The sequence below is a fragment of the Burkholderia sp. 4M9327F10 genome (assembly GCF_005503145.1).
Classification (GTDB): Bacteria; Pseudomonadota; Gammaproteobacteria; order Burkholderiales; family Burkholderiaceae; genus Paraburkholderia.
Genome location: NZ_SCNV01000010.1, coordinates 114,212 through 169,371, shown reverse-complemented (window position 1 = coordinate 169,371; position 55,160 = coordinate 114,212). Strand labels below are relative to the sequence as shown.

Annotated in this window: 57 protein-coding genes, 1 tRNA gene and 1 pseudogene (2 of these 59 running past the window's edge); 35 read left to right on the top strand and 24 right to left on the bottom strand. The window is 63.4% G+C overall.

What is annotated here, in order from left to right; translation table 11 throughout:
- From gshA to ptsP (FFS45_RS13015), 5 genes are all read left to right on the top strand, one after another.
- A protein-coding gene (gene gshA / locus FFS45_RS13035) for a glutamate--cysteine ligase (protein WP_137955055.1) crosses the window boundary here: on the top strand, nt 1-701 show its 3' portion. It extends 589 nt beyond the left edge of the window; only the last 701 of its 1,290 coding nucleotides appear in the window; the start codon falls outside the window, past its left edge; the stop codon is at nt 699-701.
- 164 nt (nt 702-865) lie between these two features.
- Nucleotides 866-1,822, top strand: coding sequence for a glutathione synthase (gene gshB, locus FFS45_RS13030; protein ID WP_137955054.1), 957 nt, complete (start codon nt 866-868; stop codon nt 1,820-1,822).
- Nucleotides 1,823-2,154: 332 nt separating this feature from the next.
- Entirely contained in the window at nt 2,155-2,646 is a 492-nt protein-coding gene (locus FFS45_RS13025) for a PTS sugar transporter subunit IIA (RefSeq protein WP_137955053.1), read from the top strand.
- A 52-nt stretch (nt 2,647-2,698) separates the two neighbouring features.
- Nucleotides 2,699-2,968 carry an HPr family phosphocarrier protein gene (locus tag FFS45_RS13020; RefSeq protein WP_137955052.1) on the top strand — a complete coding sequence of 90 codons (270 nt, stop codon included), beginning with the start codon at nt 2,699-2,701 and terminating at the stop codon, nt 2,966-2,968.
- Nucleotides 2,969-3,181: 213 nt separating this feature from the next.
- Complete coding sequence (gene ptsP / locus FFS45_RS13015; protein ID WP_137955051.1) at nt 3,182-4,933, top strand: phosphoenolpyruvate--protein phosphotransferase; 1,752 nt, start codon at nt 3,182-3,184, stop codon at nt 4,931-4,933.
- A gap of 5 nt (nt 4,934-4,938) precedes the next feature.
- Here ptsP (FFS45_RS13015) and moeB read toward each other — a convergent pair whose 3' ends face one another.
- The 3 genes from moeB to gpmA all read right to left on the bottom strand — a co-directional run bounded on the left by moeB (nt 4,939) and on the right by gpmA (nt 8,573).
- Nucleotides 4,939-5,697, bottom strand: coding sequence for a molybdopterin-synthase adenylyltransferase MoeB (gene moeB, locus FFS45_RS13010; protein ID WP_137955050.1), 759 nt, complete (start codon nt 5,695-5,697; stop codon nt 4,939-4,941).
- Between the two features lie 162 nt (nt 5,698-5,859).
- Complete coding sequence (locus FFS45_RS13005; protein WP_137955049.1) at nt 5,860-7,443, bottom strand: S41 family peptidase; 1,584 nt, start codon at nt 7,441-7,443, stop codon at nt 5,860-5,862.
- A 383-nt stretch (nt 7,444-7,826) separates the two neighbouring features.
- Nucleotides 7,827-8,573, bottom strand: a complete 747-nt coding sequence (gene gpmA, locus FFS45_RS13000; RefSeq protein WP_137955048.1) for a 2,3-diphosphoglycerate-dependent phosphoglycerate mutase — start codon at nt 8,571-8,573, stop codon at nt 7,827-7,829.
- 137 nt (nt 8,574-8,710) lie between these two features.
- Here gpmA and FFS45_RS12995 point away from each other — a divergent pair, with 137 nt between their 5' ends.
- The 5 genes from FFS45_RS12995 (at nt 8,711) to FFS45_RS12975 (ending at nt 11,697) form a co-directional block, all read left to right on the top strand.
- The gene (locus tag FFS45_RS12995; RefSeq protein WP_137955047.1) at nt 8,711-9,136 is read left to right on the top strand and encodes a rhodanese-like domain-containing protein; all 426 of its coding nucleotides are present in this window, start codon (nt 8,711-8,713) and stop codon (nt 9,134-9,136) included.
- Nucleotides 9,133-9,393 carry a glutaredoxin 3 gene (grxC, locus tag FFS45_RS12990; protein ID WP_137955046.1) on the top strand — a complete coding sequence of 87 codons (261 nt, stop codon included), beginning with the start codon at nt 9,133-9,135 and terminating at the stop codon, nt 9,391-9,393. The genes FFS45_RS12995 and grxC overlap by 4 nt, the downstream gene beginning before the upstream one ends.
- A 162-nt stretch (nt 9,394-9,555) precedes the next feature.
- Nucleotides 9,556-10,026, top strand: coding sequence for a protein-export chaperone SecB (secB, locus tag FFS45_RS12985; protein WP_074300905.1), 471 nt, complete (start codon nt 9,556-9,558; stop codon nt 10,024-10,026).
- A 21-nt stretch (nt 10,027-10,047) separates the two neighbouring features.
- Entirely contained in the window at nt 10,048-11,046 is a 999-nt protein-coding gene (locus FFS45_RS12980) for an NAD(P)H-dependent glycerol-3-phosphate dehydrogenase (RefSeq protein ID WP_137955045.1), read from the top strand.
- 123 nt (nt 11,047-11,169) lie between these two features.
- A complete protein-coding gene (locus tag FFS45_RS12975; RefSeq protein ID WP_137955044.1) occupies nt 11,170-11,697 on the top strand; it encodes an O-acetyl-ADP-ribose deacetylase in 528 nt (175 codons plus the stop codon).
- 32 nt (nt 11,698-11,729) lie between these two features.
- On the opposite strand, the gene trmL is transcribed toward FFS45_RS12975, so the two are convergent.
- Both trmL and FFS45_RS12965 read right to left on the bottom strand, forming a co-directional pair.
- On the bottom strand, nt 11,730-12,200 hold the full coding sequence (gene trmL / locus FFS45_RS12970; protein ID WP_137955043.1) for a tRNA (uridine(34)/cytosine(34)/5-carboxymethylaminomethyluridine(34)-2'-O)-methyltransferase TrmL: 471 nt from the start codon (nt 12,198-12,200) through the stop codon (nt 11,730-11,732).
- Nucleotides 12,201-12,219: 19 nt separating this feature from the next.
- Complete coding sequence (locus tag FFS45_RS12965) at nt 12,220-13,002, bottom strand: ComF family protein (protein ID WP_137955042.1); 783 nt, start codon at nt 13,000-13,002, stop codon at nt 12,220-12,222.
- An 85-nt stretch (nt 13,003-13,087) separates the two neighbouring features.
- Here FFS45_RS12965 and FFS45_RS12960 point away from each other — a divergent pair, with 85 nt between their 5' ends.
- The 7 genes from FFS45_RS12960 (at nt 13,088) to FFS45_RS12935 (ending at nt 19,667) form a co-directional block, all read left to right on the top strand.
- Nucleotides 13,088-14,071 carry a methyltransferase domain-containing protein gene (locus FFS45_RS12960; RefSeq protein WP_137955041.1) on the top strand — a complete coding sequence of 328 codons (984 nt, stop codon included), beginning with the start codon at nt 13,088-13,090 and terminating at the stop codon, nt 14,069-14,071.
- A gap of 268 nt (nt 14,072-14,339) precedes the next feature.
- Entirely contained in the window at nt 14,340-14,813 is a 474-nt protein-coding gene (locus FFS45_RS12955) for a DUF2244 domain-containing protein (protein WP_137955040.1), read from the top strand.
- A gap of 65 nt (nt 14,814-14,878) precedes the next feature.
- Nucleotides 14,879-16,504 carry a cytochrome c oxidase subunit II gene (gene coxB, locus FFS45_RS12950; RefSeq protein ID WP_137955039.1) on the top strand — a complete coding sequence of 542 codons (1,626 nt, stop codon included), beginning with the start codon at nt 14,879-14,881 and terminating at the stop codon, nt 16,502-16,504.
- A gap of 44 nt (nt 16,505-16,548) precedes the next feature.
- Nucleotides 16,549-18,162, top strand: a complete 1,614-nt coding sequence (gene ctaD / locus FFS45_RS12945) for a cytochrome c oxidase subunit I (protein ID WP_137955038.1) — start codon at nt 16,549-16,551, stop codon at nt 18,160-18,162.
- Nucleotides 18,163-18,181: 19 nt separating this feature from the next.
- Complete coding sequence (locus FFS45_RS42120) at nt 18,182-18,316, top strand: cytochrome oxidase small assembly protein (RefSeq protein ID WP_212745728.1); 135 nt, start codon at nt 18,182-18,184, stop codon at nt 18,314-18,316.
- Between the two features lie 108 nt (nt 18,317-18,424).
- Nucleotides 18,425-18,649 carry a DUF2970 domain-containing protein gene (locus FFS45_RS12940; protein ID WP_137955037.1) on the top strand — a complete coding sequence of 75 codons (225 nt, stop codon included), beginning with the start codon at nt 18,425-18,427 and terminating at the stop codon, nt 18,647-18,649.
- A 160-nt stretch (nt 18,650-18,809) separates the two neighbouring features.
- Nucleotides 18,810-19,667: a cytochrome c oxidase subunit 3 gene (locus tag FFS45_RS12935; RefSeq protein WP_137955036.1), complete on the top strand. Its 858-nt coding sequence runs from the start codon at nt 18,810-18,812 to the stop codon at nt 19,665-19,667.
- Between the two features lie 275 nt (nt 19,668-19,942).
- On the opposite strand, the gene FFS45_RS12930 is transcribed toward FFS45_RS12935, so the two are convergent.
- Nucleotides 19,943-20,152, bottom strand: a complete 210-nt coding sequence (locus tag FFS45_RS12930) for a twin transmembrane helix small protein (protein WP_090684914.1) — start codon at nt 20,150-20,152, stop codon at nt 19,943-19,945.
- An 87-nt stretch (nt 20,153-20,239) separates the two neighbouring features.
- Here FFS45_RS12930 and FFS45_RS12925 point away from each other — a divergent pair, with 87 nt between their 5' ends.
- The 5 genes from FFS45_RS12925 to FFS45_RS12905 all read left to right on the top strand — a co-directional run bounded on the left by FFS45_RS12925 (nt 20,240) and on the right by FFS45_RS12905 (nt 24,386).
- Entirely contained in the window at nt 20,240-20,956 is a 717-nt protein-coding gene (locus tag FFS45_RS12925) for an SURF1 family protein (RefSeq protein ID WP_137955035.1), read from the top strand.
- Nucleotides 20,957-21,047: 91 nt separating this feature from the next.
- Nucleotides 21,048-21,653, top strand: a complete 606-nt coding sequence (locus FFS45_RS12920) for a cytochrome C oxidase subunit I (protein ID WP_249362769.1) — start codon at nt 21,048-21,050, stop codon at nt 21,651-21,653.
- Nucleotides 21,654-21,742: 89 nt separating this feature from the next.
- The gene (locus tag FFS45_RS12915) at nt 21,743-22,852 is read left to right on the top strand and encodes a COX15/CtaA family protein (RefSeq protein WP_137955033.1); all 1,110 of its coding nucleotides are present in this window, start codon (nt 21,743-21,745) and stop codon (nt 22,850-22,852) included.
- A gap of 6 nt (nt 22,853-22,858) precedes the next feature.
- Complete coding sequence (cyoE, locus tag FFS45_RS12910; RefSeq protein ID WP_137955032.1) at nt 22,859-23,764, top strand: heme o synthase; 906 nt, start codon at nt 22,859-22,861, stop codon at nt 23,762-23,764.
- 4 nt (nt 23,765-23,768) lie between these two features.
- Nucleotides 23,769-24,386, top strand: coding sequence for an SCO family protein (locus tag FFS45_RS12905; protein ID WP_137955031.1), 618 nt, complete (start codon nt 23,769-23,771; stop codon nt 24,384-24,386).
- Nucleotides 24,387-24,463: 77 nt separating this feature from the next.
- Here the strand turns inward: FFS45_RS12905 and FFS45_RS12900 are convergent, their stop codons facing one another.
- Nucleotides 24,464-24,754: a YciI family protein gene (locus FFS45_RS12900; RefSeq protein ID WP_137955030.1), complete on the bottom strand. Its 291-nt coding sequence runs from the start codon at nt 24,752-24,754 to the stop codon at nt 24,464-24,466.
- A gap of 337 nt (nt 24,755-25,091) precedes the next feature.
- On the opposite strand from FFS45_RS12900, the gene FFS45_RS12895 reads away from it, so the two are divergent.
- Complete coding sequence (locus FFS45_RS12895) at nt 25,092-25,904, top strand: MetQ/NlpA family ABC transporter substrate-binding protein (RefSeq protein ID WP_137955029.1); 813 nt, start codon at nt 25,092-25,094, stop codon at nt 25,902-25,904.
- 169 nt (nt 25,905-26,073) lie between these two features.
- On the opposite strand, the gene FFS45_RS12890 is transcribed toward FFS45_RS12895, so the two are convergent.
- The gene (locus FFS45_RS12890; protein WP_137955028.1) at nt 26,074-27,000 is read right to left on the bottom strand and encodes a bifunctional helix-turn-helix transcriptional regulator/GNAT family N-acetyltransferase; all 927 of its coding nucleotides are present in this window, start codon (nt 26,998-27,000) and stop codon (nt 26,074-26,076) included.
- 379 nt (nt 27,001-27,379) lie between these two features.
- Between FFS45_RS12890 and FFS45_RS12885 the strand changes: the two genes are divergently transcribed.
- From FFS45_RS12885 to nagE, 5 genes are all read left to right on the top strand, one after another.
- Nucleotides 27,380-28,114, top strand: coding sequence for a GntR family transcriptional regulator (locus FFS45_RS12885; RefSeq protein ID WP_137955027.1), 735 nt, complete (start codon nt 27,380-27,382; stop codon nt 28,112-28,114).
- A 73-nt stretch (nt 28,115-28,187) separates the two neighbouring features.
- Entirely contained in the window at nt 28,188-29,291 is a 1,104-nt protein-coding gene (gene nagA / locus FFS45_RS12880; protein ID WP_137955026.1) for an N-acetylglucosamine-6-phosphate deacetylase, read from the top strand.
- A complete protein-coding gene (locus FFS45_RS12875; protein ID WP_137955068.1) occupies nt 29,284-30,291 on the top strand; it encodes an SIS domain-containing protein in 1,008 nt (335 codons plus the stop codon). Before nagA ends, FFS45_RS12875 begins: the two co-directional genes overlap by 8 nt.
- A gap of 12 nt (nt 30,292-30,303) precedes the next feature.
- Entirely contained in the window at nt 30,304-32,889 is a 2,586-nt protein-coding gene (ptsP, locus tag FFS45_RS12870) for a phosphoenolpyruvate--protein phosphotransferase (RefSeq protein WP_137955025.1), read from the top strand.
- Between the two features lie 84 nt (nt 32,890-32,973).
- Nucleotides 32,974-34,749, top strand: a complete 1,776-nt coding sequence (nagE, locus tag FFS45_RS12865; protein WP_137955024.1) for an N-acetylglucosamine-specific PTS transporter subunit IIBC — start codon at nt 32,974-32,976, stop codon at nt 34,747-34,749.
- A gap of 151 nt (nt 34,750-34,900) precedes the next feature.
- On the opposite strand, the gene cydX is transcribed toward nagE, so the two are convergent.
- From cydX to rpoH, 5 genes are all read right to left on the bottom strand, one after another.
- Entirely contained in the window at nt 34,901-35,020 is a 120-nt protein-coding gene (gene cydX, locus FFS45_RS12860; protein WP_137955067.1) for a cytochrome bd-I oxidase subunit CydX, read from the bottom strand.
- A 56-nt stretch (nt 35,021-35,076) separates the two neighbouring features.
- The gene (cydB, locus tag FFS45_RS12855) at nt 35,077-36,213 is read right to left on the bottom strand and encodes a cytochrome d ubiquinol oxidase subunit II (protein ID WP_137955023.1); all 1,137 of its coding nucleotides are present in this window, start codon (nt 36,211-36,213) and stop codon (nt 35,077-35,079) included.
- Nucleotides 36,214-36,256: 43 nt separating this feature from the next.
- Nucleotides 36,257-37,852, bottom strand: coding sequence for a cytochrome ubiquinol oxidase subunit I (locus FFS45_RS12850; RefSeq protein WP_137955022.1), 1,596 nt, complete (start codon nt 37,850-37,852; stop codon nt 36,257-36,259).
- On the bottom strand, nt 37,842-38,102 hold the full coding sequence (cydP, locus tag FFS45_RS42360; RefSeq protein WP_137955021.1) for a cytochrome oxidase putative small subunit CydP: 261 nt from the start codon (nt 38,100-38,102) through the stop codon (nt 37,842-37,844). Before cydP ends, FFS45_RS12850 begins: the two co-directional genes overlap by 11 nt.
- 284 nt (nt 38,103-38,386) lie before the next feature.
- Complete coding sequence (gene rpoH / locus FFS45_RS12840) at nt 38,387-39,322, bottom strand: RNA polymerase sigma factor RpoH (protein WP_137955020.1); 936 nt, start codon at nt 39,320-39,322, stop codon at nt 38,387-38,389.
- A 306-nt stretch (nt 39,323-39,628) separates the two neighbouring features.
- Here rpoH and FFS45_RS12835 point away from each other — a divergent pair.
- Nucleotides 39,629-39,787: pseudogene (locus FFS45_RS12835) on the top strand (acyloxyacyl hydrolase); the annotation flags it as partial.
- Between the two features lie 44 nt (nt 39,788-39,831).
- Nucleotides 39,832-40,215, top strand: coding sequence for a nuclear transport factor 2 family protein (locus tag FFS45_RS12830; RefSeq protein WP_137955018.1), 384 nt, complete (start codon nt 39,832-39,834; stop codon nt 40,213-40,215).
- A 24-nt stretch (nt 40,216-40,239) separates the two neighbouring features.
- Here the strand turns inward: FFS45_RS12830 and leuA are convergent, their stop codons facing one another.
- Together leuA and ybiB are read right to left on the bottom strand one after the other, a co-directional pair.
- Nucleotides 40,240-41,916, bottom strand: coding sequence for a 2-isopropylmalate synthase (gene leuA, locus FFS45_RS12825; protein ID WP_137955017.1), 1,677 nt, complete (start codon nt 41,914-41,916; stop codon nt 40,240-40,242).
- 537 nt (nt 41,917-42,453) lie between these two features.
- Nucleotides 42,454-43,428 carry a DNA-binding protein YbiB gene (ybiB, locus tag FFS45_RS12820; RefSeq protein ID WP_137955016.1) on the bottom strand — a complete coding sequence of 325 codons (975 nt, stop codon included), beginning with the start codon at nt 43,426-43,428 and terminating at the stop codon, nt 42,454-42,456.
- Nucleotides 43,429-43,577: 149 nt separating this feature from the next.
- On the opposite strand from ybiB, the gene FFS45_RS12815 reads away from it, so the two are divergent.
- A complete protein-coding gene (locus FFS45_RS12815) occupies nt 43,578-44,276 on the top strand; it encodes a fumarylacetoacetate hydrolase family protein (protein WP_137955015.1) in 699 nt (232 codons plus the stop codon).
- Between the two features lie 27 nt (nt 44,277-44,303).
- Nucleotides 44,304-44,948, top strand: coding sequence for a maleylacetoacetate isomerase (maiA, locus tag FFS45_RS12810; RefSeq protein ID WP_137955014.1), 645 nt, complete (start codon nt 44,304-44,306; stop codon nt 44,946-44,948).
- Nucleotides 44,949-44,973: 25 nt separating this feature from the next.
- Here the strand turns inward: maiA and ftsY are convergent, their stop codons facing one another.
- Nucleotides 44,974-46,125: a signal recognition particle-docking protein FtsY gene (gene ftsY / locus FFS45_RS12805; RefSeq protein ID WP_137955013.1), complete on the bottom strand. Its 1,152-nt coding sequence runs from the start codon at nt 46,123-46,125 to the stop codon at nt 44,974-44,976.
- Between the two features lie 294 nt (nt 46,126-46,419).
- Between ftsY and rsmD the strand changes: the two genes are divergently transcribed.
- The 3 genes from rsmD to FFS45_RS12790 all read left to right on the top strand — a co-directional run bounded on the left by rsmD (nt 46,420) and on the right by FFS45_RS12790 (nt 47,981).
- Nucleotides 46,420-47,034, top strand: coding sequence for a 16S rRNA (guanine(966)-N(2))-methyltransferase RsmD (gene rsmD, locus FFS45_RS12800; RefSeq protein ID WP_137955012.1), 615 nt, complete (start codon nt 46,420-46,422; stop codon nt 47,032-47,034).
- Nucleotides 47,035-47,148: 114 nt separating this feature from the next.
- A complete protein-coding gene (gene coaD / locus FFS45_RS12795; protein ID WP_137955011.1) occupies nt 47,149-47,661 on the top strand; it encodes a pantetheine-phosphate adenylyltransferase in 513 nt (170 codons plus the stop codon).
- Nucleotides 47,662-47,726: 65 nt separating this feature from the next.
- Nucleotides 47,727-47,981 carry a YfhL family 4Fe-4S dicluster ferredoxin gene (locus FFS45_RS12790; protein WP_090684941.1) on the top strand — a complete coding sequence of 85 codons (255 nt, stop codon included), beginning with the start codon at nt 47,727-47,729 and terminating at the stop codon, nt 47,979-47,981.
- A 61-nt stretch (nt 47,982-48,042) separates the two neighbouring features.
- Here the strand turns inward: FFS45_RS12790 and hisC are convergent, their stop codons facing one another.
- The 8 genes from hisC to FFS45_RS12750 form a co-directional block, all read right to left on the bottom strand.
- On the bottom strand, nt 48,043-49,122 hold the full coding sequence (gene hisC, locus FFS45_RS12785; RefSeq protein WP_137955010.1) for a histidinol-phosphate transaminase: 1,080 nt from the start codon (nt 49,120-49,122) through the stop codon (nt 48,043-48,045).
- Nucleotides 49,123-49,172: 50 nt separating this feature from the next.
- Nucleotides 49,173-49,775, bottom strand: a complete 603-nt coding sequence (pth, locus tag FFS45_RS12780; protein WP_137955009.1) for an aminoacyl-tRNA hydrolase — start codon at nt 49,773-49,775, stop codon at nt 49,173-49,175.
- A 143-nt stretch (nt 49,776-49,918) separates the two neighbouring features.
- On the bottom strand, nt 49,919-50,542 hold the full coding sequence (locus tag FFS45_RS12775; protein ID WP_137955008.1) for a 50S ribosomal protein L25/general stress protein Ctc: 624 nt from the start codon (nt 50,540-50,542) through the stop codon (nt 49,919-49,921).
- 165 nt (nt 50,543-50,707) lie between these two features.
- Nucleotides 50,708-51,664 (bottom strand): ribose-phosphate pyrophosphokinase, encoded by a 957-nt coding sequence (locus tag FFS45_RS12770; protein WP_137955066.1) that lies wholly within the window; start codon nt 51,662-51,664, stop codon nt 50,708-50,710.
- Between the two features lie 45 nt (nt 51,665-51,709).
- Nucleotides 51,710-51,786 (bottom strand) — tRNA-Gln (locus tag FFS45_RS12765).
- Between the two features lie 52 nt (nt 51,787-51,838).
- Complete coding sequence (gene ispE, locus FFS45_RS12760) at nt 51,839-52,720, bottom strand: 4-(cytidine 5'-diphospho)-2-C-methyl-D-erythritol kinase (protein ID WP_137955007.1); 882 nt, start codon at nt 52,718-52,720, stop codon at nt 51,839-51,841.
- Nucleotides 52,721-52,805: 85 nt separating this feature from the next.
- Nucleotides 52,806-53,468, bottom strand: a complete 663-nt coding sequence (gene lolB / locus FFS45_RS12755; protein WP_137955006.1) for a lipoprotein insertase outer membrane protein LolB — start codon at nt 53,466-53,468, stop codon at nt 52,806-52,808.
- Nucleotides 53,468-55,160, bottom strand: partial view of a tetratricopeptide repeat protein gene (locus FFS45_RS12750; protein WP_137955005.1) — the 3' portion only. It continues 149 nt past the right edge of the window; only the last 1,693 of its 1,842 coding nucleotides appear in the window; its start codon lies off the right edge, out of view; its stop codon occupies nt 53,468-53,470. Before FFS45_RS12750 ends, lolB begins: the two co-directional genes overlap by 1 nt.

The window sequence follows — 55,160 nt, the reverse complement described above, 5'->3', positions numbered from 1 at the left end:
CGCTGCACGCCGCGTGGGCGGTGCGCCGCAAGTCGACGCATTTCTCCTGCTATGACGACGTGGCCAAGAAGTTCGCCAAGATGGTCGAGATCGACCCGTGGATGATCAACCCGTACTTCGCCCACGTGGAAGGCGTGGATTTCCAGGAGCGTACCGGTGAGGAAGCGCTGGCCGAGTCGATCGACGGCGTGCTGAAGAAGATTGCCAGGAAGTACCGCGAGTACGGCATCTCCGAGAAGCCCTACGTGGTGATCAAGTCGGATGCCGGTACCTACGGCATGGGTGTGATGACCGTGCACGACGCCTCGGAAGTCGCCGCGCTCACCAAGCGCGAACGCGCGAAGATGGCGGCCACCAAGGACGGCCTCGAAGTCCACGACGTGATCGTGCAGGAAGGCGTCTACACGTTCGAGCGCATCGGCGAGGAAGTTGCCGAGCCGGTCGTGTACATGATCGACCGCTACGTGGTGGGCGGCTTCTACCGCGTGCACGGCAGCCGCGAGCGCGATCAGAACCTGAACGCCCCTGGCATGCACTTCGTGCCGCTCGGCTTCGAGCATACGGCGCTGCCGGACGCGCACGCGAAGCCGGGGGCGGCGCCGCCGAACCGCTTCTATATGTACGGCGTGGTGGCGCGCCTGGGCTTGCTGGCCGCCTCGGTGGAGCTGGAAAAGACCGATCCGGAAGCCATCCAGGTCTGATTTGCAGACGCAGGCGCCGGGCCCGCTTGGCCCCGGCCCCGCACGGAATAACCCCGGCGCAGCGCACGTGGCTGCGCGGGACCGGCCGACGGGCGGCACGCTGCAGGCCGCCGCCCCTTGTTTAACGCATAATGCCAAGCCCATCAGGGCGCACCAGGACCTCCATGGACATTCTCTTTATCGCCGACCCGCTCGATCGCTTCAAGATCTACAAGGATTCGACCTACGCGATGATGGCCGAGGCGGCCCGGCGCGGCCACACGCTATACGCCTGCGAGCCGCAACATCTGGCGTGGAGCGGCGCGGACGTCGAGGCGAACGTGCAGCGCTTTGCGATTGTCGGCGACGAGGCCGACGGCCATCGTGAGACCTGGTATGCCGCCGATGCCGCCGCGACGCGCACGCTGAAGAGCTTCGGCGCGATCCTGATGCGCAAGGACCCGCCGTTCGACATGGAGTACGTCACGTCGACGTGGCTGCTGGAGCTTGCGGAACGCGGCGGCGCCCGCATCTTCAATAAGCCGCAGGCGATTCGGGATCACTCGGAAAAGCTCGCGATCGGCGAATTCCCTCAGTTCGTGGCGCCGACGCTGGTGACGCGCGACGCCGCAAGGCTGCGCGCGTTTCACGCCGAGCATGGCGACGTGATCCTGAAACCGCTCGACGGCATGGGCGGCATGGGCGTGTTTCGCGTGAAGGCCGACGGCATGAACCTCGGTTCGATCATCGAGATGCTGAGCCACGATGGCGCGCGCTCGGTGATGGCGCAGAAATTCATCCCGGAGATCAAGGACGGCGACAAGCGTATCCTGCTGATCGGTGGCCAGCCGGTGCCGTTTGCGCTCGCGCGCATCCCGCAGGGCAACGAAGTGCGCGGCAATCTCGCCGCGGGTGGCCTTGGTGTTGCGCAGCCGCTGACCGAGCACGACCGCAAGATCGCCGAAACGCTGGCGCCGGTGCTGGCCGCACGCGGCCTGCTGCTGGTGGGGCTCGACGCGATCGGCGACTGGCTCACCGAAGTGAACGTGACGAGCCCGACATGTTTCCGCGAAATCATGGACCAGACCGGTTTCGACGTCGCCGCAATGTTCATTGATGCGCTGGAGCGTGCGGTCGGGTAAATGGTGCGGTGGCAGGCTCGCCTGAAAGGCGTTTGGGCGGCATCAGGCGAACAAGTGGCGTAAGCTCGAAAACGAGCCTGTTACAATGCCCGCTCTTCTGCGGCGGCCCGCATCGGTTAGCATCGCCAACAGGCATGGAGCGCAGGGCCGCGCTGGCAAGACAGGCAGCAGTGGGCACCTAACAGGCGCTCGCGGCCGGGCCGCACAGGCTTGGCGAGCGGGCGCCGGGAGACGCCGATCCGACCCTCTTGACCATCGGCCGGTTGAGGGTGTGACGACTGGGTTGATACCCGGGCCACGGTTCAGGGCCGTTTTTTTGCAGCAAGGCTGACATGGCAGGCATTCTGATCATTGCACACGCCCCCCTCGCAACGGCGCTCAGAGACTGTATCGCGCACGTTTACGGGGGCCTACCGGCCCGCATCGGTGTTATCGACGTGTCGCCGGATTGCGACCCCGCGCAGGTGGTCGCGTTCGCATACTCCGAGATCGAGCGGCTCAAGGAAGAGAACGGCGCGCTGGTGCTGACCGATATGTTCGGCGCGACGCCTTCCAACATTGCCGCGCGGCTCGCCTCGCTGCCGCAGGTGCGCGTGCTGGCCGGCGTGAATCTGCCGATGCTGCTGCGCGCGGTCTGCTATCGCGCCACGCCGCTCGACACACTGGTCGACAAGGCGCTGGCCGGGGCAACCAAAGGCGTGCAGGCCATCGTTCCGGGCACGCCCGCGGCGGTATGCTCGCCCTCGGTTGTGACGGACTGTTCGCCGCCGGTCCTGCCGCCGGAGGCCGATCTCAAGCAAAAGCAGGACTTGACGAGCCCGTAACGGTTTCAGTTTCATCTTTCATAACATCTTTACCCGCGCTTCGGACCATCACATGCTGCAACAGGAAACGACTATCGTGAACAAGCTGGGGCTGCACGCGCGCGCGTCGGCCAAACTGACGCAACTCGCGGGTAACTACCAGGCTGAAATCTGGATGAGCCGCAACGGGCGGCGTATCAACGCGAAGAGCATCATGGGTGTGATGATGCTGGCCGCAGGTATCGGCAGCACGGTGCTGATCGAAACCGAAGGCTCCGATGAAAAAGATGCCATGGACGCACTACTGAAACTGATCGCTGATAAATTCGGCGAAGGTCAGTAACGCGCCGCGCGCACAGCTTCGTTTGTGTCATCACGCCGCGGCTTCCCGCGGCGTTTTTTTTAGCGCGTCACAATCGGCATTACGAGCAGGCTGCGTGTTGCGTTGCACAGCGTCGAAGCCGGCGTTGCATCGCTGCGGAATTTATAATGACGTGCAAGGTCTGAGAGCATTGCAGCGGTCTGCCGCGGCATCACACAACTAGAGGAGGTGCGCGTGTCGTTCACGCTGCATGGAATTCCCGTGTCACGCGGTATTGCCATCGGGCGGGCCTATCTGATCGCCCCGGCTGCACTCGACGTCGACCACTATTTAGTCGAGCCTGCCCAGATCGAGGGCGAGGTCGAGCGTTTCCGCTCGGCTCAGGAAATCGTTCATCAGGAGCTCGATGCATTGCGCAACGATCTCGCGGCGGATGCGCCGAGCGAGATGGGAGCGTTTATCAACGTTCATTCAATGATCCTGAACGACGCCATGCTCGTTCAGGAAACCATCGATCTGATCCGCACGCGCCGCTACAACGTCGAGTGGGCGCTTACCGAGCAGCTCGAGCGCATTTCGCGCCATTTCGACGATATCGAAGACGAATACCTGCGCGAGCGTAAAGCCGATATCCAGCAGGTGGTCGAGCGTGTGCTGAAGGCGCTGGCCGGCGCCACCGCCGGCAGCCTGGTGGACAACGTGCACGGCGCCTGCGACGAGATGATCGTGGTGGCGCACGACATCGCGCCGGCCGACATGATGCAGTTCAAGACGCAGACGTTCCAGGGCTTCGTCACCGACCTGGGCGGCCGCACCTCGCACACGGCGATCGTCGCGCGCAGTCTCGGCATTCCGGCCGCGGTCGGCGTGGCGCATGCGAGCGCGCTGATCCGCCAGGACGACCTGATCATTGTCGACGGCGACCACGGTATTGTGATCGTCGATCCGGCGCCGATCGTGCTCGAGGAGTATTCGTATCGCCAAAGCGAGAAGGCGCTCGAACAGCGCAAGCTGCAACGCCTGAAGTTCTCGCCTACGCAGACGCTGTGCGGCACGCGCATTGAGTTGTGCGCGAACATCGAACTGCCGGACGACGCGAAGGCGGCAGTGGATGCGGGTGCAACCGGCATTGGCCTGTTCCGCACCGAATTCCTGTTCATGAATCACAAGAACAATCTGCCGGCGGAAGAGGAGCAGTTCGAGGCGTACAAGCGCGCTGTGGAGCTGATGAACGGGCTGCCGGTGACGATCCGCACCATCGACGTGGGCGCCGACAAGCCGCTCGATTCGATGAGCGGCGCCGACGGTTACGAGACCGCAGCGAATCCGGCGCTGGGGCTGCGGGCAATCCGCTGGAGCCTGTCCGAGCCGCAGATGTTCCTCACGCAGTTGCGCGCCATCCTGCGTGCGTCGGCGTTCGGCTCGGTGAAAATCCTGATTCCGATGCTTGCGCATGCGCAGGAAATCGACCAGACACTCGACCTGATTCGCGAGGCCAAGCGTCAGCTCGACGACGCCGGGCTTCTGTACGACCCGAACGTGCAGGTCGGCGCGATGATCGAGATTCCGGCGGCGGCGATTGCCTTGCCGCTGTTCCTGAAGCGGCTCGATTTCCTGTCGATCGGCACCAACGATCTGATCCAGTACACGCTGGCGATCGACCGCGCGGACAACGCGGTTGCGCATCTGTACGACCCGCTGCATCCGGCGGTGCTGCATCTGATTGCCTTCACGCTGCGCGAGGCGAAGCGCGCCGGCGTGCCGGTTTCGGTGTGCGGCGAGATGGCGGGCGACCCGGCCCTGACGCGTCTGCTGCTCGGCATGGGGCTCACCGAGTTTTCGATGCACCCGAGCCAGTTGCTGGTCGTCAAGCAGGAAATCCTGCGCTCGCACGTGAAGACGCTGGAGAAGCCGGTGGCGGATGTATTGGCTTCGTTCGAGCCGGAAGAGGTGCAGGCCGCGCTCAAGCGGGTAGCGCTGATCTGAGTCGTTTAATGGCGATGCGCGTCGCCGCACACCAGGCAATCCGGCTGGCGGGCGATGCGCATCGTGTTCCATTCCATCCGCAGCGAATCGAGCATCATCAGGCGTCCCACCAGCGGCGTACCGATGCCCGCAATCACACGCAGCGCCTCGGCCGCCTGCATCGCACCGATGATCCCGACCGTTGGCGCGAACACCCCCATGGTCGAGCAGGCCACTTCTTCGAACGGCTGATCTTCCGGAAACACGCAGGCGTAGCAGGGCGATGCCGCGTCGCGGAAGTCGAAGGTGCTGATTTGCCCGTCGAAGCGCAGCGCCGCCCCTGACACCAGCGGCACCCCATGCGTGTAGCACGCGCGGTTGATGGCGTGGCGGGTTGCAAAGTTATCGGTGCAGTCGAGCACGACCGTGGCGTGCGGTACGGCCGCATCGAGCCACGCATCGTCGACGCGCTGTGTCACCGCATCCACGACCACTTCGGGATTGAGCTGGGCGATTGCGTCGCGGCCGGATTCGACCTTGCTGCGGCCGACGGAGGCCGTCACGTGCAGGATCTGGCGTTGCAGGTTGGTGAGATCGACCGTATCGGCGTCCACCAGTGTCAGCTTGCCCACGCCGGATGCGGCCAGATACATCGCCGCCGGCGAGCCCAACCCTCCGGCGCCTATAACGATTGCATGGGCGTCGAGAAAGCGCTGCTGAGCCTCGATACCGAGTTCGTCGACAAGAATATGGCGGGAATAGCGGAGCAGTTGATCGTCGTTCATGGCGGGGCGCAGGGGTGAATCGCGCGGTGAACCTGGGCGGACCGTCTATAAGGTCAGGTACGGCGCCGCTGCGCGAGTGTTTGTTCTGGTTATTTTAATCGCGCTTAATGAAGCGGGTCTTCGCGGCATGCGCCGCGAAGACCCGTGGGTGAGACTGGCTACTTAGTTGCTTTGCGAGGCCGGAGCCGGTGCGGAAGCCGGTGTGGTGGCCGATGCGCCCGGTACCGGATTGGTCGGCTTGACCGCGACCGGCGCCGAAGCCGATTGCTCCGGCTTGTTCTGCGCCAGACGCCGCTCGGAGAGCGACTTCGATTCCTGCACCGGCTTGCCTTCCAGCTTGTTCAGGCCTTGCTGCAGCATGAAGTCGTCAGCCGAGCCGAACTCGACCGGCTTGCGGTCGCGGTCCTTCTGGCGTTGTTCCGGCGTCTTCTTGTCGTTCTGCTCTTCAAGCACGCGCAACTGGTCCATGCGGTCCTGCTCGCGCTGTTCCTGTTCCTTCTTCTCGTTCGGATCCTGCGTGTTTGCGAGGTGGTTCGAATAGTCCACTTCGCGCGTCACGAGGGCGTCGTCCGGATCGCCGTCTGCGTACTGGTCTACCGCGATATCCGGGCGGATACCCTTGTTCTGGATCGAACGGCCGCTCGGCGTGTAGTAGTACGCCGTGGTCAGGCGCAGCGCGGTGTCGGCCGTCATCGGACGCACCGTTTGCACCGAGCCCTTGCCGAAGGTCGTCTTGCCGACGATCAGCGCACGATGCTGATCCTGCAGCGCACCCGCGACGATTTCCGAAGCCGACGCCGAGTACGCGTTGGTCAGCACGATCATCGGCACGGTCTTGAAGATCGGCGCTTCGTCCTTCAGCGGGTCACTGTCAAACGACGGCAGGCGGTAGTTGTCGTAGGTGTCGCGGTAGACCTGCTTCGAATCCGGGATCTGGCCGTTGGTCGAGACCACCACCGAATCCGGCGGCAGGAAAGCACCTGCTACGCCCACCGCGCTTTGCAGCAGACCGCCGCCGTTGTTGCGCAGGTCGAGGATCAGGCCCTTCAGGTTCGGCTGCTGGCGCGCGATTTCCTGCAGTTTTTCAGCCAGATCCGGCGTGGTGCGTTCCTGGAAGCTGGTGATGCGAATGTACGCATAACCTGGCGCCAGGATCTTCATCTTCACGCTCTGCACCTTGATGATGGCGCGCGTGACGGTGAGCGGGAAGGTGCGGTCGTCGGTCTTGCGGAAGATGGTCAGCGTAACCTTGGTGCCCGGGTCGCCGCGCATCTGCTTGACGGCCTGGTCGAGCGTCATGCCGCGCACCGGCTTGTCGTTGATGCGCGTGATCAGGTCGCCCGGACGGATGCCGGCGCGGAACGCAGGCGTGTCTTCAATCGGCGAGATCACCTTGATCAGGCCGTCTTCCGACGAAATTTCAATACCGAGGCCGGCGAAGCGGCCCTTTGTCTGCTCCTGCAGTTCTTCGTAATCGGTCTTGTCCAGATACGACGAGTGCGGGTCGAGACTCGAGACCATGCCCTTGATGGCGGCGGTGAGGAGCTTTTTGTCGTCGACCGGTTCTACGTATTCATGCTTGATTTGTCCGAAAACTTCGGCAAACAGCCGCAGCTGGTCAAGCGGCAGCGGCGCGACCGCGCTGCTGGCAGGTTGCTGGGCCGAGGCGGAAAGCTGCAATGTTGCAAAAACGCCGGTAGCAAGGCCCGCGGCAATCAGGCCGATATTTTTCAGGTTCTTTCGCATAGAGTCTGTTGCGGTCGGATGCGCGTGGCAGCGTCAATGAGATAGGGACGGACAAGTATAACTGCACACCCGCTCAGGCAGTGCACAGCATAGTAATCGCAGTTCGACAGCGTATGGGGTGCCGGGTTCTGAGGATTTGCCCTGTGGTGTGGAAGAAATGTGCCGTAACTGGAAAGACGGACATCGCGATGTGCGCGCAGGTAGCGTTTTAATGCGTGCCTGGCGGGTTTCTACCAGGGTGCACAGCATGTTTTCGGCAGTTTTGAATTGCGCGTTATGCAGCGAATGCGCAGGCCTGGTATGCGAGGCCGGCCAGTGAGGAGCCCAAATGAGCGGCGCACACGCACCGCCCGAGGGCCTCACTGTGAACCTCGCTGCGGTCTTCAGCCTGCCTTGCCCTGCTTCGCGACGGCGGCCTGGGCCTTGGCGATCGCTTCCGGGTCACCCAGATAGTAGTGCGTGATGGGCTTCAGGTTCTCGTCCAGTTCATACACGAGCGGCACGCCGTTCGGGATGTTCAGGCCGACGATGTCGTCGTCCGAAATGTTGTCGAGGTACTTCACCAGCGCGCGGATCGAGTTGCCGTGCGCCGCGATCAGCACCTTGCGGCCCGATTTGATGGCCGGGGCAATCGATTCGTTCCACATCGGCAGCACGCGCGCCACCGTGTCCTTCAGGCATTCGGTGAGCGGCAACTGTTCGCGCGGCACCTTGGCATAGCGCGGGTCGTTGTAGGCGGTGCGTTCGTCGGACGGATCGAGCGCCGGCGGCGGCGTGTCGTAGCTGCGGCGCCAGACCAGCACCTGTTCGTCGCCGAACTTCGCGGCCGTTTCCGCCTTGTTCAGACCCGACAGTGCGCCGTAGTGGCGCTCGTTCAGGCGCCACGAGTGGACCACCGGCAGGTACATCAGGTCCATCTGGTCCTGCACGTGCCAAAGGGTGCGGATCGCGCGCTTGAGGACCGACGTGTAGGCGATGTCGAACGTATAGCCCGATTCCTTCAGCAGCACGCCAGCCTGCTGCGCTTCACGGTTGCCTTGCTCGGTCAGGTCGACATCGACCCAGCCCGTGAAGCGGTTTTCCTTGTTCCACGTTGATTCGCCGTGGCGGATGAGAACGAGTTTGTACATAAGATGGCCGGTCGGTAGTAAGGAAGCGGTAAAGCGCGGCGTGGTGGCCAAATGGGCCGTCGCCATCGCGTCAAGCGGTTATTTTATAATGGCCGGATTGCCCCATTCCGATTTCTCTCTTTTTCGGCGGATTTTCCGTGAAGTTCTTCACCGATTACACAAACCTTGTACTCATCGCGATCGTCCTCATCTCTGGTGCGTTGCTCCTGTGGCCGGCGATCAGCCGCCGGGGCCGCGGCGGGCTGTCCGCTGCGGCTGCCACCCAGCTGATCAACCGCCGCAACGCCGTGGTGATCGATTTGCGTCCGTCGGCGGAGTTCGCCAACGGTCATCTGCCTTCGGCGCGGCATCTTGAATTTGCCGAGTTGCAGGCGAAGGTTGGCCAGCTCGTGAAGAACAAGAGCAACCCGGTACTGCTGGTGTGCCAGACCGGCCAGCAGTCGAACAAGGCGGTGCGCGTCGTGCAGGACGCGGGCTACGCCGAAGTCCATGTGCTGGAAGGCGGCCTGAACGCCTGGCAGCAGGCCGGCATGCCGGTTGTGAAACAAGGAGCAGCGAAGTGAACAAGGTAATCATGTACAGCACCCAGGTGTGCCCGTATTGCCAGATGGCCGAACGTCTTTTAAAGTCGCGCGGCGTCGAGAACGTCGAAAAGGTGCTGATCGACAAAGATCCGGCCCGGCGTGAAGAAATGATGAGCCGCACGGGTCGCCGTACGGTTCCTCAGGTGTTCATCGGCGAGACGCACGTGGGCGGCTATGATGACCTTTCCGCGCTTGATCGCGCGGGCGGCCTGACGCCGCTGCTCGAAGCCGCTTAAGCGCGCCGCAGCTTGCTGGGCGCGCATGCGGCCTCGGGCAAGCAAGGCAGCACCAAAACAAGCCGATGTGCCGACGCCCGCAGCGGGCGGGGCGCATCGCACCGATCCGGCGCGCCGTGGCAGCATGGCGCGCCGCAATGACCATATCAGGGAAATCCAATCATGTCCGACGAGAATAACCAGCCGTTCTTCAACATCCAGCGCATCTATCTGAAGGACATGTCGCTCGAGCAGCCGAATTCGCCGGCCATCTTCCTCGAGCAGGAAATGCCGTCGGTCGAAGTCGAAGTCGACGTGAAGGCCGAGCGCCTCGCCGACACCGTGTTCGAAATCCTCGTCACGGGTACCGTGACCGCCAAGGTGTCGGACAAGGTCGCGTTCCTGATCGAAGCCAAGCAGGCCGGCATTTTCGATATCCGCAACATCCCGGCTGAGCAGATCGATCCGCTGGTCGGCATCGCCTGCCCGACGATCCTGTTCCCGTACCTGCGCTCGAACATCGCCGACGCGATCACGCGCGCCGGTTTCCCGCCGATCCACCTCGCCGAAATCAACTTCCAGGCCCTGTACGAGCAACGTCTCGCGCAGCTCGGCTCGCAAGACGGCGCGGCGCAGAACGGCGTCACGCACTAAGCCTTGCGCGCAGTGCCGGGTATGAAAGTCGCCGTTCTCGGCGCTGGTGCATGGGGCACCGCTCTCGCGGGCCATCTGGCTGTGCGGCACGATACGGTGCTGTGGGCGCGTGAGCCGGCGCTGGTTGCCGAGCTTGCCGCCGCCCGTGAAAACGCCCGCTATCTGGCGGGCGTTGCTTTGCCGGCCGGGCTTCGCTACGAAGCCGATCTCGAAGCGGCGTTGAGCCACGCGCTCGCCGACGACGCGCTGTGCGTCGTCGCGACGCCGGTGGCCGGTTTGCGCGGGCTGTTTCAGGCCATGCGCGCTGCCGGCAAGGTGCCGGCTCATGTGGTGTGGCTCTGCAAGGGCTTCGAGGCGGATACGCAGTTGCTGCCGCATCAGGTGGTGGCCGCCGAGCTGGCCGGTCACGGCAGCAATGGCGTGCTGTCCGGCCCCAGTTTTGCACGTGAAGTGGGGCAGGGCTTGCCGGTCGCGCTGACCATCGCAAGCGGCTCGGCGGCTTGCCGCGAGCGCACGGTGGCGGCGTTTCACCATGGCGCCATGCGCATCTATACCGGCGACGATGTCGTGGGCGTGGAAGTGGGCGGCGCGGTGAAGAACGTGCTGGCCATCGCGACAGGGATTGCCGACGGCCTGGGTCTGGGTCTCAATGCCCGGGCCGCGCTGATCACGCGCGGGCTGGCCGAAATGTCGCGCCTCGGCGTGACGCTCGGCGGGAGGGCTGAGACCTTTACCGGTCTCACCGGTCTCGGGGACCTGATTCTGACCGCCACCGGCGATCTGTCGCGCAACCGCACGGTGGGCCTGCAACTGGCCGCCGGGCGCACGCTCGACGATATCCTCGGGGCTCTGGGTCATGTGGCCGAAGGGGTGCGTTGTGCGCAAGCCGTGCTGGCCATCGCCCGTGCTCACTCGATCGAGATGCCGATCACCCAGGCCGTTTGCGCCGTACTGTTCGACGGGGTCGCTCCGCGCGATGCGGTTAGCGCACTGCTGCGCCGGGACGCGAAAGCCGAATAGCCGGGGCGGTTCGTTTCGCCCGGTTCTGCTCCATCTCGGTCCGTTTCGTTCTATTTCGCGCTGAACCGTTGTCCTCTCCTCGCTGTCCACGTCTTATCGACGCTTCGGATGGCGAGGTTTTCCATGCTCACATCAGGTCATTGTTCGCTCGAGGCGCGCGTCGTCGATATCACGACGCTGGCGCTCGACGCGATCGTCAACGCGGCCAATAGCTCGCTGCTGGGCGGAGGCGGCGTTGACGGGGCGATTCATCGCGCCGCAGGCCGCGAGCTATTGCGCGAATGCGAAAAGCTCGGCGGCTGCGCGACCGGCGACGCGAAGATCACCGCCGGCTACCGCTTGCCGGCAAAGCATGTGATACATGCGGTGGGGCCGGTCTGGCACGGCGGCGCGCGGGGCGAGGCGGAGCTGCTGGCGTCGTGCTACCGGCGCTCGCTCGAGCTTGCCGGGCAGGTCCGTTGCAAGAGCATCGCGTTTCCCGCAATCAGTTGCGGCATCTACCGTTTTCCGGCGGAGGAAGCGGTCGGCATTGCGGTGAGCGCGGTACTGGAGATGCTGCCGGGCGTACCGTCCATCGAGCATGTGGTGTTTGCCTGCTTCGATGACGCCATGTTCGCGCGCTATCAGGACGTACTAGGCCGTGCCGCCTGATTTCGCCGGGCGGCCCGCGAGTCCGTGTTCCCTCAGGCGCCGCCTTCAAAGCCGGCCTGACGCCAGGCTTCGAACACCACCACCGCAACGGTATTCGACAGATTCAGACTGCGGTTGCCCGGCCGCATCGGCAAGCGCACCCGCTGCTGCGCGGCGAACTGCTCCAGCACGCTATCCGGCAAGCCGCGCGTCTCCGCGCCGAACACGAACCAGTCGCCGGGCAGGAACGCATGGGCATGAAAAGCGCCCGAGCCGCGCGTCGTGAAGGCGAACATGCGTGCCGGGTCCGGCGCTTCCTTCGCGAGGAACGCGGACCAGTTCGCATGCACATGCATCTGCGCGTACTCGTGATAGTCGAGGCCGGCGCGCTTCATCTTGGCGTCGTCGAGCGGGAAGCCGAGCGGTTCGATCAGATGCAGGCGTGCGCCGGTATTGGCGCACAGACGGATGACATTGCCGGTGTTCGGCGGGATTTCGGGTTCGACAAGTACGACGTTAAACATGATGTGAGCCAGTGGAAACCTAGTTTTTCGGCGTGCGCAATGCGACGAAGTTGGTGACGCGCCGCGCGCCGGCTGCCTTTAGCGTGTGCGCGAGGGCTTCGAGCGTGGCGCCGGTGGTCATGACATCGTCGACCACCGCCACGTGCAGGCCGCGCACCGGGCCGATGACCCTGAACGCCCGGCCGACGTTTTGCCGGCGCGCGTCGAGATCGAGCCGCGATTGCGGCGCGGTCTCTATGACGCGTGCGAGCAGGGTAGCGTCGCTTTTTACGTGGAGCGCGCGGGCCAGCGGCTTCGCAATCTGCCACGCCTGGTTATAGCCGCGTTCGACGAGGCGCTTCGCCGCGAGCGGCACCGGCGCCATCACGTCGGGCCAGTCGGATGCGTCCAGCATATCGTCAGCGAGGCGCGCGAGGCGTTGTGCGAATTCGCCGGCGAGTCTTAGCCTGGCGCGAAACTTCAGATTGACTGCAAGGGTATCGAGCGGGGCCCGGTAGTCGGCCAGCGCCAGGGTGGCATCGAACGCCGGTGGTCTCGCGACACAGTCCGCACACCGGTACCCAGCCCGCTTGCTCCACCGCGAACTGGCCAGTGGGACCGCGCAGACCGTGCAACGCAAGCGCATTTCATTCGCATAAGCTTCGTCACACCCCGGGCAGAGCGCATGCTGCGACAGATTGCCGCATAGTGCGCAAAGATTAGGCAGGGCGGCGTGCGCGAGGCGCGGCCATGACGAAGCCAGCCGGGTTGCAAATTCTGCAAGCCGGCCGCAAGGTAAAGAAAGTGACGCCTGAAATCGCATCGATGGGCCGCCCGCGAAAGGCCTCGTTCGCTGAATGAAGGGGAGCGAGCGAGTATACTTCGAGCACTTCGTCCCTGTGACTCCCATGTCCCCATCTTCCGCAAAATCCGGCCGTCCGGCCTATGATTCCCGGCGCCTTCAGCGGATTTTCGACCGCCGCGCGGCGAGCTTCGACGACGTGGCGTTCCTGCCGCGCGAAATTGCGCAGCGCATGCGCGAGCGTCTCGATTACATCAAGGTTACTCCGGCCGCCGTGCTGGACGTAGGCTGCGGCGCCGGCGACGACCTGCCGGGGCTGCGCGAGCGCTTTCCCGAAGCACCGGTGTTCGGCACGGACCTCTCGCATGCCATGCTTACCCGGGCGCTGCGCCATGACGCCGGCGACACGAGCTGGCGGCGCTTCCTGCCGGCTTCGATCGGCAAGGCGCTCGGCGCGCGTGGCCCGCGCTTCGCCCAGGCCGACTTCTCCGCTTTACCCTTTGCGCCTGGCGCATTCGAATTCATCTGGTCAAACCTCGCCTTGCACTGGCACTCGCAACCCGATCTCGTGTTTCCCGAATGGCAACGCGTGCTGAAGGTAGGGGGTCTGCTGATGTTCAGCACGCTCGGTCCCGATACACTCAAGGAACTGCGCGGCGCCTATGCGGAAGTGGAGGCGGCGCACGGCGTGCCGTCGCGCCCGCATGTGATCGATTTCGTGGACATGCACGACCTGGGCGATATGCTGGTTGAAAGCGGCTTCGAGATTCCGGTGATGGACCAGGAGACACTGACCATCACCTATCAGTCGCCGCAATCGCTGCTCGCGGATGTGCGCCGCTGGGGCGCTTACCCGTTCGGGCGCGAGGCGGGGTTGCCGCCGGGCGGTGCTGCGGGAGCGGCCTCGCGACGTCTGTACAAGGCGCTGCTGGCCGCGCTGGAGGCGCGCCGGCGGGCCGATGGAACGCTCGCCTTGACGTTCGAAGTGATCTACGGGCATGCGTGGAAAGCGGTGCCGCGCCTGACCGCCGAAGGTCATGGAATCGTGCGTCTGGAGGACATCGGACGAGGTCCATCAAAGAATCGTTGAGGCGGTAAAGAGGGCATCTGTTATGTCTGAAATTACCGGGATAAAAGTGTTTCCCGGGATGCGTCAAAACGGCGCAAAGGCTTGTCGGGCCGGGCTTGCAGCCCGATAGGGCGTTGCTTGTGGATGCCATTGAACGCGCCTATAATGCGTCAGTTTGTCGCCCGGAGCTCCCACACCCGCGGCGGCAGGCCCGAGGCGCTGGGCAGCAGGAATCGGCGGCACAAAGCAGTAACAGGCAAGGTTAAGAGGCAACTCGCAGGAGACAGCGATGGAGTCATCTGATCTGCTGGCGGAGTCGGAACCGGTTCTCAAGGACTGGACGATGAAACGCAACTGTTCAGTGTCACCGAAGCAGTTCGTATGGTTCTATGTGTCGCTTGCGGTGGTCTCGCTGCTTATTGCTTTCATGCTGGATCTGATCGGCGCGTGGCTGGTGCTGCCGTTCACCGGTATTGAGTTGGTAGCAGTCGGTATCGCTTTTGCAATATACGCGCGTCATGCTGTGGATTACGAACGCATCAGGCTGTTTCCGAACCGGCTCGTCATCGAGCGGGTCAGCGCGGAGCAGGTCACGCAGTTCGAATTCAATCCACGCTGGGTGCGCATCGAGCCGGGCGCAACGCCGCGTGACCACATCAAACTGGTCTCGCGTGGCCAGACGATCATGATCGGGCAACACCTCGCGCAGTATCGGCGCGCGCAATTTGCAGGCGAATTGCGCATGTGGCTCAGGCGTTGCTAGGTGCCCTGAGGCTCGCGCCGTTCAGGGGAGCGCGAGGCAGCCTTCCAGCGGGGTCGAGGGTTTGAATGGAAATTTTGGGTAAGGAAGCTATGAAAACAATCAAGCGAGCCCTCATGGGCGGGCTGGCGCTTACCGGGCTGCTCTTTGCCGGTGCCGCGCTGGCAGTGGGTGACAGTCCTGGCGGCCCCGCCGTCAACGAGATCAACCTCCAGCCGCCTGCAACCGCTATCGCTGAGGAGCTCTATCACCTTCACACCTTCATGTTGATCCTCTGTACGGTGATCTTCGTGGGCGTGTTCGGTGTGATGTTCTATTCGATCTTTGCTCACCGCAAATCGAAAGGCCACAAGGCCGCCCATTTCCACGAAAGCACCACCGTCGAAATTATCTGGACGATTGTCCCGTTCATCATCGTCGTGCTGATGGCGCTGCCCGCCACCCGGACCGTCGTGGCGATGAAAGACACCACCAACTCCGACCTCACGATCAAGGTCACGGGTTATCAGTGGAAGTGGGGCTACGACTATGTGAAGGGTCCGGGCGAGGGCATCAGCTTCCTGTCCACGCTCAGCACGCCGCGTGCCGAAGTGGACGGCACCGAGCCGAAGAGCGACACCTATCTGCAGGAAGTCGACAACCCGCTGGTGGTGCCGGTCGACAAGAAGATCCGCATCATCACCACCGCCAACGACGTGGTCCACTCCTGGTATGTGCCGGCTTTCGGCGTGAAGCAGGATGCGATTCCGGGCTTCGTGCGCGATACGTGGTTCAAGGCTGACAAGGTCGGCACATTCCGCGGCTTCTGTACCGAGCTGTGCGGCAAGGAACACGCGTTCATGCCGGTCGTGGTCGAGGTGCTCTCGGCTGACGATTACGCCAAGTGGGTCGACGACCAGAAGAAGAAAATGGCCGCCGGCGCAGACGATCCCAACAAGACCTACACCCTGGCCGAGTTGATGGAACGCGGCGGCAAGGTCTACGCATCGAACTGCGCGGTCTGCCACCAGCCCACCGGCAAGGGCGCAGGTGCGTTCCCGGCGCTCGACGGCAGCAAGATCGCCAACGGTCCGATCGCCCAGCACGTGAGCATCGTGCTGAAGGGCAAGAATGCGATGCCGTCGTGGGCGCCCACGCTGAACGATGTTGAAATTGCTTCGGTCATCACGTTCGAGCGCAACTCGTGGGGCAACCACACGGGCGACATTCTCCAGCCGAAGCAGGTTGCGGATGCCCGCAACGGCAAGCTGCCGGAAGGCGGCGACCACCTCGCGGACGCTGCAGCAGGCGCGAGCGGCGCCGCCGCAGCAAGCGATGCAGGCGCAGCCAGCGGCGCCGCGGCCCCTGCCGCTTCAGGCGCTTCCGCGGACAGCGCAGCAGCGCTGCCGGCTAACGTCTACTTCGAAACCGGCAAGAGCACGTTGCCGGACGACGCCAAGGCAGCGGTCGCAGCGGCCGCCGATTACGCCCGCGCGCACCCGGACGCGAAGTTCACGCTGTCGGGCTATACGGATGCAACCGGCTCGGCCGACCTCAACGCCAAGCTCGCGAAGAGCCGCGCGGAAGCCGTGCGCGACGCGCTGAAGGCCGCCGGCATTGCCGAAGATCATATTATTTTAAAGAAGCCGGAAACGGTCACTGGCGGCAGCGATCCCAAAGAGGCGCGTCGTGTCCAGATCAGTTCGGCAGCCTGACGTGTTCATGGTCAGCACCGCAGTATTCGCATTAGGAGATAGTCATGTCTAGCGTTGGACACGATGTAGTTGCGGGCCACGAGCACGTACACGGCGACCATGCCCACGGCACGCCGCATGGCTGGCGCCGCTGGCTGTACGCCACCAACCACAAGGATATCGGGACGCTGTACCTGATCTTCTCGTTCACCATGTTCCTCTCCGGGGGCGTGATGGCGCTGATGATCCGTGCCGAGCTGTTCGAGCCGGGCCTGCAGATCATGCGTCCCGAGTTCTTCAACCAGTTGACCACCATGCACGGCCTGATCATGGTGTTCGGCGCGATCATGCCGGCCTTCGTCGGCTTCGCGAACTGGATGGTGCCGCTGCAGATCGGCGCCTCGGACATGGCATTCGCGCGGATGAACAACTTCAGCTTCTGGCTGTTGCCGGTGGCGGCGGTCCTGCTGGTGGGTTCGTTCTTTGCGCCGGGCGGCGCCACGGCGGCCGGCTGGACGCTGTACGCACCGCTCTCCACGCAGATGGGCCCGGGCATGGACTTCGCGATTTTCGCAGTCCACTTGATGGGGGCGTCGTCGATCATGGGCGGCATCAACATCGTCGTGACGATCCTGAACATGCGCGCACCTGGCCTCACGCTGATGAAGATGCCGATGTTCGTGTGGACGTGGCTGATTACCGCTTACCTGCTGATCGCCGTGATGCCGGTTCTGGCCGGTGCGATCACCATGCTGCTGTTCGACCGCCACTTCGGCACGTCGTTCTTCAACGCGGCCGGCGGCGGCGACCCGGTGATGTACCAGCATATTTTCTGGTTCTTCGGGCACCCCGAGGTGTACATCATGATCTTGCCGGCGTTCGGGATCGTGTCGCAGGTGATCCCGGCGTTCGCGCGCAAGCCGCTGTTCGGCTATAGCTCGATGGTGTACGCCACGTCGTCGATCGCCATCCTGTCGTTCATGGTCTGGGCGCACCATATGTTCGCTACCGGCATGCCGGTGACGGGCCAGTTGTTCTTCATGTACGCCACCATGCTGATTGCCGTGCCGACGGGCGTGAAGGTGTTCAACTGGGTGGCCACGATGTGGCGCGGTTCGCTGACGTTCGAAACCCCGATGCTGTTCGCGGTGGGCTTCCTGTTCGTGTTCACGTTCGGCGGACTGACGGGCCTGATGCTCGCCATGGCGCCGCTCGACATCCAGTATCACGGGACTTACTTCGTGGTGGCGCACTTCCACTACGTGCTCGTGGCAGGGTCGCTGTTCGGCCTGTTCTCGGGCTGGTACTACTGGTCGCCGAAATGGACCGGCTGGATGTACAACGAGACGCGCGGCAAGATCCACTTCTGGGCCTCGATGATCTTCTTTAACCTCGCCTTCCTGCCGATGCACTTCGTGGGTCTCGCAGGCATGCCGCGCCGTTACGCAGACTACCCGGCGCAGTTCACCGACTGGAATCAGGTCATCACGATCGGCGCGTTCGGCTTCGGTCTCGCCCAGGTGTACTTCCTGTTTGCAGTGGCGCTGCCGGCATACCGCGGCGGCGGTGAGCTCGAAAAGGCTGGCGACAAGCCGTGGGATGGCGCGACGGGCCTCGAATGGACCGTGCCGAGCCCGGCACCGTTCCACACGTTCGAGCACCCGCCGACAGTCGAGTAACGGTTCGGGAAACTCCAGCATGACCCCGAATCCACAACAACGACGTACGCCCGAGGAAATCCGCGCGGGCAACCGGCGGCTCGGTTTGATCATGCTTGCCATTGCCGCCGCGTTTTTCGTGGGCATCTTCGTCAAACGGAGCTTTTTCTCCTGAATACGCCAGCGCCGGTGACGAGCGGAACGGCGGCACCGGCCAGAGCTGTGACGGCGGTATCCGAGCCAGCCTGACGCGAGACGCGGCAGGCGAAGGAAGAACACGGTAATGAGCAACAACGACGGCAGCGATGAGGGACGCAGCGCTCAGAAGAGCAGCTTCGGGCAGTCGATGAAGGCGGTGTTCTGGGCGTTTTTCGGCGTGCGCAAGCGGCGCGATCTTGAGTCCGATGCAACCCGGCTCAATCCGCTTCACGTGCTGCTGGCGGCGCTGATCTGTGCGGCGATCTTTATCGGCATCCTGATCCTGGTCGTACACGCGGTGGTGGGCTAAACGGGCCGCCCGGGGCGAAATGAGCAACTGAAGCGGCAGCACCGGGCCACAGACGGCCCAGAGATTAGAGTGAAGCGGTGCGGTACCGACGCGCCGCCGAAGAGACAGCCGGGCTAAACCGGGTCAAGCGGAACAACTGGACTGAAGTGGAGAATCAAGAATGAGCGGTCAAAACGAGAGCCCGTACTATTTCGTACCGCACCCGTCGCGGCATCCGATCAGCGCGGCCATCGGGCTGCTGGTCATGCTGTCATCGCTTGCGGCCTGGATCAACGGCGAAAGCTGGGCGCCCATCACGGTGCTCGCCGGCTTGCTGTGGCTGCTCTTCACGTTGTGGCACTGGTTTGGCGACGCGATCTCCGAGTCCGAAGGCGGCATGTATGGCAAGAACGTCGACAAGTCATACCGCTGGAGCATGAGCTGGTTCATCTTCTCCGAAGTCATGTTCTTCGGCGCATTTTTCGGCGCGCTGTTTTACGCTCGCGAAATCGCCATGCATCAACTCGGCAGTCTCGACTACAAGCTGATCTGGCCGGACTTCACCGCTGTGTGGCCCAACATCGGGCCGGCGACGCTGGTGTCGCACTTCAAGTCGATGCAGCCGTGGCCGGTGCCGACCATCAACACGGCGCTGCTGCTGTCCTCGGGTGCGACGCTGACGGTGGCTCACCACGCGCTGCGTGAGAACCATCGCAACAAGACGATTGCATGGCTGGCGGCGACCGTCGTGCTGGGCCTGTGCTTCCTGTTCCTGCAAGGCTTCGAGTACTACCACGCATATAACGAGCTGAACCTCACGCTGGCTTCCGGCGTCTACGGCTCGACGTTCTTCCTGTTGACCGGGTTCCACGGCTTCCACGTGTTTCTCGGCGGCACGATGCTGACGGTGGTGCTGGTGCGCGTGATTCGCGGCCATTTCACAGCGGATCACCACTTCGCGTTTGAAGGCGCGGCCTGGTACTGGCACTTTGTGGACGTGGTGTGGCTTGGGCTGTATGTGGTGGTGTACTGGCTGTAACGCTTTCGGGTCTGCGCGCAGTGCCTGTTACGCGGATTTTTGCTACAGGTCACGAGCAGACGATTGAATTGCTGGTTTCGCTGCAGGTCGCGAAGCCAACGAGTAGTATGCACGACTGACGCAGCGCCGCCCTCGACCCTGTCAGGGCGGCGTTTTGCTTGTGGGGGCCTATTGAGGGCGCCTGTGGGGTGCCTATGGGGCGCCTCTGCGACGCTTACAGGGCGGACCCGAAGCGCCATTGATGCGGAACCGGCGCGCAAATCTGCCGCTGCGCTCTAGCGGCCGTAGGGAATGCCGGTGGACTGGATCCAGCCCATCCAGTGCGCAAACAGGATGAAGAGGAACAGCGAGATCGACAGGCCCACGCGAGTGGCCAGCGACCAGACCATGCGTTTCGTCTTACCCTTGTCGTGCATCATGAAGTACAACGCCGAAGCCATGCTGGCAATGATCAGCGCAAAGGCGATGGGAACGAGAATGTGCATGAAATCAGCCGAAATTCAGGAGCGCGAAGGCAATATGGTTATTATCGCACCGTGCGTGGCGCCCCGTGTTCCGGTGGGGCAGGCGCAATGAAGATCCGCTGGTTGCCGGCGCTGCTGATCCTGATCGTGGTGGCGGTGACGGTGCGTCTCGGGTTCTGGCAGCGTGACCGGGCGCATCAGAAAGAGGCGCTGCAGGCGCACATCACGCAGTTCGAGAACGCGCCGGCTGAGCCGATTGGCAGTGCCCCGATTGCGCTGAAAGACATCGAGTTTCACCGGGTACGTGCGCGCGGCAGTTTTGTCGCCGACAAGGTGGTCTATCTCGACAATCGTCCGTATAACGATCAGCCGGGCTTTTACGTGGTGATGCCCTTTAAACTCGTTGACGGTGGCTATGTGCTGGTCAATCGCGGCTGGTTGCCGCGCAACATTGCCGATCGCACGGTCATCGCGCCGTATGTCACGCCGCCGGGCCAGGTCGAGATCGAGGGGATTGCGCGTGCCGATGCCACCCGCGCATTCGAACTCGGGCAGGGCGGTTCGGCGCCTCATCAGTCGATCCGCCAGAATCTCGATGTGGGCGCCTACGCCGCCGAGACCGGTTTACCGCTGCAGCCGTTCGTGATCCAGCAGTTGAGCGACGACGGCGACAAGCTGGTGCGCGACTGGCCAGCGCCGGATACCGACGTCGAACGCAATTACGGCTACATGCTCCAATGGTGGGGCATGGCCATCGCCGCACTCGCTTTCGGCCTGTACGCCGCACGGCGTGCCGCGAAGAAAGAACATGCGCCGAGTGCCTGATGCACGCCGCGCAATCATTGAAAGAGGTTCTGTAGTGTCGACGCAATCTCCCCGCACGCCGCAAGCCGGCAAATCCGCCGGTCCCGCGGTCATGTCCGGCCAGCCCCGCGGCAAAGGCTCATGGCAACGCGGCCGCTGGATGATGCTGCTGATCGCGCTGATCTGCGCGGCTCCGGTGATCGGCTCGTATTTCACCTATTACGTGATCAAGCCGTCCGGCGGCACCACCAGCTACGGCACGCTCGTCGAACCGCAGCGGCCGATTCCCGACGCGCTCGTGGTGACCGGTGAAGACGGCAAGCCGCTCAAGCTCGCCTCGCTGCGCGGCAAGTGGCTGATGGTTTCGGTCGACAGCAGCGCTTGTGACAAGGCCTGCGTGACCAAGCTGTATTTCATGCGCCAGGTGCGCGCCACGCAAGGGCCGGAGCGTGATCGGGTCGTCGAGGTGTGGTTGCGCACCGACGCCGGTAACGTGGCGGACGTGATCGAGAAAGCCTATCCGGACACACGCAAGCTGATCGCCGATCCGGCTGCACTGGCGGCATGGCTGCCTGTCGACGCCGGCACGACGCTGACCGATCACATCTTCGTGGTCGATCCGAACGGCAATCTGATGATGCGTTTTCCGAAAGATCCGAACCCGAGCAAGATCAAGGGCGATATCACCAAGCTGCTGAAGTGGTCGAGCATCGGCTGATGCGGCGTTTTATCGCACCCCTGGGTGTACCGCGGATCGGACCTCCATAGCACTATTGGCCGCTGCGTTTTCTGTGAGAAGGTAGAGAGATGTATGTATTGCAACTGGGCCTGATCGGCTTGTGCGTTGCGTTGCTGCCGCTGTCCTACGTATGGGTCAGGGCCGACGACAACAAATTCCGCAAGCTGGTCTGGGTCACCACCTTCATGACGCTCGATCTCGTGATGTTCGGCGGCTTCACGCGCCTGACCGACTCGGGGCTCGGCTGTCCTGACTGGCCCGGTTGCTACGGCACGGCCTCGCCGTTTATCGCCCATGCGGCGATTGCCGCTGCTCACCAGGCACTGCCCACAGGCCCGGTCAGCATGACCAAGGCATGGATCGAGATGATTCACCGCTACTTCGCTATGGCAATCGGCGTGCTGATCGTTGCGCAGACAGTGATTGCGTGGGTCGCACGCATCAAGCGCCGCCCGCTGCACGTCTCGCCGTGGTGGCCGACTTCGCTGCTGCTGTTGATTCTCGTGCAGGGCGCGTTCGGTGCGTGGACCGTCACGCTCAAACTGCAACCGGTGATCGTGACGACCCACCTGCTGCTGGGTCTTGCCCTGCTCGGCACGCTCGGCTGGCTGGCGGCGCGCCAGACGCCGCTGCCTGCCTATGAACCCGAGGCTGCCCAGTGGCGCACGGCGGCGCTCGCCGGCCTGGCGCTGCTGGTCGTGCAGATCGCGCTAGGCGGGTGGGTCAGCACCAACTATGCCGTGCTCGCCTGCACGGACTTCCCGACCTGCAACGGCCAGTGGATTCCGCCAATGGATTTCGCGCACGGCTTCCACCTGTGGCGGGCGCTCGGCATGACCGGCGACGGCGAGATGATTACCCAGGATGCGCTGGTGGCAATCCACTGGACCCATCGCACCTTTGCAATTGTGGTGATCGCCTATCTGCTCTGGTTTGCGCTCAAGGTGCGCCGCTTCGAATCGCTGCGGCGGCCGGCTAACGGCGTGTTGCTGGTGGTGCTGATCCAGTTCATCACCGGCCTTTCCAACATCGTCCTGCAATGGCCATTGCCCATTGCAGTCGCCCATAACGGTGGCGCCGCAATCCTGCTGCTCCTGCTCGTTATGCTAAACTTTCGAATCGCTTATAGCCGTCCCGGCCGCGCGGCCTTGCCCGCGCGCGATGCCGCGCCAGCGTGACCCCTCATGGACAGTACAACTCTTTCCCAGACCCCCGGTAGCCGGATCTCCCAGTACATTGCGCTGACCAAGCCGCGGGTCACGCAGCTTGCCGTGTTCTGCGCCGTGATTGGCATGTTCCTCTCCACGCCCGGCATGGTGCCGTGGACCGCGCTGATCGGCGGTACCGTCGGCATCTGGCTGCTGGCCGGTGCAGCGTTTGCCATCAACTGCCTTGTCGAACAGAAGATCGACGCGAAGATGCGCCGTACCTCATGGCGCCCGTCCGCGCGCGGCGAGATCACCACTGCCCAGATCCTGCTGTTTTCCGCTGTGCTCGGCGGCCTCGGCATGTGGACGCTCTATACGTTCGCCAACCCGCTGACCATGTGGCTCACGCTCGCCACCTTCGTCGGCTATGCGGTCATCTACACGCTGCTGCTCAAGCCGGCTACGCCGCAGAACATCGTGATCGGCGGCGCCTCGGGCGCCATGCCGCCGGCGCTCGGCTGGGCCGCGGTCACGGGCCACGTGCCGGGCGACGCCTGGATTCTGGTGCTGATCATCTTCGTGTGGACGCCGCCGCATTTCTGGGCGCTCGCACTGTACCGCCGCAAAGACTACGAAGACGCCGGCCTGCCGATGCTGCCGAACACCCACGGCGAGCAGTACACGCGGCTGCATATTTTCCTGTACTCGGTGATCCTGTTCGCGGTCTCACTGATGCCGTTCATCTCCGGCATGAGCGGCGTTGTCTATCTGGTATCCGCGGTGCTGCTTGGCGCCGTGTTCCTCGGCTACGCGTGGAAAATCTATCGGGAGTACTCCGATACGCTCGCGCGTCAGTTGTTCCGTTACTCGATCATTTATCTGTCGCTGCTATTTGCCGCGCTGTTGATCGATCACTATGCACGCGTCCTGATCGGCGCGTAACACCATGCTTACCCCCCGGCTAGCGCGCGTGGCGCGCGTCGCCTTGATGGCCTGTGCACTCGGCGGCGCGGTATTGGCCTCAGGCTGCGGCAAACCTGCTCCCTCGTTCCAGAACGTCGACATCACCGGCAATACGCAGTTCGGCACCGACTTCGCGTTGCCCGACAGCAGCGGCAAGACGCGCACACTCGCGGACTACAAGGGCAAGGTGGTGGTGCTGTTCTTCGGCTACACGCATTGCCCGGACGTCTGTCCGACCACGATGGCCGAGCTGTCGCAGGCCCTTCAGGAGCTGGGCCCGACTGATGCCAGCCGGGTCCAGGTGCTGTTCGTCACGGTCGATCCCGAGCGGGACACGGCAGCATTGCTGGCGCAGTACGCGCCGGCCTTCAATCCTTCGTTTGTCGGTTTGCGCCCTGCCGATCAGGCGCAGCTCACCAAGGTGACGAAGGATTTCCGCGTCTACTACGCCAAGGTGCCGGGCAAGACGCCCGATAGCTACACGATGGATCACACAGCGGCCAGCTTCGTCTTCGATCCCGACGGCAAGCTGCGGCTCTTTGCTCGCGATGGGCAGGGCGCCGCGCCGTGGGTGCACGATATCAAGCTGTTGCTCGGTTAAGTCCCGGTCACGCGTCTGCTGGGCAGGCGCGTGATGTTCTGTTGTTCTTACTTTCCCGCTCGCTGGTTACCGAAGATTCATGCCGGCACCGGCAGGTTCAGCCCCGGCGCGAGCCGCGTCGCCTTGAATTCGGTCACGTCGTAACGCGCCACTTTCCGCTGCGCGAACGGGTCCGTGGCGAGTAGCGCGTCAAGCTGCTCGCGCTCGAGGTTGATCGCGAGAATGACTCCGCCGTCGCGCGGCACTTTCGGGCCCGCGGCCACGAAGACGCCGGCTTCGAATTGCTCATTGAGAAAAGCACGATGCGCCTCGAGCGCATCGTCGACCTGTTCAAGCGGCACGATATAGGTGAGATTGATGACGTACATGGATAGCCTCGTTTAGGAAGCGTGGCACGCCTCGTGAGCGGCCACAGCCTGGCCATTATCGTTTGGTGTCTGGACCTTTGCACGAGTAAGGCCTTTCCTGACCCGACCGGTCTTGCAGGTTTTCGCCCGAGGCTTGTGCGCTTGTGCGCTTGTGCGGTAAGGCATCGAACCATTGACGCCCCGCCCCTCGCAGCACGCGGAGTATACCCATATGAGATCCCGGTATTTCACATTGCGCGGAGCCTATGAGACCATTTGCGGTCCAGTTGGCGACCCGCACAACGTGCCGCCAGCTTTACACCCGAATCTGACACCGATCAGAAACAGCGAGAACTACATGCAGCGCAGAAACATCCTGAAAGCCCTCTCCGCCGTGGTTGCTACCGCCGCGTTCGCCACCAGCTTCGGCGCTCATGCCGACGACAAGGTCATCAAGGTCGGCACGATCAGCGGTCCCGATGCGCAAATCTGGGCCGTGGCGCAAAAAGTGGCGCAGCGCGAAGGCCTCAACGTGAAGGTCATCGAATTCAACGATTATGTTCAGCCGAACGCCGCACTGGACGCAGGCGACCTGGATGCCAACAGCTTCCAGCACCAGCCGTACCTCGACAGCCAGATCAAGCAGCGCGGCTACAAGATCGTGAACGTCGGTCTGACCTACATTTCTCCGCTCGGCATTTACTCGAAGAAGTTCAAGTCGCTGAAGGACCTGCCGCAGGGCGCGAAGGTCGCGGTGCCGAACGATCCGTCCAATGAGAACCGCGCGTTGCTGCTGCTGCAGGCGCAAGGTCTCATCAAGCTGAAGGCCGGCGCGGGCACGAACGGCAACAGCGCAACGCCGCTCGACATCGCGGACAATCCGAAGAAGCTGAAGCTGGTCGAACTGGACGCCGCGCAACTGCCGCGCTCGCTGTCGGACGTCGACGCCGCCGCGATCAACACCAACTACGCGCTTGCCGGCGGTCTGCAGCCGACCAAGGACGCAATCGCGCTCGAGGATATCCACAGCCCGTACGCGAACCTGATCGCCGTGCGCATTCAGGACAAGGACAAGCCGTGGGTAAAGAAGCTGGTTGCCGCATACCAGTCGGACGACGTGCGCCAGTTCATCAAGACCCAGTTCAAGGGCTCGGTGGTGCCGTCTTTCTAAGCACAGCGGCCGTGCCCGGGTGACGGGCTGAAACACGAAGCGCCATGGGGAATGAACCTGTGGCGCTTTTTTTTTGCCTGCGCGGATGCGCGCAGCCGCAGGCCTTCGTTTTACACAGCGGCCGCCTGCTTGACTGCCACACGAGGCGCAGCGGGCCACCTGGCGCCCGCTATAAATCCCTTTCCCACCGCTCCACCGTCAGTTCCTGGCCGAAGCGCTTCTCGAGCGCCACGCTCGAGCAGACAAAGCCCGCGCGCTCGCAAAGCCGCCGCGACTCGCCAAGCGTCGTCACCGTAGACAGCGTGATCTTGCTGTAGCCCGCGCGCCTCGCAAAGCGCACGCACTCGTCGACCAGTTGCGTGCCGATACCGAGCCGGCGCATGTCGGGCTCGATATACAGCAGCCTGATTCGCGCGACCGTGGTCGAGACGCCGACCACCAGCGCCGAACCGACGATGGCGCTGTCCTGCTCGGCGATCCAGCAAGTCTCGCGCACCGGATCGTGATGCTGGGTGAAATCGGCGACGGTTTTCGCGAGCAGGCCTTCGAAGGTCTGATCCCAGCCGTGCTCGTTTGCAAACAGCAGCGCTTGACGGTGCACCAGCCAGCCGTATTCGCCCGCGCGTGGCGCGCGCAGCGTGATGATGCCGCGGCGCGGCTGATCGTCGAGCAGCCGTTCGACGAGCTTCATCGCGCCTATCAAGGTCTCCTGCGAATTCACTGCGAGCCGTTCCAGCACGGACAGCACTTCGTCGATGGCGGCGGTGTCGAGCGGTTCGTAGGCGGCGTGGCCCTGATCGGTGAGGGCGATCAGCGACTGCCGCGCGTCGCTCTCCGACGGCCGGCGGGTGATCAGGACGCGGCGCTCGAAGCTCGTGAGCAGGCGGCTCAGATAGCCGCTGTCGAGCCCAAGGTTGCGCGCGAGGGCAGTGGCGGTTTGGGCGCGTCCGCGTGCCAGTTCGTGCAGCACGCGCACTTCGGTGAGCGAGAACGCGCTCTTTTGCACACGCTCGTGCAGCGCACCGATGTGTTTCGTGTAGAACCGGTTGAAGTGGCGGACAGCCTCAGCGCGCCGCCGCGCTGCGGAATCGGTCAACGTACTGCTCTCCGGAGGTTCCTGTGGGTTTCATACAGCACTCTATCGGATGCCATCCTATATAAAAACGGCGAAGCCTGCGCGGGGGAGTACAGCGCGCAGATATTGATATTACGAAAGTAAGCCGATGGAGCGGGCTGCTCCGTGCGGTAGCGAACCAGTGGTCCTCTACCCACCATGAAATCGCCTCAAATACGGGTAAATACTGAGCACCTGTAACGCCAGGAAAGTATCGCGTAAAACAGCGGATTTCCTTTCCCATCAAGGCTTTGAGGCCGATCGGCGGGGGATGGAACAACTTTGTTGACTGGTATTATGGTGGTTATATAATGGGCTCTCATTTCGTAGCCCGTGCTCTTCCTTTCGACCCACCTGAGCCATGGAAACACGCTGGTCCGCATTGATGCCTGACGCTCGCAACGTCACGCCGCTCTACCTGCAGCTCGCGCGCAACCTGGCCACGGCCATCCACTGTGGTGTGTGGTCGGCGGGCGAAGCGCTGCCGTCGGAGCGCACGCTGTCGGATGCGATAGGCGTGTCGCGCATTACCGCGCGCAAGGCGATCGAGTTGCTGGTGGAGCAAGGTCTGATCCGGCGCGCGCGCGGCGCGGGCAGCTTCATTACGCCGCGCGTCGAAGATCCGCTGTCGCGGCTCACCGGCTTTACGAAGAAGATGCAACAGCGGGGCTTTCGTCCCGACTCGGTCTGGCTCGAGCGCGGCATCCGCGCGGCGAATCGCGACGAACTGGTGCACCTCGGTTTGTCGCCGGGTGCTGCGGTGACAAGCCTGCGGCGCTTGCGGCGTGCGGACGGCATCGTGATGGCAGTGGAACATTCCGCGCTGCCGGCCGCGATCGTGCCCGACCCGCACGCAATCGGCGTGTCGCTCTATAGTTATCTGGAGCAGCGCGGCATGGCGGTGGTCCGCGCGTTGCAGCACTTTCGGGCCGTCAATGCGACCAGCGAGATTGCTTCGCTGATGGATGTCGAGCCGCGCTCGGCGCTGCTGGTGATCACCCGTATCGGCTATAGCGCCGACCAGCGGGCGATTGAATTGACGGACACCTACTGCCGGGACGATTACTACGACTTTGTCGCGGAACTGCGGCAATAGCGGCGCAACCCGCGCGCCACGCTGAACGGCGCGAATCAGTGACGTATCGCACTACGTATTATCAGAGAGACTCATGCTGACCGGAAACATACTCACCACCGATGGGTGGATTCACGGCACGCTCGAATACGAAAACGGCCGCATCACGTCGCTCACAGGTGAGCGCGTCGATCCGTCCACCAACGAAGCGCCCTATATCCTGCCGGGCTTCATTGATCTGCACGTGCACGGCGGCGGCGGCTCCGACGTCATGGAAGCGGGCGACGCGATCGAGACGATCACGCGCACGCATGCCTGCTACGGCACCACCAGCCTGCTCGCCACCACCATGACCGCACCGCGCGACGAGCTGATGAGCGTGGTCGCGAATCTCGGCGACGTCGCGCGGGTGCGCACTCCGGGCGGCTCGCGGGTGCTCGGCGTTCACCTCGAAGGCCCGTATATCAACCCGGGCAAGCTCGGCGCGCAACCCGATGCCGCGGTGTCCGCCGTACTCGACGAAGTGCTGAAGTACCTGTCCATCGCGCCGATTCGCGTCGTGACGATTGCGCCGGAAATCTCCGGCCATATGGACATCATTTCCGCCATCGCGGCGCGCGGCGTACGCGTGCAGCTCGGCCACTCGCTCGGCACCTACGACGACGCGGTGGCGGCGCTCAAGCACGGCGCGTGCGGCTTCACACACCTGTTCAACGCGATGTCGCCGCTGCATCACCGCAATCCTGGCATGGTCGGTGCGGCGCTCGCGCACGCCGAATATGCCGAGATCATCCCCGATCTGCTGCACGTTCACCCGGGCGCCATTCGTGCTGCGATGCGGGCGATTCCGCGCGTCTATGTGGTGACCGACAGCACCTCGGCCACCGGCATGCCCGACGGCGAATACCGCCTCGGCAGCCAGCATGTCACCAAGTGCCTCGGCGGTGTGCGTCTTGCCGACGGCACGCTCGCCGGCAGCACCCTGACGATGGATCAGGCGCTGCGCAATCTGGTATCGCTCGGCCTGCCTATGGCCGATGTTTCAAATCGTCTGTCGCGTTACGCCGCCGACTATCTCGGCATCGAAGACCGCGGCCGCATCGCGCGCGGTGCGTGGGCCGACATCGTCGTGTTCGATCGTGATCTGGCGTTGACCGCGACGTACGTCGAAGGAGAATCAATTGTCGAATATGCTTAACGAAGCGCTGGCGTCTGCCGAAACGGTCGCCGCGCAACTTGCCGATACCTCGCGCGTTCAGGCGTTGGCGGCCAAACTCGCGGAACAGCCGCGGCATGTCGCCTTGACGGTGGCGCGCGGCAGTTCGGACCACGCGGCGAGTTATTTCGCGAGCCTCACGATGAGCCGCATCGGCGTGCCGGTCGCTTCGCTGCCGATGTCCGTCGCCACGTTGCAGCAGGCGCCGCTGAAGGTCCGCGATCAGCTCGCGCTTGCCTTCTCGCAGTCCGGCAAGAGCCCGGACCTGGTGGGCACGATGGCCGCACTGCGCGAAGCCGGCGCGCTGACCGTGGCGGCGGTGAACGCGCCGCAATCGCCGCTGGCCGATGCCTGCGAGTGGCATCTGCCGCTCGTCGCCGGTCCTGAGTTGAGCGTGGCCGCCACCAAGAGCTATATCGCGATGCTGTCGATTTCCGCGCAACTGGTCGCGCACTGGCAGCAGGACGACGCGCTGCTCGGCGCGCTGCGCAGCCTGCCTGAGGCCCTGCAAGCCGCCGGCAAGCTTGACTGGAGTCAGGCAGTCGAAGAACTGCGCGGCGTCGAGCGCATGATCGTGATCGGCCGCGGCCTCGGTCTCGCGATTGCCCAGGAAGCGGCACTCAAGCTCAAGGAAACCTCGGGCATCCAGGCCGAAGCGTTTTCGAGCGCCGAAGTGCGTCATGGTCCGATGGAACTGATCGATCGAGACTACCCGTTGCTGGTGTTCGCGCCGCGCGGCCCGGAACAGGCCGGTCTGATCCAGCTTGCCCGCGACATGCAGTCGCGCGGTGCGCGCGTGCTGCTCGCCGCGCCGGACGACGTGTCCGAAGCCACCTTGCCGCTCGTCACGACGGCCCATGCGGCGCTTGACCCGATCGCCGCCATCCTTTCCTTTTACGTGATGGCCGCCGGTCTTGCCGCCGCACGCGGACGCAACCCCGATGCGCCGCGCCATCTGAATAAAGTCACCGAAACTCACTGATCGAGAAATCAGATGCGACGTGTCGAGGAGTCCCGCTTGATGAGCCCATCCCAAGGCCATATTGTTTTGCTCGCGCCTATGACCGGCCCGGTCGTGCCGCTCGCGAACGTGCCCGACCCTGTGTTTTCGGGCGGCATGTTTGGAGACGGGATTGGCGTGGATCCGCTGGTAGGCCAACTCGTCGCGCCGTGCGACGGGTTGGTCACGCACCTTGCGCGCACCGGTCATGCTGTGACCCTTGCCACGGCAGACGGGGCGGAGATCCTGCTGCATATCGGTATCGACACGGTCGAGCTGAACGGCCGCGGCTTCACGCCGAAGGTTGCGCAAGGCGCTCATGTGCGCGCCGGCGATCTGCTGATCGAGTTCGACCAGGATCTCGTGGCCCGCAATGCGCCGAGCCTCGTGTCGGTGATTGCGATTGCCAACTCGGACGCCTTCGAGATTGTCGAACGTGCCAAGGGCGGCATGCTGAAGGCCGGCGAAACCCCGCTGCTTTTGCTGCGGCCACGCGCCGGCGCTGCGGCTGAAGCATCACGCCAGGCTACCCATGTGACGGAAGAAGCGCGTCAGAGCGTCACGCTGGCTCACGCCGGCGGTTTGCATGCACGCCCCGCAGCACGCGCCCGTGAGGCTGCGCGCGGTCTCGATGCACGCGTCGAAGTGCGTTATGAAGGACGCAAGGCGCCGATCGAAAGTGTCGTTGGCTTGCTTGGCCTCGGTGCGGGCGAAGGCGCGACAGTCGAAATTCTGGGTGTCGGTCCTCAAGCGGCCGCTGCGGTCGAAGCGGTCGCGCATGAACTGCTGCGCGAGGCGCACGGCGAAGTCGAAGAAAAGCCGGCCCGCCAAAGCTCGCCGGCGCCGCAGCCGGTCGCGCAAACGAGCGGTGCGCCGCTCGCGCCGAACACGCTCGCCGGCGTGTGCGCGGCGCCCGGCATCGCGGTCGGCAAGCTGGTGCGCTGGGACGACGCGGACCTCGACCCGCCCGAAACCGCGAGCGGCACCTCGGCTGCGGAAAGCCGCCTGCTCGACAAGGCACTCGCCACGGTCGACGCGGAACTGAACACAACCGTGCGTGACGCCTCGCAACGCGGCGCACATGGTGAAGCAGGGATTTTCGCGGTGCACCGGGTATTGCTCGAAGACCCGACGCTGCTCGACGCGGCGCGCGATCTGATCAGCCTCGGCAAGAGCGCCGGCTTCGCCTGGCGCGAGGCGATCCGTGCACAGATTGCAGTCCTGACGAAAATCGAGGATGCGCTGCTCGCCGAACGGGCCGCGGATCTGCGCGACCTCGAAAAGCGCGTGCTGCGCGCACTCGGCTATTCGAACAACGCCGCGCGCACGTTGCCGGACGAAGCGGTGCTGGTCGCGGAAGAGTTCACGCCGTCCGATCTGTCGACGCTCGACCGCACACGCGTCACCGCACTCGTGATGGCGCGCGGCGGCGCGACCTCGCACGCTGCGATTCTTGCACGGCAGAGCGGCATTCCGGCGCTGGTGGCGGTGGGTGATGCGCTGCACGCCATTCCCGAAGGCACCCAGGTCGTGGTCGATGCAAGCGCGGGACGAATCGAATTCGCCCCGACCGCGCTCGACGTCGAACGAGCCCGTCTCGAACGCACGCGCCTTGCCGGCGTGCGCGAAGCGAACCGCCGCACGTCGCAACAGGCCGCCGCGACGGCTGACGGCCGCGCGATCGAAGTGGCCGCCAATATCGCCACGCTCGAAGACGCAAAGACGGCCGTCGAGAACGGCGCCGATGCAGTCGGCCTGCTGCGCACGGAACTGCTGTTCATCCACCGCGCGTCGGCGCCGAGCGTCGACGAGCATCGTCAAAGCTATCAGTCGATTGCCGATGCGCTGAGCGGCCGCACCGCGATTATCCGCACGCTGGATGTCGGCGCGGACAAGGAAGTCGATTATCTGACGCTGCCGCCCGAACCGAATCCGGCGCTTGGCCTGCGCGGTATCCGTCTTGCGCAAGTGCGCCCGGACTTGCTCGACGACCAGTTGCGCGGCCTGCTGGCGGTGCAGCCGCTCGGCGCCGTGCGCATCCTGCTGCCAATGGTGACCGACGCAGGCGAACTGATCCGCCTGCGCAAGCGTATCGACGAATTCGCCCGCGAGCAGGGCCGCACCGATCCGATCGAAGTGGGCGTGATGATCGAAGTGCCTTCGGCCGCGCTGCTGGCCGATCAACTGTCGCAACATGCGGACTTCCTGTCGATCGGCACTAACGATCTGACCCAATACACGCTGGCGATGGACCGCTGTCAGCCGGACCTCGCGGCACAGGCCGACGGCTTGCATCCGGCGGTGCTGCGCCTGATTGCGGCGACCGTGCAGGGCGCGAACAAGCACGGCAAATGGGTGGGCGTGTGCGGCGCACTGGCGGGCGATCCGCTGGCCGTCCCGCTGCTCGTCGGCCTGGGCGTGACCGAGCTGTCGGTGGACCCGGTGTCGGTGCCGGGCATCAAGGCGCGAGTGCGCAACCTCAATTATCAGTTGTGCCAGCAACGCGCCCAGGATGCCCTGGCGCTGGAATCGGCACAGGCGGTAAGAGCAGTGAGCCGCGAAACCTGGCCGCTGGACTGAACCCCACATAGTCCACGGCGGAATTTCGCTCAACTACCACGTAAAGCAACGACTCGACAAAGAGACGAAGGATTGGAGGTGTAAATGGATGGGAATCCGTTTCTGAAGGTGCAGCGACTCGGCCGTGCGCTGATGCTGCCGATCGCAGTGCTACCGGTCGCAGGCCTTCTGCTGCGGCTGGGCCAGCCTGATGTGTTCAACATCAAGATGATCGCCGACGCCGGCGGCGCGATTTTCGACAACTTGCCGCTGCTGTTTGCAATCGGCATTGCGGTCGGTTTCGCGAAGGACAACAACGGCGTGGCGGCGCTCGCGGGCGCGATCGGTTACCTGGTCGAAATCGCGGTGATGAAGGACATCAACGACAAGCTCAATATGGGCGTGTTGTCGGGGATCGTGGCCGGTCTTGTGGCCGGGGCGCTGTACAACAAGTACAAGGACATCAAGCTGCCCGAGTACCTCGCGTTCTTCGGAGGGAAACGCTTCGTGCCGATTGTCACGGGGGTGACCTGTCTGGTGATCGGGATTGTGCTCGGTTATGTCTGGCAGCCTGTGCAGTCCGCTATCGACCTGGCCGGCCACTGGCTGACTACCGCGGGCGCGATCGGCGCATTCGTGTTCGGCGTGTTGAACCGCCTGCTGCTGGTTACGGGTCTGCACCACATCCTGAATTCGCTGACGTGGTTCGTGTTTGGCACCTTCACGCCGCCGGGCGGCGGTGCTGCGGTGACGGGCGATCTGCACCGCTTCTTCGCGGGCGATCCGACTGCGGGCACCTTCATGACAGGCTTCTTCCCGGTCATGATGTTCGGTCTGCCGGCAGCGTGTCTCGCGATGTTCCATGAAGCGCCGAAGGAACGCCGCGCGATGGTGGGCGGCCTGCTGTTCTCGATGGCGCTTACCTCATTCCTGACGGGCGTGACCGAGCCGATCGAGTTCAGCTTCATGTTCCTCGCACCGGTGCTGTATGCGATCCACGCGGTGCTGACCGGGCTCTCGCTCGCCATCTGTTCGGCGTTGGGGATTCACCTCGGCTTCACGTTCTCGGCGGGCGCGATCGACTACGTGCTGAACTACGGCCTGTCGACCAAGGGCTGGTGGGCGCTGCCGATCGGCCTGATCTATGCGGTGGTGTACTACGGGCTGTTCCGCTTCTTCATCCGCAAGTTCAATATGGCGACGCCGGGCCGCGAGCCCGCTGCCGCTGAAGAGCAGGTTGAGTCGTTCGAGAAGGGTGGCTTTGTTGCACCGGCTGCGGCTGCCGCCGTGCCGCGTGCGCAGCGTTACATCGCGGCACTGGGTGGCGCAGACAATCTGTCGATCGTGGATGCCTGCACGACGCGTCTGCGTTTGTCGGTGGTGGACCCTAACAAGGTCTCGGAAACGGACCTCAAGACGATCGGCGCGCGTGGTGTGTTGAAGCGCGGTGCGAGCAGTGTGCAGGTGATCATCGGACCGGAAGCGGACATCATCGCCGACGAAATCCGTACGGTGATTGCGCAAGGTGGCGGTGCTGCGGCGAAACCGGCGACAGCGCCCGTAGCGGCCCCGGCTGCGGCGGCGGTTGCCGATGCGCAGGCGGGCCCGCTCGATCCCGATCCGGCGCGCTGGCTTGCTGTGTTCGGCGGTGCGACCAACGTCGTTGAGCTGGATGCGATTGCATCGACGCGCCTGCGCGTGGTGGTGAGCGATCCGACCGCGGTGGATCGTCAGCGCCTCGCTGCGCTCGATGTCGCGTGGATCTCGCCGGATACGTTCCATATCGTCGTCGGCGATGCCGCTGCGCGTTATGCGCAGGTGCTGGCGGCGCGTCTGCCGGCGGCGGGCGCAACGGGTGGGACTTCGCCGCAACCGGCCTGAGTGAGGCCATTCATGTGACAAGGGCGCGGCTCCGAGCGTCACCCTGTCGCAGTGAATGAGGGTTGAGAAAAAAGAGCGGCGCCCTTTGGGGCGCCGCTCTTCGTTTACCGCTCGATACTCGTACGGCTTATGTGCCCGCTCTCGCCGTGTGTCATTCCACCGTGCGCTTCACCGGTGTCTGCACCGGCTGACGCGATTCAAGCCACAGCGCGTTGATGATGCCAAACGAGAGCGCAACGCCAATCCCAAGAATCCAACTGAAATACCACATCATCTGCTCCTGCAAACCGGGTTTCATTTACGCCCGCACCCAAGGCGCGAGACGCCTCAATACATCGTGTGCCGATTCTCTTCAAGCGCAGCCGCCGTCACCTTGCCGCGCATCACCCTATACACCCAGCTCGTATAGATCAGCACAATCGGCAGGAAGATGATCACGGCGATCAGCATGATCTGCAGCGTCATCTGGCTCGACGTTGCGTCCCACACCGTCAGGCTGCTGCGCCCGTCGAGCGAGGACGGCATGATGAACGGGAACATCGAAAAGCCGGCCGTCAGGATCACGCCCACGATCATTAGCCCGCTACAGATGAAGGCGCTCTTCTCAAAGCGCGAGTTCGCAATCAGCAACGCCAGCGCGCTGCCCACCACGCCGATCACCGGTGCGGCGATCATCCATGGATACGTGGAGTAGTTGGTGAGCCACAAGCCGGGAGCCCCGACTACGCTCTTGAGCAGCGGATTGGCGACCGTATCGAGCGGCGCCGCGTCGACAATCTGATAGCCGCCGATCATGGTGGCGATGAACACCCCGGCAAGCACAAACAGCACCACACCGGCGAGAGACGCAATACGCAGCGCCCGCGACGCGCGTTGCGCGATCACACCGTCCGTCTTCATCTTCACGAACGCAGCGCCGTGCGCGGCCAGCATCGATACGCTGACGAGCCCGCACAACACCGCAAACGGGTTGAGCAGTGCGAAGAAGCTGCCGTGATAGGTGACGCGCAGGTCGGTGTCGAACGAGAACGGCACACCTTGCAGCAGATTGCCGAAGGCGACGCCGATCACCAGCGCCGGCACGAAACCGCCGATGAACAGCGCCCAGTCCCACGCATTACGCCAGCGTGGGTCTTCACGTTTGCTGCGGTAGTCGAAGCCCACCGGCCGGAAGAATAGCGAAAACAGCACCAGCAGCATCGCGAAGTAGAAGCCCGAGAACGATGCCGCGTAGACGAGCGGCCAGGCCGCGAACATCGCGCCGCCCGCGGTGATGAACCACACCTGGTTGCCTTCCCACGTCGCGCCAACGGTGTTGACGACAATGCGTCGCTCTGAATCGGTTTTGGCGATGAACGGCAGCAGAATGGCTGTGCCCATGTCGAAGCCGTCGGTGAGGGCAAAGCCGATCAGCAGCACGCCGATCAGGACCCACCAGATCACTTTGAGGGTTGCGTAATCCATGATGATTTTTCCCTTAATACAGCTTGTGCAGTCCGGTGGCGAGTCATGCGGTCGTAGTGTTCAGCGGCTTGGCAGGCTGACCCGGCGGCAATTCGTGGTGGTACCGGCCCGTATGCAGTGACGAGGGCCCGAGCCGCGCGTACTTGAACATCAGCGTAATTTCGATCACGAAGAGCGCCGTGTAGAACACCACGAAGCCGCCAATGCTCAGATACAGGTCGGTAGCGGTCAGGCTCGAAGCCGACAGCGCCGTGGGCAGGATGCCGGCAATGGTCCACGGCTGCCGCCCCAGCTCAGCGACAATCCAGCCGAATTCGGCCGCAATCCATGGCAACGGGATCGCCCATACCGCCCAGCGCAGGAACCAGCGGCGCTTGTCGAGGAGCAGCGAGCGTTGCGCGCAGAACCAGAACGCGAGCACGAAGGTCGCGAGGAACAGCATGCCGAGGCCCACCATCATGCGGAACGAGAAGAACACCGGCAACACCGGTGGAATGGTCTTCTTCGCCGCCTGGGCGATCTGGTCCGGCGTGGCGTCGGTGACGTTGGCGGTGAACTGCTTGAGCATCAGCGCATAGCCGAGATTCTCCCGGTGCAGCGCGAAGGCGGTCTTTGCGTCATCGGTAGCATTGCCTTGCTTGAGCTGCTGCAGCGCGCCGTACGCAATCATCCCGTCCTTGATGCGCAGCTCGTTTTGCGCGATCAGGTCCTTCAGGCCCAGCACCGGCTCGTCAAGCGAGCGCGTCGCTATGATGCCGAGCGCGTAGGGAATCCGGATCGCGTAGTCGGTGCGTTCTTCCTTTTGATTCGGGATGCCGAAGATCGTGAACGGAGCCGGCGCCGGCGCCGTATCCCATTCCGATTCAATCGCGGCGAGTTTGACCTGCTGGACCTCGCCGGTACGGTAGCCGGATTCGTCACCGAGCACGATCACGCAGACGGTCGATGCAAGGCCGAAACCCGCGGCAATCGCAAACGAGCGCAGCGCGAACTCGGTGTCGCGGCGCTTGAGCAGATACCACGACGAGATGCCGAGCACGAACATCGACGCCGTCACATAGCCGGCCGACACCGTATGCACGAACTTGACCTGCGCAACGGGATTGAACAGCACGGCGAAGAGGCTCGACAGTTCCATCCGCATGGTTTCGTAGTTGAATTCGGCGCCCACCGGATTGTTCATCCAGCCGTTGGCGACCAGAATCCACAGCGCGGAGAGGTTCGAGCCCAGTGCGACGAGGAAGGTGACGATCAGATGCTGCACCCGCGACAGACGGTTCCAGCCAAAGAAGAACAGGCCGACGAAGGTCGATTCCAGGAAGAACGCCATCAGCCCTTCGACGGCGAGCGGCACGCCGAAGATGTCGCCCACGTAGTGCGAGTAGTACGACCAGTTGGTGCCGAACTGGAATTCGAGCGTGAGGCCGGTCGTCACGCCCATGGCGAAGTTGATACCGAACAGCTTGCCCCAGAACTGTGTCATGTCCTTGTAGATCTGCTTGCCGGTCATCACGTAGACGGATTCCATGATGACGAGCAGCCAGGACAGGCCGAGCGTCAGGGGGACGAACAGAAAGTGATAAAGCGCCGTCACGGCAAACTGGAGGCGCGAAAGGTCGACGACTTCGCTAACGGGCATGTGGATCACCTTGAGGCGGATTTGAGGCAGGCACCGATAGCAGTGCTTGTGCGACGAGTGCGGGCGGCATGGACATGTTCTCCGCCGCCGGATGATTGAAAAATGCGTACTTGAGAGCCATCAGGAGTGCAAATTTGATGGCAAGTACGATGGCGATATCTCGGCCGAAAGTGGGACCGCGTACCCAGCCGGCGAGTCGCGCGCGCAGGGTGGGGCGAGACGGATTCCTGTCGTGTAGCGTTATGGTCATGATCGGTCGATGGACGACTTCACACCGGGTTATCCGGTCGGATTCAAGCCGCCTATGCGGCTTGGCGAGTGCATAACGATATTAGGATAGGGGCTGGCAGCGCGGAAGTTCGCGACTGTGGCATTGGGTCGCGTCAGCATGCCGTCCGTCTAACTAATACAAGCAAGCTTGCGATACGTCAAGGAAATGGGGCGGGGTTCGCTGCGGCGGAAATGAAAAAGCCCTGCTGTCTTACGAGGGCAGGGCTGATGTCTGACAGGGGCACGGCGCGGGCGCCCGGATGCTTACGTGTAGTCGTTTAATGCGCTACGCATTTTCTTCATGGCGCTCGCTTCAATCTGGCGAATCCGCTCGGCCGACACGCCGAATTCGTCCGCCAGGTCGTGCAGCGTGGAACCGCCCGAGCCGTCGTCTTCCACGTGCAGCCAGCGGGCTTCGATAATCCGGCGGCTGCGTGCGTCCAACGATTCGAGGGCGCTGGCGATGCCGTCGCTTTGCAGCTTGTCGCGCTGGCGCGCGGCCAGCACGGCGGTCGGCTCGCTATGCGAATCGGCCAGATAGGCGATCGGCGCGTACGATTCCTCGCCGTCTTCCACCTGACCTTCCAGCGCGATGTCGCCGCCGGACAGGCGCGTTTCCATCTCGGCCACTTCCTCGCGCTTGACGTTCAGTTCCTTGGCGAGACCGTCGATCTCTTCCGGGGTGAACGCCTGCAAGCCCTGCTTGTGGCTGCGCAGGTTGAAGAACAGCTTGCGCTGCGCCTTGGTGGTGGCGACCTTCACCATGCGCCAGTTGCGCAGGATGTACTCGTGAATCTCGGCCTTGATCCAGTGCATGGCGTACGACACCAGACGCACGTTTTGCTCGGGATCGAAGCGCTTCACGGCCTTCATCAGGCCGATATTGCCTTCCTGGATCAGGTCGGCGTGCGGCAGGCCATAGCCCAGATAGTTGCGCGCGATCGACACCACCAGCCGCAGGTGCGACAGGACGAGGCGGCGCGCAGAATCCAGATTGCCCTGCTCGCGAAATTCAGTGGCGAACTGGCGTTCTTCCGCCGGCGTCAGCATCGGAATCCGGTTCACGGCCTGGATGTAGGCGTCGATATTGCCCAGTTGACCGGGCAGCAGCGAAGAATGCGAGAGCGCCAGTGCACCTGCCGAAGCGGCCTTAGCCGACGACGGGCTCAGAGTACTCGGAAGGGTCATTGCGTTGCTCACGTATAAAACTCCTTGGGGATGAGCCAAAAGCTCAGTCAGACTTCGACTCCAGCGTGGATGTTAGCACTCTGAATAACCGAGTGCTAATACTTAGAGTGCGTGGGGGTATCCTGGTTCCCGCCTGGCTATTGAAATTTGCGTTTCAATAGCATCATACGCCATATGCCGTACGCGCGGGATAGGCGTAGGATCTGCTGTAGATGAGCGATTGCTAACGCAGAATCACCGGTTTTTCGTCGCCCAATACAATAATCTGACGAATTCCAGTTTTCCTATTAGGATTTATTGCTTTTTGCCCCCGGCATGGCGTTCCGGTTCGCCGGCACGGCCGGAGTGGGCGCGGCGTTCGGCAGCCGCCAGCCGTACCTGGCCGGCTACCGGTTTCAGCACAGATCGAACGGCGGTATCAAAGAGCCGAATCCTGGTATAAATTTCAGCCAGCTATCTTTGCAATATAACTTCTGACGACCGAGGCCGCTGTTGGCCCGTCGACCCAAAGGGGCTGAGCAATGGCCGCAAAAGTGATCGAGGCGATTCGTGGACTGGAGCGCGACCGCTTTCGCGCGATGGTCGACGGCAATGGGCCGTTGCTCGACTCGCTGCTCTCCGAGAACGTGAGCTATGTTCACACGAATGGCAAGCGTGAAACGAAGCAGCAGTTTATCGACGGGATCACTGGGGGCCGCCGGCGCTATCGGCAGATCGAGATCCAGTCGCAGGAGGTGCTGCCGGTGGGACGCGAAACCTGCGTCGTCACCGGCCGTGCGCTGATCGAGATGGAGGCGAATAACGGCGCGCTGCTGTTCCCGATTGCCTACACGGCCATCCATGCCCAGCAGGATGGCCAGTGGCGGCTGGTGGCGTGGCAGGCGACGCGCTGCGCGATCGAGTGAGGCCCGCCCGCCGATCGATTCCTGTCAGGCCGCCGCCCGCTGATCGCTGTGCTTCCACGCGCAGCGGTTCACCGCGCTGACGACGGCATCCACAACAGCCACCGTGCTGTCTTCGCCGACCCCCACGCCGTACCGGATCGCCTGTTCACCCACCCGGCAGCCGACAAACACGACAGTGCGGCCGTCCGACGTGCGCCCGCTTTCTACCGAGGTCACTTCAACGGGCTGCCCCGCAGCGGCGCCCAGCGCGGCGGCGACACACTGGGCGTGCTGCTCTTGCGTCTGCTCCTGCACCTGAGACTGGCCGCGTGCGTGCTTCGGCGCCGCCACGCTGAGTTCGCGATGAACCCACCGCACCGCCGACGCATTGACACGCTGGGCCGGTCCCATGCGCTCGAAGTATTCCCGGGCAAACAGCGCGCAAATCGCCTCGCCGCTCATCTCTGCGCCGCTGCTGTCGGTTGCGGCCTGCACGGCGTGGCTGAACTCGATCTGCACGCGGCGCGGCGGCGTGAAACCCATGCCGCGCTCGAGCAGGTAGGTCGAACCGCCTTTACCGGACTGGCTGTTCACGCGGATCACGGCGTCGTAGCTGCGTCCCACGTCGGCTGGGTCGAGCGGCAGATATGGCACCTCCCACACGGCGTCCGGCTGTTGCTGCGCGAAACCCTTGCGGATTGCGTCCTGATGCGAGCCCGAAAACGCGGTGTAGACCAGATCGCCGGCGTACGGATGACGCGGATGCACCGGAAGCTGGTTACAGCGTTCAACGACGCGGCGCACCGCGTCGATATCCGAGAAATCGAGGCCCGGGTCGATACCCTGGGTATAGAGGTTCATGGCCAGCGTGACGAGATCGACGTTGCCGGTGCGCTCGCCATTGCCGAAGAGGCACCCTTCGATACGATCCGCCCCCGCCAGCAAGGCGAGTTCCGCGGCAGCAACAGCGGTGCCGCGGTCATTATGGGGATGCACCGAGAGCACGATGCTGTCCCGATAGCCGAGATTGCGGTCCATCCATTCGATCTGGTCCGCGTACACATTCGGGGTGGCCGCCTCGACGGTAGCGGGCAGGTTCACGATCATCTTGTGATCGCGCGTGGGCCGCCATGTCTGGGCCACGGCGTCGCACACCTCGCGAGCAAAGGGCAGCTCGGTCATGCTGAAGGTTTCCGGCGAATACTGATAGGTCCAGTGCGTCTGCGGCCGCGTCTGCGCGTATTGCTTGATGAGCCGCGTGCCTTCGACCGCGAGCGCCTTCACTTCGTCCTTCGACTGGTTGAAGACGATCTTGCGGAACGATGGCGCGATCGCGTTGTACAGATGGACGATCGCACGCGGCACGCCTTCAAGCGCCTCGAAGGTGCGCGCGATCAGGTCTTCACGCGACTGCACGAGCACTTCGATCGTAACGTCGTCGGGAATGCGCTTTTCGTCGATCAGCTTGCGCACGAAATCGAAGTCGGTCTGCGAGGCCGACGGAAAGCCGACTTCGATTTCCTTGAAGCCGATCGCGACCAGGGTCTCGAAGAATTCGAGCTTCTGCGCGATGTTCATGGGCTCGATCAGCGACTGGTTGCCGTCGCGCAGATCGGTGCTCATCCAGATGGGGGCTTGCTGGATCGTGCGGCTGGGCCATTTTCGGCCGGTCAGGCGGACGGCGGGGAAGGGGCGGTATTTTTCAGCAGGGTTGCGCAACATGGTGAGCCTCGTTCGTTGGGTCGTATGCAAAGGGGTGTGGCGTCGAGCGGCTGGCGGGCTGCCACAGATGCACGGCCCGCCAGCCGGGCGCTAGCGGGAGTAACGAACGGGCGCGCACAAAGTGCGTCATGGCGATGATGACGCCGGTCGCGACCTTGAGTGATGCCCATGAAGCGTGCATGTGACCCTCGCGATTCGTCCGAACGGTAAACGGACGAATGCAAACGACTAACAGGTTGTAAGAGGAACGACGGTTTGGGGTGAAACAGGAACTAAAGCAACGGCGGGAACTACGGGAACTGCTTGGAGGACCGGGCTTGAACCGCTGGGGCGGCCAACGCGCGGCGCTACGCCTGGCTTACGCTAGACGTAGCGATAGGGGCCGCGCTAGGCGGCCGGAGGTAATTCGGAGGGTGCTCGGAAGGGAACGCATGGGGTCCAATGTATGCGAGCGGGCGGCCGTGTGTCAACCGCCGCGCTGCACAATGCGCTGTTGCACCACCTCGTATGGGGCTGCGCGGCGCCCTGCGAAGCTTGTCATGCCGGGGTTCGGGCGATCTCCACGATGACTTCGATCTGCCGCTCGATGGCGCTCGGCACCGGCGCCTCGCCGCGCAGCACCGCGTCGATCCACGCTGCTGTGGTGGTGGCGTCGCGCGCCTCAGGCAGTTCGACCTCGGGGGCGTCCGCCGAGGAGCGCTCGGCCGCGACGCGGGTTTCGCAGAGCCCGTCATGCAACCAGTCGACCTGCACCTGGCGGCGCGTATCGGCCACCGCTTCGCCTTCCGTGCCGCGCGCGAGCAGTGCGCCGCCCGCTGCCGCATCCGGATGTGTGCTGAACAACTGGGTGAGGCTGTCCCGGTAAGGCGGATGGGTGTAGTTCACCAGCCGGAGTCCGGGCGGGGCGAACGGCTGCAGGATCTTGACGAGCGTATGGGTGGAATTGCGCACACCCATACGCCGGCGCAACCCGAGCAGGCGCGCGAGCTTCGGCGCGAGCACGCCGATCGGCGCAAAGGCGAGACGCCGCGACGCGAGGCTGTCTTCGATCTCCGCATGATTCTGTGCGTGGGCGATCTGCAGATGGGTGAAGATTTCCGCGCTGGTCACGCGACCGGGATCTTCGGTCACGCCGTGCACCAGCACGGGTACGCCTTCGCGCGCCAGCAGCAGCGCCAGCAGCGGCACCAGGTTCGGCTGCTTGCGCGCGCCGTTGTAGCTCGGGATCGAAACCGGCCGGTAGGCGCCGTGCGCAATCTGGACCGGCTCGAACGACGCGTGGGCCGCGGCCAGCATGGCCGCGAGTTCGTCGGCCGTTTCGCCTTTTACCCGGTACGCCAGCAGCACTGCGCCCAGTTCGAGATCGGAGACGCGCCCGTCGAGCATCGCGCTGTAGAGCGCGTGAGTGTCTTCAGGCGTCAGCGCACGGGCGCCGTTCGGGCCGCGCCCGATCTCCTTGATAAAGCGGGCGCAGGGGAAAACGGGGGCGGCGGTATCGGCTGATTCGGTCATCGGGTTCGGTGGGCTGGGTGGGGACGGCATCTCTAGTCAGTATCGCATCTGCGGGGTTTGTGCAAGCTGGCGCCCTTCCTGCGCACCCCGCGTTACACTCAATGCTTTGTTGCCGCACACGCGGCGTTTACTCAAGATTGGAGAACGGGATGAGTTACGTGTTTGCTCCCGCACCGGTGGTTGCGGTGCCGGTCGTCGGGTCCAGCGATCAATTCGCGGTGCGCCGGATCTATTGTGTAGGCCGCAATTACGAGGCGCACGCGCGTGAGATGGGGCACGACCCTGACCGCGAACCGCCGTTTTTCTTTGGCAAGCCCGCCGACGCCGTTGTCTATGTCGCGCCCGGCGAGACCGGCGAATTCCCGTATCCCGCGCAATCGAAGAACGTCCACTTCGAAATGGAACTGGTCGCGGCAATCGGCAAGGCCGGCAAGGATATCCCGGTCGGGACGGCTTTGGAACACGTGTACGGCTACGCGCTCGGTCTCGACATGACGCGGCGCGACCTGCAGGCCGAAGCCAAGAAGCTCGGCCGCCCCTGGGATACCGCGAAGGGCTTCGATTACTCCGCGCCGCTAGGTCCGATCCATCCGGTGTCGAAAGTAGGGCAGATCGACAAGGGCGCGATCTGGCTGAGCGTCAACGGTGAGGACAAGCAGCGCTCCGATGTGTCGCAGCTGATCTGGTCGGTGGCGGAAACGGTCGCCTACCTGTCGACGCTATTCGAACTGCAACCCGGCGACCTGATCTTCACGGGCACGCCCGAAGGCGTTGGCGCGGTCGTGAAGGGCGACACGATGAAGGGCGGCGTGGACGGACTGGGCGACTTCAGCGTGCGCGTGGTCTAAAGCTGAGGTGGGGAGGAGACATCAAGAATGAAGCTTTACAGCTATTTTCGTAGCTCGGCGTCGTATCGCGTGCGCATTGCGCTGAATCTGAAAAACCTGCCGTACGACTACGCGCCGGTTCACCTGCTGCGCGAAGGTGGCGAGCAGCTCAAGCCGGAGTATCGCAAGCTGAATCCGGACGCGCTGGTGCCCACCTTCATCGACGGCGAGCATGTGCTGCAGCAGTCGCTGGCGATCATCGAGTATCTGGAGGAAACGCATCCGGAGCCGCCGCTATTGCCTAAGGCGCCGGCCGATCGGGCGTATGTGCGTTCGGTGGCGCTGCAGATGGCGTGCGAGATTCATCCGCTGAACAACCTGCGGGTCCTGAAGTATCTGAAGCATACGGTCGGCGCCGACGAGGAAACCAAGAACGAGTGGTACCGGCACTGGATCGAGGCGGGTTTTGCGACGCTCGAAGCACATCTCGCGGGCGATCCGCGCACCGGCAAGCTGTGCTTCGGCGATACGCCGACGCTGGCCGATGCGTGTCTGGCGCCGCAGGTCTTCAACGCGCAGCGCTTCAAGGTCGATGTGACGCAGTTTTCGACCATTCAGCGGATTTACGATCACGCTTCGCAGCTCGACGCGTTTGCGCGGGCGGCGCCCGGCGTGCAGCCGGACGCGGAGTGAGGTTTGAGGGTGAGAGGGGGGCGGTTTAGCTGCCGAGCAGCGCGTCGGAAAACTCTTCCGCGCTGAACGGCTGCAAGTCTTCGACCTTCTCGCCAACGCCGATGAAGTACACCGGGATTGGCCGTTGCCGGGCAATGGCCGCGAGAATCCCGCCCTTGGCCGTGCCGTCGAGCTTGGTGACGATCAGGCCGGTGAGGCCGAGCGCATCGTCGAATGCCTTCACTTGCGTGAGGGCGTTCTGCCCCGTGTTGGCGTCGATCACCAGCAGCACTTCGTGCGGGGCGCTGTCCATGGCCTTGCCGATCACACGCTTGACCTTGCGCAGCTCTTCCATCAGATGCAACTGGGTGGGCAGACGGCCGGCCGTGTCGGCCATCAGCACGTCGATCTTGCGCGCACGCGCGGCGCCGACCGCGTCGAAGATCACCGCGGCCGGATCGCCGCTTTCCTGCGAGACGACCGTCACGTTGTTGCGTTCGCCCCAGATGGCGAGCTGTTCGCGCGCGGCGGCGCGGAACGTGTCGCCGGCGGCGAGCAGCACGGACTGGTCGAAGCTCTGCAGATGCTTGGCGAGCTTGCCGATACTGGTGGTCTTGCCCGCGCCGTTCACGCCGGCAATCATCATCACGAGCGGCTGGGCCCGGCCGAGCATAAGGGATTTTTCAAGCGGCTTGAGCAGGTCGATCAATAGCGCGCGCAGCGCGGCCTTGACCTGTTGCGGCTCGCTGAGCCGTTCGGCGCGCACCTTTTCGCGCAGGGCTTCGAGCAGGAACTCGGTGGCGTCGACCCCCGCGTCGGACATCAGCAGGGCGGTTTCGAGCTCCTCGTACAGATCCTCGTCGATCTTGGTGCCAATGAAGATGCCCGTCAGATTCGAGCTGGTCTTCGACAGGCCGCTCTTCAGGCGCGTGAGCCAGGACTTCTTCGCTGCGGCCTCAGGCTCCGGCGGCGGCACGATCTCAACCGTTTCGACCGCGCTTTCCTCTTCTTCAGGCTCCGCTTGCGACGTGGCGAGCGGCTCGCTGCGTACGGATGCGGCAGGCACACTGTGGGCGCCTGCCGGCTGCGGCGAGGCCGGGCCTGCCGGGACGGCTTCAGCCTGCGGCGCCGCCTGCGATTCTTCGGGCGTTGTGTCGGGCTCTTTCGAACCCGTGAATCGTTTGAAAAAGCTGAACATGATCTGGCGTGGTGAGAGCAAGCGCCGGTGCGCGCAGCCGGTGGGGCGGTGGTAGCGGCGGGCAGCGGCAGGCAGCGTGACAATGCGGGATGCAAGGCGCTGGAAGCCGCTTATTTTATCAGGCGAGCGTGTCAATGCCGCCCAATCTCCCAATCCCCAAGGCGACTACGCCCTGTTAGCCATCCGGCCAGGGTGAGATGCCTGTCACCATGTGGTAACGTTGGCTCTCCAACCCCGGCGCGAGTGAGCGCCTGCGGGCAAAACGCCTAACCCTGCTTAACTGTTCGAATCTGCATGCCCCGTCCTTCTGCCTCCCGTGCGCAAAGCGCTCCGTCCCACCGCGGCAAGCCGCACGCCATCCGCATCATTGGCGGCGACTGGAAGCGCACTCCGCTGCCGGTGCTCGACCTCGACGGCCTGCGTCCTACGCCGGATCGCGTGCGCGAAACGCTCTTTAACTGGCTTGGCCAGCGTCTCGACGGCCAGCGCTGTCTCGATCTGTTTGCGGGTAGCGGCGCGCTGGGCTTCGAGGCGGCTTCACGCGGCGCCGCACGGGTCCTGATGGTGGAGCGCCATGCAAAGGCGGCCGGGCAACTGCGCGCCAACCAGGCCCGTCTCGCGCCCAACACGATAGAGATTGCCGAAGCCGACGCCTTGCGCCTCGCTGCCAGCCTTGCGCCCGGTTCGTTCGACGTGGTGTTTATCGACCCCCCGTTCGGCTCGGATCTGCTCGGCCGCGCGCTGGAACTGGCGGTGCCGCTGGTGAGCGCCGAAGGATTCCTCTATGTGGAAGCCGGCGATGCGCTCGACATCGCACAGACGCCCGCGCTGGCGGGCTGGACCATCGTGCGGCAGGGCAAGGCCGGGGCGGTCCACTATCATTTGCTGCAACGCGAAAATGAGGAATAATGCGCGTTCTAAAACAAGCGCCCGGACGGCTGGCCGTCACGTGCGCGACCGGCGGCAAACACGCCCTGCGGGCGTGCTTGGCGTGCCCATTTGTCTGAAGAGAGGAGAAGTCTCATGGTAGTCGCCGTGTACCCGGGTACGTTCGACCCGCTGACGCGCGGTCACGAAGACCTCGTTCGGCGCGCGTCGAGCATTTTCGACACGCTGGTGGTAGGCGTCGCGGACAGCCGCAACAAGAAGCCGTTCTTTACGCTCGAAGAGCGCCTCGATATCGCTCACGAAGTGCTCGGCCATTACCCCAATGTGCAGGTGATGAGCTTCAAGGGGCTTCTGAAGGATTTCGTTCGCACCAACAACGCACGGGTGATTGTGCGCGGCCTGCGCGCCGTGTCGGACTTCGAATACGAGTTCCAGATGGCCGGCATGAACCGCTATCTGTTGCCCGACGTTGAAACCATGTTCATGACGCCGTCGGACCAGTACCAGTTCATCTCCGGCACCATCGTGCGCGAGATCGCCCAGTTGGGTGGCGATGTCAGCAAGTTCGTGTTCCCGTCCGTCGAAAAGTGGCTGAAGGACAAGGTTGCTTTGCTGGGGCAGGGAGAGGGTCAGGCAGGGCAGCCGTAACCGGCGTAAACTAGCGGTTTGACGGAATGACAGCCGGCCATGCGCCGGCGTGAAGTGAGAGAAGTATGGCCTTGATGATTACCGACGAGTGCATCAATTGCGACGTCTGCGAGCCTGAGTGCCCGAACGACGCAATTTCGATGGGCCCGGAAATCTACGTGATCGATCCGAAGAAGTGCACCGAATGCGTCGGTCATTTCGACGAGCCGCAGTGTATCCAGGTGTGCCCGGTGGAGTGCATTCCGCGCGACCCGCAGCACCTGGAGACGCCTGAGGGCTTAATGGCGAAGTATCACGCGTTGCAGGCCGCCAAGGCTTGAGGTTTCATTCGAGGGCGTTTTGGCGAGGCGCGTGCGTCTCGCCGTACACGTAACCGTCCGCCTACCCCACGTACGCGCGAAACACATCCTCCAGCGCTGCCAGCAAGATGTCGCTTTCCGCGTCGGTGCCGATCGAGATGCGCAAGTGCTGATCGATGCGCGGCGCCTTGAAGTGGCGCACAAAAATCTCCTTGTCCCTTAGCCGTGCGGTGAGCGTCGCCGCGTCATAGCCTGCATGGCGGGCAAACACGAAGTTCGCCCCCGAGGGCACGACCTTGAAGCCAAGCGCAGTCAGGCCGGCAGAAAGACGCTCGCGGCTCGCGACGACCTTCGCGCAACTGTCGCGGAACCACTTGTCGTCCTGATAGGCGGCAATTGCCGCGACCTGCGCGAGCCGGTCGAGCGGATAGGAGTTGAAGCTGTCCTTCACGCGGTTCAGTGCGTCGATCAGGGCCGGATGCCCAAACGCAAAGCCCACCCGCATGCCCGCCAGCGAGCGTGACTTCGAGACGGTCTGCACCACCAGCAGATTCGGATAGCGGTCGATCAGCGCAATTGCCGACTGCCCGCCGAAATCCACGTACGCTTCATCGATCACCACGACCGAGTCGCCATGCTGCGCCACCAGCCGCTCGATCTCGCTCAGCGGCAAAGGGTGACCGGTCGGCGCATTCGGGTTCGGCAAGAGTACGCCGCCGTTGGGCAAGGCGTAGTCGTCGACGCGAATCGCAAAGGCGTCGTCCACCGGAATGGTCAGGTACTCGACCTCGAAGAGCCGTGCATACGTCGGATAGAAGCTGTACGTGATGTCTGGGAACAGGATCGGCTTGTCGTGCTTGAGCAGCGCCTGGAAGGTGAGCGCGAGAACTTCATCGGAACCGTTGCCGGCGAACACCTGTTCCGCGCGGATGCCGTGGTATGCAGCAACCGTCTCGCGCAGCTTGCGCGCGCTCGGATCGGGATAGCGGCGCAGCGTTTCCGCGCTCTCGCCGAGTTCCTGGCGGATCGCCTCCAGCACGCGCGGCGACGGCGGATAGGGGTTCTCGTTGGTGTTCAGCTTGACGGGATGAGCGAGCGCGGGCTGTTCGCCCGGCACATATGGCGTCAGACGGTGGACGATGTCACTCCAGTAGCGGCTCAAGCTTGGCTCCTTTGTTGACCTTGGTTAGCGCTTTAGCGTGCGACAAGCTCTCACGCGCTGCGATGCAATTGCATCACTGCACGGTCGATCTCACCTTTCACGACGAGCGGCATTTGCACCAGTGCCCGTTCAATCGACGCATCGATCACGTCCTGCTCTTCGCGCCGCGGTGGCTTCAGCACGAAGTTGGCAACGTCCGGCTTCGCCCCCGTGCGCGCACCTTCGGGAATCAGATCGCGCGGATGGCCGATGCCGATACGCAGCCGCCAATACTGCTGCGACGACAGATGCGCGGAGATGTCCTTCAGTCCATTGTGGCCGCCGCTGCCACCACCGAGCTTCAGCTTGACGGTGCCCGGCGGCAGATCGAGTTCGTCGTGCGCGACGAGAATCTCATCGGGCAGGATCTTGAAGAACTGCGCAACCGCGACCACGGATTGACCCGAGCGGTTCATGAAGGTTTGCGGCTGCAGCAGATGCACCTCTTCGCCGTGCAGACGCGCCTTTGCATAGAATCCGTGAAAGCGCCGCTCGTCGCGCAGAGTGGTGCCGGCTTCGCGCGCCAGTTGATCGACCAGCCAGAAACCGGCGTTGTGACGCGTCGCAGTGTATTCGGCGCCCGGATTGCCGAGCCCTACGATCAGCTTGATCATGATTGATTCATGATGGGTTAAAGGCCGGCAGTGTGCCACGCGACCCGAAAGAAACCGAAAAAAAACCCGCCGGGGAGAACCTCGGCGGGTCACATCGTCCGTTCCATTGAAACGGATCGAGAGGATTGCTCGCTGTATGCAGCTTACGCAGCCGGCGTTTCGCCTTCGCCTGCGGCAGGAGCAGCGTCGCCTTCAGCGATCGCACCAGCCGGGATCGTCGCGGATGCGACCACCGGGTTTTCAGCTTCAACGTGTGCAACCAGTGCGACACCAGCCGGCAGGACGATGTCCTTGGCGTGCATCGTGTGACCAGCTTCGATCTTTGCGAGGTCGACTTCGAGGAATTCCGGCAGTGCCGAAGGCAGGCACTCGATTTCGATTTCGTTCAGAACGTGCGAGATCACCGCGCTCGACAGCTTGACTGCCGGGTTCGATTCCTGGTTCATGAAGTGCAGCGGCACCTTGGTGTGCAGCTTCTTCGATGCATCGACGCGCTGGAAGTCCACGTGCAGCACGAGCTGACGGAACGGGTGGTATTGCACGTCACGCAGCAGAACCTGTTGCGACTTACCGCCGATTTCCAGATCGAGAATCGACGAGTGGAAAACTTCTTTCTTCAGGGCGTGCCACAACGCGTTGTGATCGAGTTCGATCAGTTGCGGTTCAGCACCAGCGCCATAAACGATTGCCGGCGTCTTGCCGGTAATACGCAGGCGGCGGCTCGCACCCGTACCTTGCAGGGAACGCTCGAAAGCGACTACTTTCATTTTGAATCTCCAATGCACTGCCCGCGACCAGGCAGTAAAAACGGGGCCTTCACGCCAATTCGGCTGAGGCCTCAGACTCGACGGCACGAACCTTCGTCCGTTCATGCCGATTGTGCAAAAGCGCAGCGTGCGATGTTGCAATACGCGCCGCGCCTTCGCAAATACTTAACTCTCTGCAAACAGCGACATCACCGAATCGCCGCGGCGGATCCGCGAGAACGTTTCGGCCAGCAGACCTGCGCTGGTCAGCGAGCGGATCTTCGCGCACGAGCGGGCTTCGTCGCCGAGCGGGATCGTATCCGTCACCACCAGTTCGTCGAGCGCGGAAGCAGCGATACGCTCGCCCGCGCCGCCCGACAGAACCGGGTGAGTGGCATACGCGAACACCTTGGTCGCGCCGCGTTCCTTCAGCACCTGAGCCGCCTTGCAGAGCGTGCCGGCGGTGTCGACCATGTCGTCCATGATCACGCAGGTACGGCCTTCGACTTCGCCGATGATGTTCATCACTTCAGCGACATTCGCCTTGGGACGGCGCTTGTCGATGATCGCGAGATCGCAGTTCAGTTGCTTGGCCAGTGCGCGGGCGCGGACCACGCCGCCGACGTCCGGCGACACGACCAGCAGGTTCTCGTGATTCTGCTTGCGCAGGTCGCCGAGCAGCACGGGCGTTGCATAGATGTTGTCGACGGGGATGTCGAAGAAACCTTGAATCTGGTCAGCGTGCAGATCCATCGTGATGATCCGCTCGACGCCGGCGATTTCCAGCATGTTCGCCACGACCTTGGCCGAGATCGCCACGCGCGCCGAACGCGGGCGACGATCTTGACGGGCATAGCCGAAGTAGGGGATAGCAGCAGTGATCCGGCCAGCAGATGCGCGCTTGAGCGCATCGACCATGATCATCAGTTCCATCAGGTTGTCGTTCGCCGGTGCGCAGGTGGACTGCAGGACGAAGACATCCTTGCCACGCACGTTTTCCTGAATCTCGACCTGGATCTCACCGTCAGAAAAACGGCTGACCATTGCTTTGCCGAGGGGAATACCGAGGATTTTTACGACTTCGTGTGCAAGCGCGGGATTCGCGTTGCCAGTAAAAACCATCAGGCCGTCATGGCTGCTCATCATGCACCTGCTTCTGGCTGGGGGGCGAGGAAATGCGAGAATTTTTGGCAGGGGAGGAAGGACTCGAACCCTCGAATGCCGGAATCAAAATCCGGTGCCTTAACCAACTTGGCGACTCCCCTACACTAACTTTGAGCTTCACCGAGCGTGTAGGACCGCTCGACGATGCAAAACCTATGACGCGAAAGCGAAGAGTGGATGTGTATCCAGGCTTGCTGCTACTGCGCTGTTCCAGCCGCTCGGCAGTTTGGCTTGCGCCGCTTCTGCTTCATCACGACTACCGAACGCTGCAAAGACGCTTGCACCTGATCCAGTCATCCGCGCCGGTGCGATGTTTTCAAACCATCCCAGCACCTGCGCAACTTCCGCGTATTTTCCCACGACAACCTGTTGCATGTCATTCCGGCCGAAGCTGTCTGGCCATCCTGCGTTGCAACTATGTTGTGCAAGAAAGTCCGTAATTGTGAGGGGTTTTGAATCTCTTGTCAACGATTTTTCGGAAAAAATCGCTGCAGTTGGAACATGAACCCGCGGCGTCACAACAAGGAAATTACGAGCGGGCAATTGTACAGCCTCCAACGCTTCTCCGACACCCTCTGCAAACGCATTTTTTCCAAAAACAAAGAAAGGCACGTCGGCGCCAAGCTTGAGGGCCAGCGCCTGCAATTCTTCGCGCGGCAAGTCGAGCTTCCACAGACGGTTCAATGCGAGCAGCGTAGTGGCCGCGTCCGAGCTGCCGCCGCCGAGGCCCGCGCCCATCGGCAGACGCTTGTCGATCTCGATGTCGACGCCTTGCTGCGTGCCCGTATGGCTCTTCAGCAGCATTGCGGCGCGCACCGTCAGGTCCTGCTCGGCCGGCACGCCGGACACGTCGCTGCTGCGCGTGACGCGGCCGTCGTCACGGCGCGTGAAGTGCAGCGTGTCGCCCCAGTCGAGCAACTGGAACACGGTCTGCAGCGCGTGATAGCCATCCGGCCGGCGGCCGGTGATGTGCAGGAAGAGATTCAGCTTCGCTGGCGCGAGGCAGTCGCGCAGCGAGTCGTTCGTTTCAATCATGAGTCGGGGCAGATGACGGGGCTAACACAGAGCAAACACGGAGCCAATGCAGAGCCAATGCTGGGTCAACACAGCGCTGACCGGTCTATTGGTCGAGCACGAGCTTGATGTCGAGCGGAGGCTCCTCGCGGCTCAGGTTGACGCGCTTCAGGCCCGTGGCCGGTGCGTCAGCATACGCGAGGTAGTCGATCGTCCAGCCGTCCTGGACGATTTCCTTCAGGTGCGACGGGTCCTGCGGATCGTTTTCGGTCTTCGCCCGCGAGCTAGGCGCCGCCGACGGCTGCAGCCAGTAGCGCAAGCCTTCGACCGGCAGCGCAAAGCCGAGCGCGTTCTGCATTAGCGTGGACACGTTGTCGGCAGTGAGCGGCTGGCGGTTCGGCAGTTCGAGCGAGGCCGCGGCCGGCGACGACGTGACGATGGCGAGCGTCTGGCCGAGCGGGTTACGCAATTGCAGCGTGACCGTATCGCCGGCTTCCTGCCAGTCGAAGTTGCCGTAGGCATTGCGTTGCTGCCCGTTCTGGTCGACGTACTGAACCGCGAAGCGGCCGTGATAGGCGCGGCTCGTCTGTGCAGTGAGCGAGGTGGTGGCGTTCGACAGCGACGGCTGCTGCGGCTTGACCGACGCGCAGCCAGTCAACCCGGCCAGCGAAACGGCAGCCGCTGCTGCGAGCCCAAGCGCCGCGCGGCGCGGCGCCTGGGAATAAGCGAACAAGCGAAGAGAGCGGACAGGGAGGTTCGAAATCAGCATCAGAGATCGTTCACCTGAAAACGTTTGAGCGTTTTGAGGAGCGTATCGTTGTCAGGTTCCAGCTTGCGGGCTTCGCGCCAGGCGTCGCGCGCCTGATCCTGCGCACCGCTCTTCCACAGCACTTCGCCCAGGTGCGCGCCGATTTCCGCGTTCGGCTGCAGATCGTAGGCCTTGCGCAGCAGCTTGAGCGCATCCGAATTATCGCCGAGGCGGTACTTGACCCAGCCCACGCTGTCCATGATGAACGCATCGTCCGGCGCCAGCGACGAGGCCTTCTGGATCAGCTTGTCCGCTTCCTGCAGCCGTACGCCGCGGTCCGCCAGCGAATAGCCGAGCGCGTTATAAGCCTGCGGGTTGTCCGGCTGTGTCTCGATAAGCTTGCGCAACTGCGCTTCCATCGTGTCGTAGTGGCCGTTCTTCTCGGCCGCCATTGCGTAGTCGTAGGTCAGATCGGGGTCGTCCGGGAAGTCGGCGGTGGCTTGCGCGAGCCGTGCTTCGGCTTCCGGATAACGCTTGGAGTCGAACAGGATGGCGGCGTCGGTGCGGGCGATCAAGGCCTGATCGCGCGGGTCCTGCGCCTGCAGGCCGGCGAGCAGCTTCCGGGCATCGTCAGGCTTGTTCTGCTTTTCGAGCAACTGGGCGCGCGTGATCTGAGCGGGAATGTATTGCTGGCTGGTCGGCGAAATCTTGTTGAGCCAGTCGCTGGCGGCCGCTTCGTTCTTCTGTTCGAGCGAAAGCTGCGCGAGATAGATATACGCCTGGCCCGCATCGGCGCCCGGCGTCTTCTCCGCCTTCTGTGCGTACTGCTGCAGATAGGTCTGCGCGGTCGGGAAATCCTTCTTCTGGATGCTGATCAGCGCGAGCGCCATCATCGGCGTCAGGTCGTTCGCGTTGTCCTTGTGCATCTCCTCGAACTGCTTTTGCGCGTCGTCGAGACGGTCGCTGGCGAGATACATCTGCGCCAGGGCGAGGCGCGCATCATGCGATTTCGGATTCTGCGCGACGTATTTTTCGAGCGAGGCGATGCCTTCCTTGCGCTCTTCCGGGCCCATCTGCGACAGCGTCAACGCAGCCGGCAGGTAATCGGGCTTCAGCGTGAGCGCCTGCTCGAGCGACTTGCGTGCGCCCGGCGCGTCGTCAGCCACGATCTGCTGACGGGCGATAGCCAGTTGCGCTTCGGGACGGTTCAGGTCGTTCTTCAGCAGATCCTGCAGCACATGCAGGCCGCCCACGCGATTCGGTCCGCGCGAGATCAGCAGTTGCAGGGCGAGGATCGCGCTGCCGCGATTCTGGTCCGGCACCTTGGCGAGCTCGCGCGCGAGCAGCGGTTCGGCGTCGTCAGGCTTGCCCGACAGAACGAGCAGCGATGCATCGAGTTGCGACGCGCGTTCGGACGAGGGCGCATACTGCTGCCACAATTGCGCAGCCGCCAGCGCGTCAGAAGGGCTCTGCGCGGCGAGCGCGATTTCGGTGGCGCGTTGCGCCATGCGCGGATCGTGCGTATCGCGCGCAAGCGCGAGATAGGTCTGATACGCCGGCGCCGGCTGGTCGCGTTGCAGGGCGACTTCCGCCGCCAGCACCTGGAACACGATCTGGCTCGTCAGCGGAACGCCGGGCAGATCCTTCTGGTCGTCCGCCGTTTGGCCGCCGAGCGCATCCGGGATGGAAACGGAGTTGTCGTCCGAATCCGGA

Bases quoted from the DNA above. Each gene is read 5' to 3' on its own strand.
- FFS45_RS12915 (WP_137955033.1), top strand. From the start codon at position 21,743: ATGTATGTATTGCAACTGGGCCTGATCGGCTTGTGCGTTGCGTTGCTG.
- FFS45_RS12980 (WP_137955045.1), top strand. From the start codon at position 10,048: ATGAAAGTCGCCGTTCTCGGCGCTGGTGCATGGGGCACCGCTCTCGCG.
- ftsY (WP_137955013.1), bottom strand. From the start codon at position 46,125: ATGTTCAGCTTTTTCAAACGATTCACGGGTTCGAAAGAGCCCGACACA.
- FFS45_RS12815 (WP_137955015.1), top strand. From the start codon at position 43,578: ATGAGTTACGTGTTTGCTCCCGCACCGGTGGTTGCGGTGCCGGTCGTC.
- coaD (WP_137955011.1), top strand. From the start codon at position 47,149: ATGGTAGTCGCCGTGTACCCGGGTACGTTCGACCCGCTGACGCGCGGT.
- FFS45_RS42120 (WP_212745728.1), top strand. From the start codon at position 18,182: ATGACCCCGAATCCACAACAACGACGTACGCCCGAGGAAATCCGCGCG.
- leuA (WP_137955017.1), bottom strand. From the start codon at position 41,916: ATGTTGCGCAACCCTGCTGAAAAATACCGCCCCTTCCCCGCCGTCCGC.
- gpmA (WP_137955048.1), bottom strand. From the start codon at position 8,573: ATGTACAAACTCGTTCTCATCCGCCACGGCGAATCAACGTGGAACAAG.
- FFS45_RS12875 (WP_137955068.1), top strand. From the start codon at position 29,284: ATGCTTAACGAAGCGCTGGCGTCTGCCGAAACGGTCGCCGCGCAACTT.
- FFS45_RS12920 (WP_249362769.1), top strand. From the start codon at position 21,048: ATGTCCGGCCAGCCCCGCGGCAAAGGCTCATGGCAACGCGGCCGCTGG.
- secB (WP_074300905.1), top strand. From the start codon at position 9,556: ATGTCCGACGAGAATAACCAGCCGTTCTTCAACATCCAGCGCATCTAT.
- nagE (WP_137955024.1), top strand. From the start codon at position 32,974: ATGGATGGGAATCCGTTTCTGAAGGTGCAGCGACTCGGCCGTGCGCTG.
- FFS45_RS12930 (WP_090684914.1), bottom strand. From the start codon at position 20,152: ATGCACATTCTCGTTCCCATCGCCTTTGCGCTGATCATTGCCAGCATG.
- cyoE (WP_137955032.1), top strand. From the start codon at position 22,859: ATGGACAGTACAACTCTTTCCCAGACCCCCGGTAGCCGGATCTCCCAG.
- FFS45_RS12935 (WP_137955036.1), top strand. From the start codon at position 18,810: ATGAGCGGTCAAAACGAGAGCCCGTACTATTTCGTACCGCACCCGTCG.
- lolB (WP_137955006.1), bottom strand. From the start codon at position 53,468: ATGCTGATTTCGAACCTCCCTGTCCGCTCTCTTCGCTTGTTCGCTTAT.
- ybiB (WP_137955016.1), bottom strand. From the start codon at position 43,428: ATGACCGAATCAGCCGATACCGCCGCCCCCGTTTTCCCCTGCGCCCGC.
- rsmD (WP_137955012.1), top strand. From the start codon at position 46,420: ATGCCCCGTCCTTCTGCCTCCCGTGCGCAAAGCGCTCCGTCCCACCGC.
- FFS45_RS12960 (WP_137955041.1), top strand. From the start codon at position 13,088: ATGTCCCCATCTTCCGCAAAATCCGGCCGTCCGGCCTATGATTCCCGG.
- trmL (WP_137955043.1), bottom strand. From the start codon at position 12,200: ATGTTTAACGTCGTACTTGTCGAACCCGAAATCCCGCCGAACACCGGC.
- FFS45_RS12850 (WP_137955022.1), bottom strand. From the start codon at position 37,852: ATGCCCGTTAGCGAAGTCGTCGACCTTTCGCGCCTCCAGTTTGCCGTG.
- FFS45_RS12895 (WP_137955029.1), top strand. From the start codon at position 25,092: ATGCAGCGCAGAAACATCCTGAAAGCCCTCTCCGCCGTGGTTGCTACC.
- FFS45_RS13025 (WP_137955053.1), top strand. From the start codon at position 2,155: ATGGCAGGCATTCTGATCATTGCACACGCCCCCCTCGCAACGGCGCTC.
- FFS45_RS12885 (WP_137955027.1), top strand. From the start codon at position 27,380: ATGGAAACACGCTGGTCCGCATTGATGCCTGACGCTCGCAACGTCACG.
- FFS45_RS12770 (WP_137955066.1), bottom strand. From the start codon at position 51,664: ATGAGCAGCCATGACGGCCTGATGGTTTTTACTGGCAACGCGAATCCC.
- cydX (WP_137955067.1), bottom strand. From the start codon at position 35,020: ATGTGGTATTTCAGTTGGATTCTTGGGATTGGCGTTGCGCTCTCGTTT.
- FFS45_RS12900 (WP_137955030.1), bottom strand. From the start codon at position 24,754: ATGTACGTCATCAATCTCACCTATATCGTGCCGCTTGAACAGGTCGAC.
- ispE (WP_137955007.1), bottom strand. From the start codon at position 52,720: ATGATTGAAACGAACGACTCGCTGCGCGACTGCCTCGCGCCAGCGAAG.
- FFS45_RS13020 (WP_137955052.1), top strand. From the start codon at position 2,699: ATGCTGCAACAGGAAACGACTATCGTGAACAAGCTGGGGCTGCACGCG.
- cydP (WP_137955021.1), bottom strand. From the start codon at position 38,102: ATGACCATAACGCTACACGACAGGAATCCGTCTCGCCCCACCCTGCGC.
- cydB (WP_137955023.1), bottom strand. From the start codon at position 36,213: ATGGATTACGCAACCCTCAAAGTGATCTGGTGGGTCCTGATCGGCGTG.
- ptsP (WP_137955025.1), top strand. From the start codon at position 30,304: ATGCGACGTGTCGAGGAGTCCCGCTTGATGAGCCCATCCCAAGGCCAT.
- pth (WP_137955009.1), bottom strand. From the start codon at position 49,775: ATGATCAAGCTGATCGTAGGGCTCGGCAATCCGGGCGCCGAATACACT.
- FFS45_RS13005 (WP_137955049.1), bottom strand. From the start codon at position 7,443: ATGCGAAAGAACCTGAAAAATATCGGCCTGATTGCCGCGGGCCTTGCT.
- FFS45_RS12965 (WP_137955042.1), bottom strand. From the start codon at position 13,002: ATGCGATTTCAGGCGTCACTTTCTTTACCTTGCGGCCGGCTTGCAGAA.
- FFS45_RS12975 (WP_137955044.1), top strand. From the start codon at position 11,170: ATGCTCACATCAGGTCATTGTTCGCTCGAGGCGCGCGTCGTCGATATC.
- coxB (WP_137955039.1), top strand. From the start codon at position 14,879: ATGGAAATTTTGGGTAAGGAAGCTATGAAAACAATCAAGCGAGCCCTC.
- ctaD (WP_137955038.1), top strand. From the start codon at position 16,549: ATGTCTAGCGTTGGACACGATGTAGTTGCGGGCCACGAGCACGTACAC.
- moeB (WP_137955050.1), bottom strand. From the start codon at position 5,697: ATGAACGACGATCAACTGCTCCGCTATTCCCGCCATATTCTTGTCGAC.
- gshB (WP_137955054.1), top strand. From the start codon at position 866: ATGGACATTCTCTTTATCGCCGACCCGCTCGATCGCTTCAAGATCTAC.
- FFS45_RS12905 (WP_137955031.1), top strand. From the start codon at position 23,769: ATGCTTACCCCCCGGCTAGCGCGCGTGGCGCGCGTCGCCTTGATGGCC.
- FFS45_RS12955 (WP_137955040.1), top strand. From the start codon at position 14,340: ATGGAGTCATCTGATCTGCTGGCGGAGTCGGAACCGGTTCTCAAGGAC.
- FFS45_RS12940 (WP_137955037.1), top strand. From the start codon at position 18,425: ATGAGCAACAACGACGGCAGCGATGAGGGACGCAGCGCTCAGAAGAGC.
- FFS45_RS12925 (WP_137955035.1), top strand. From the start codon at position 20,240: ATGAAGATCCGCTGGTTGCCGGCGCTGCTGATCCTGATCGTGGTGGCG.
- FFS45_RS12790 (WP_090684941.1), top strand. From the start codon at position 47,727: ATGGCCTTGATGATTACCGACGAGTGCATCAATTGCGACGTCTGCGAG.
- FFS45_RS12775 (WP_137955008.1), bottom strand. From the start codon at position 50,542: ATGAAAGTAGTCGCTTTCGAGCGTTCCCTGCAAGGTACGGGTGCGAGC.
- maiA (WP_137955014.1), top strand. From the start codon at position 44,304: ATGAAGCTTTACAGCTATTTTCGTAGCTCGGCGTCGTATCGCGTGCGC.
- FFS45_RS12830 (WP_137955018.1), top strand. From the start codon at position 39,832: ATGGCCGCAAAAGTGATCGAGGCGATTCGTGGACTGGAGCGCGACCGC.
- nagA (WP_137955026.1), top strand. From the start codon at position 28,188: ATGCTGACCGGAAACATACTCACCACCGATGGGTGGATTCACGGCACG.